The 57,671-nt window shown below is 51.4% G+C and carries 47 protein-coding genes, 3 tRNA genes, 5 rRNA genes, 1 other RNA gene and 1 other annotated feature (2 of these 57 cut by a window edge); of the genes, 33 read left to right on the top strand and 23 right to left on the bottom strand.

What is annotated here, in order from left to right:
• From ACZ5FK_RS09890 to rpsF, 5 genes are all read right to left on the bottom strand, one after another.
• A protein-coding gene (locus ACZ5FK_RS09890; RefSeq protein ID WP_464804738.1) for a DHH family phosphoesterase crosses the window boundary here: on the bottom strand, positions 1-589 show its start. It extends 1,388 nt beyond the left edge of the window; 589 of the gene's 1,977 nt are visible here — the first part of the coding sequence; its start codon is at positions 587-589; its stop codon lies off the left edge, out of view.
• 13 nt (positions 590-602) lie between these two features.
• Positions 603-1,541 carry a YybS family protein gene (locus ACZ5FK_RS09885; protein WP_464804737.1) on the bottom strand — a complete coding sequence of 313 codons (939 nt, stop codon included), beginning with the start codon at positions 1,539-1,541 and terminating at the stop codon, positions 603-605.
• 204 nt (positions 1,542-1,745) lie between these two features.
• Positions 1,746-1,982: a 30S ribosomal protein S18 gene (gene rpsR / locus ACZ5FK_RS09880; protein ID WP_464804736.1), complete on the bottom strand. Its 237-nt coding sequence runs from the start codon at positions 1,980-1,982 to the stop codon at positions 1,746-1,748.
• 36 nt (positions 1,983-2,018) lie between these two features.
• Positions 2,019-2,537: a single-stranded DNA-binding protein gene (gene ssb, locus ACZ5FK_RS09875; RefSeq protein WP_464804735.1), complete on the bottom strand. Its 519-nt coding sequence runs from the start codon at positions 2,535-2,537 to the stop codon at positions 2,019-2,021.
• Between the two features lie 63 nt (positions 2,538-2,600).
• Positions 2,601-2,888, bottom strand: a complete 288-nt coding sequence (rpsF, locus tag ACZ5FK_RS09870; RefSeq protein WP_464804734.1) for a 30S ribosomal protein S6 — start codon at positions 2,886-2,888, stop codon at positions 2,601-2,603.
• Between the two features lie 193 nt (positions 2,889-3,081).
• Here rpsF and ACZ5FK_RS09865 point away from each other — a divergent pair, with 193 nt between their 5' ends.
• Positions 3,082-3,669 carry a DUF3267 domain-containing protein gene (locus tag ACZ5FK_RS09865; protein ID WP_464804733.1) on the top strand — a complete coding sequence of 196 codons (588 nt, stop codon included), beginning with the start codon at positions 3,082-3,084 and terminating at the stop codon, positions 3,667-3,669.
• A gap of 47 nt (positions 3,670-3,716) precedes the next feature.
• Here ACZ5FK_RS09865 and ychF read toward each other — a convergent pair whose 3' ends face one another.
• From ychF to ACZ5FK_RS09850, 3 genes are all read right to left on the bottom strand, one after another.
• Entirely contained in the window at positions 3,717-4,817 is a 1,101-nt protein-coding gene (gene ychF / locus ACZ5FK_RS09860; RefSeq protein ID WP_464804732.1) for a redox-regulated ATPase YchF, read from the bottom strand.
• A gap of 101 nt (positions 4,818-4,918) precedes the next feature.
• Positions 4,919-5,116 (bottom strand): DUF951 domain-containing protein, encoded by a 198-nt coding sequence (locus tag ACZ5FK_RS09855; RefSeq protein WP_464804731.1) that lies wholly within the window; start codon positions 5,114-5,116, stop codon positions 4,919-4,921.
• Positions 5,117-5,146: 30 nt separating this feature from the next.
• Entirely contained in the window at positions 5,147-6,016 is an 870-nt protein-coding gene (locus ACZ5FK_RS09850; RefSeq protein ID WP_464804730.1) for a mechanosensitive ion channel family protein, read from the bottom strand.
• 133 nt (positions 6,017-6,149) lie between these two features.
• Between ACZ5FK_RS09850 and yyaC the strand changes: the two genes are divergently transcribed.
• On the top strand, positions 6,150-6,707 hold the full coding sequence (gene yyaC / locus ACZ5FK_RS09845) for a spore protease YyaC (protein WP_464804729.1): 558 nt from the start codon (positions 6,150-6,152) through the stop codon (positions 6,705-6,707).
• Here the strand turns inward: yyaC and ACZ5FK_RS09840 are convergent.
• From ACZ5FK_RS09840 to mnmE, 7 genes are all read right to left on the bottom strand, one after another.
• On the bottom strand, positions 6,699-7,406 hold the full coding sequence (locus ACZ5FK_RS09840; protein WP_464804728.1) for a DUF554 domain-containing protein: 708 nt from the start codon (positions 7,404-7,406) through the stop codon (positions 6,699-6,701). The two genes, yyaC and ACZ5FK_RS09840, sit on opposite strands and share 9 nt — an antisense overlap.
• 96 nt (positions 7,407-7,502) lie before the next feature.
• The gene (locus tag ACZ5FK_RS09835) at positions 7,503-8,342 is read right to left on the bottom strand and encodes a ParB/RepB/Spo0J family partition protein (protein WP_464804727.1); all 840 of its coding nucleotides are present in this window, start codon (positions 8,340-8,342) and stop codon (positions 7,503-7,505) included.
• On the bottom strand, positions 8,335-9,096 hold the full coding sequence (locus ACZ5FK_RS09830; protein ID WP_464804726.1) for a ParA family protein: 762 nt from the start codon (positions 9,094-9,096) through the stop codon (positions 8,335-8,337). The genes ACZ5FK_RS09835 and ACZ5FK_RS09830 overlap by 8 nt, the downstream gene beginning before the upstream one ends.
• 209 nt (positions 9,097-9,305) lie before the next feature.
• Positions 9,306-10,172, bottom strand: a complete 867-nt coding sequence (gene noc, locus ACZ5FK_RS09825) for a nucleoid occlusion protein (RefSeq protein WP_464804725.1) — start codon at positions 10,170-10,172, stop codon at positions 9,306-9,308.
• Between the two features lie 154 nt (positions 10,173-10,326).
• The gene (rsmG, locus tag ACZ5FK_RS09820) at positions 10,327-11,043 is read right to left on the bottom strand and encodes a 16S rRNA (guanine(527)-N(7))-methyltransferase RsmG (protein ID WP_464804724.1); all 717 of its coding nucleotides are present in this window, start codon (positions 11,041-11,043) and stop codon (positions 10,327-10,329) included.
• Between the two features lie 79 nt (positions 11,044-11,122).
• Positions 11,123-13,012, bottom strand: coding sequence for a tRNA uridine-5-carboxymethylaminomethyl(34) synthesis enzyme MnmG (gene mnmG / locus ACZ5FK_RS09815; RefSeq protein WP_464804723.1), 1,890 nt, complete (start codon positions 13,010-13,012; stop codon positions 11,123-11,125).
• A gap of 40 nt (positions 13,013-13,052) precedes the next feature.
• Complete coding sequence (gene mnmE / locus ACZ5FK_RS09810; RefSeq protein ID WP_464804722.1) at positions 13,053-14,438, bottom strand: tRNA uridine-5-carboxymethylaminomethyl(34) synthesis GTPase MnmE; 1,386 nt, start codon at positions 14,436-14,438, stop codon at positions 13,053-13,055.
• Between the two features lie 274 nt (positions 14,439-14,712).
• Between mnmE and ACZ5FK_RS09805 the strand changes: the two genes are divergently transcribed.
• Positions 14,713-15,456, top strand: coding sequence for a sulfite exporter TauE/SafE family protein (locus ACZ5FK_RS09805; protein WP_464804721.1), 744 nt, complete (start codon positions 14,713-14,715; stop codon positions 15,454-15,456).
• 60 nt (positions 15,457-15,516) lie between these two features.
• Here the strand turns inward: ACZ5FK_RS09805 and jag are convergent, their stop codons facing one another.
• The 4 genes from jag to rpmH form a co-directional block, all read right to left on the bottom strand.
• On the bottom strand, positions 15,517-16,344 hold the full coding sequence (gene jag, locus ACZ5FK_RS09800) for an RNA-binding cell elongation regulator Jag/EloR (RefSeq protein ID WP_464804720.1): 828 nt from the start codon (positions 16,342-16,344) through the stop codon (positions 15,517-15,519).
• On the bottom strand, positions 16,341-17,111 hold the full coding sequence (gene yidC, locus ACZ5FK_RS09795; RefSeq protein ID WP_464804719.1) for a membrane protein insertase YidC: 771 nt from the start codon (positions 17,109-17,111) through the stop codon (positions 16,341-16,343). The genes jag and yidC overlap by 4 nt, the downstream gene beginning before the upstream one ends.
• Positions 17,112-17,176: 65 nt before the next feature.
• Positions 17,177-17,521: a ribonuclease P protein component gene (gene rnpA, locus ACZ5FK_RS09790; protein WP_464804718.1), complete on the bottom strand. Its 345-nt coding sequence runs from the start codon at positions 17,519-17,521 to the stop codon at positions 17,177-17,179.
• Positions 17,522-17,693: 172 nt separating this feature from the next.
• Complete coding sequence (rpmH, locus tag ACZ5FK_RS09785; protein ID WP_251639995.1) at positions 17,694-17,828, bottom strand: 50S ribosomal protein L34; 135 nt, start codon at positions 17,826-17,828, stop codon at positions 17,694-17,696.
• 510 nt (positions 17,829-18,338) lie between these two features.
• Between rpmH and dnaA the strand changes: the two genes are divergently transcribed.
• From dnaA to ACZ5FK_RS09715, 14 genes are all read left to right on the top strand, one after another.
• Positions 18,339-19,688, top strand: coding sequence for a chromosomal replication initiator protein DnaA (dnaA, locus tag ACZ5FK_RS09780; protein WP_464804717.1), 1,350 nt, complete (start codon positions 18,339-18,341; stop codon positions 19,686-19,688).
• Between the two features lie 165 nt (positions 19,689-19,853).
• On the top strand, positions 19,854-20,990 hold the full coding sequence (gene dnaN, locus ACZ5FK_RS09775; protein ID WP_464804716.1) for a DNA polymerase III subunit beta: 1,137 nt from the start codon (positions 19,854-19,856) through the stop codon (positions 20,988-20,990).
• A gap of 99 nt (positions 20,991-21,089) precedes the next feature.
• Complete coding sequence (yaaA, locus tag ACZ5FK_RS09770; RefSeq protein ID WP_464804715.1) at positions 21,090-21,329, top strand: S4 domain-containing protein YaaA; 240 nt, start codon at positions 21,090-21,092, stop codon at positions 21,327-21,329.
• Positions 21,319-22,437 (top strand): DNA replication/repair protein RecF, encoded by a 1,119-nt coding sequence (recF, locus tag ACZ5FK_RS09765; protein WP_464804714.1) that lies wholly within the window; start codon positions 21,319-21,321, stop codon positions 22,435-22,437. Before yaaA ends, recF begins: the two co-directional genes overlap by 11 nt.
• Positions 22,438-22,517: 80 nt before the next feature.
• Positions 22,518-24,440 carry a DNA topoisomerase (ATP-hydrolyzing) subunit B gene (gene gyrB / locus ACZ5FK_RS09760; protein ID WP_464804713.1) on the top strand — a complete coding sequence of 641 codons (1,923 nt, stop codon included), beginning with the start codon at positions 22,518-22,520 and terminating at the stop codon, positions 24,438-24,440.
• A 57-nt stretch (positions 24,441-24,497) separates the two neighbouring features.
• Entirely contained in the window at positions 24,498-27,008 is a 2,511-nt protein-coding gene (gene gyrA / locus ACZ5FK_RS09755) for a DNA gyrase subunit A (protein ID WP_464804712.1), read from the top strand.
• A gap of 123 nt (positions 27,009-27,131) precedes the next feature.
• On the top strand, positions 27,132-28,229 hold the full coding sequence (locus ACZ5FK_RS09750; RefSeq protein WP_464804711.1) for an HD-GYP domain-containing protein: 1,098 nt from the start codon (positions 27,132-27,134) through the stop codon (positions 28,227-28,229).
• A 533-nt stretch (positions 28,230-28,762) separates the two neighbouring features.
• Positions 28,763-30,314: ribosomal RNA gene (locus tag ACZ5FK_RS09745) — 16S ribosomal RNA — on the top strand.
• Positions 30,315-30,406: 92 nt separating this feature from the next.
• A tRNA-Ile gene (locus tag ACZ5FK_RS09740) sits at positions 30,407-30,483 on the top strand.
• 12 nt (positions 30,484-30,495) lie between these two features.
• Positions 30,496-30,571: transfer RNA gene (locus ACZ5FK_RS09735), tRNA-Ala, on the top strand.
• A gap of 278 nt (positions 30,572-30,849) precedes the next feature.
• Positions 30,850-33,784 (top strand): 23S ribosomal RNA (locus tag ACZ5FK_RS09730).
• A 73-nt stretch (positions 33,785-33,857) separates the two neighbouring features.
• Positions 33,858-33,973 (top strand): 5S ribosomal RNA (gene rrf / locus ACZ5FK_RS09725).
• The 16S, 23S and 5S rRNA genes sit together here with 2 tRNA genes alongside, the layout of an rRNA operon.
• A gap of 417 nt (positions 33,974-34,390) precedes the next feature.
• Entirely contained in the window at positions 34,391-35,854 is a 1,464-nt protein-coding gene (gene guaB, locus ACZ5FK_RS09720) for an IMP dehydrogenase (protein ID WP_464804710.1), read from the top strand.
• Between the two features lie 171 nt (positions 35,855-36,025).
• Positions 36,026-37,369, top strand: coding sequence for a serine hydrolase (locus ACZ5FK_RS09715; RefSeq protein WP_464804709.1), 1,344 nt, complete (start codon positions 36,026-36,028; stop codon positions 37,367-37,369).
• A gap of 17 nt (positions 37,370-37,386) precedes the next feature.
• Here ACZ5FK_RS09715 and pdxR read toward each other — a convergent pair whose 3' ends face one another.
• Positions 37,387-38,802, bottom strand: coding sequence for a MocR-like pyridoxine biosynthesis transcription factor PdxR (gene pdxR, locus ACZ5FK_RS09710; RefSeq protein WP_464804708.1), 1,416 nt, complete (start codon positions 38,800-38,802; stop codon positions 37,387-37,389).
• A gap of 103 nt (positions 38,803-38,905) precedes the next feature.
• On the opposite strand from pdxR, the gene pdxS reads away from it, so the two are divergent.
• The 3 genes from pdxS to serS all read left to right on the top strand — a co-directional run bounded on the left by pdxS (position 38,906) and on the right by serS (position 42,363).
• Entirely contained in the window at positions 38,906-39,751 is an 846-nt protein-coding gene (pdxS, locus tag ACZ5FK_RS09705; protein ID WP_464804707.1) for a pyridoxal 5'-phosphate synthase lyase subunit PdxS, read from the top strand.
• Between the two features lie 424 nt (positions 39,752-40,175).
• Positions 40,176-40,754, top strand: coding sequence for an NUDIX hydrolase (locus tag ACZ5FK_RS09700; RefSeq protein WP_464807413.1), 579 nt, complete (start codon positions 40,176-40,178; stop codon positions 40,752-40,754).
• A 53-nt stretch (positions 40,755-40,807) separates the two neighbouring features.
• Positions 40,808-41,018, top strand: a binding site (T-box leader).
• A 70-nt stretch (positions 41,019-41,088) separates the two neighbouring features.
• The gene (gene serS, locus ACZ5FK_RS09695; protein WP_464804706.1) at positions 41,089-42,363 is read left to right on the top strand and encodes a serine--tRNA ligase; all 1,275 of its coding nucleotides are present in this window, start codon (positions 41,089-41,091) and stop codon (positions 42,361-42,363) included.
• Between the two features lie 20 nt (positions 42,364-42,383).
• Here the strand turns inward: serS and tadA are convergent, their stop codons facing one another.
• Positions 42,384-42,884, bottom strand: a complete 501-nt coding sequence (gene tadA, locus ACZ5FK_RS09690) for a tRNA adenosine(34) deaminase TadA (protein ID WP_464804705.1) — start codon at positions 42,882-42,884, stop codon at positions 42,384-42,386.
• A 121-nt stretch (positions 42,885-43,005) separates the two neighbouring features.
• On the opposite strand from tadA, the gene ACZ5FK_RS09685 reads away from it, so the two are divergent.
• The gene (locus tag ACZ5FK_RS09685) at positions 43,006-43,641 is read left to right on the top strand and encodes a deoxynucleoside kinase (protein ID WP_464804704.1); all 636 of its coding nucleotides are present in this window, start codon (positions 43,006-43,008) and stop codon (positions 43,639-43,641) included.
• On the top strand, positions 43,638-44,306 hold the full coding sequence (locus ACZ5FK_RS09680) for a deoxynucleoside kinase (protein ID WP_464804703.1): 669 nt from the start codon (positions 43,638-43,640) through the stop codon (positions 44,304-44,306). Before ACZ5FK_RS09685 ends, ACZ5FK_RS09680 begins: the two co-directional genes overlap by 4 nt.
• 39 nt (positions 44,307-44,345) lie before the next feature.
• Here the strand turns inward: ACZ5FK_RS09680 and ACZ5FK_RS09675 are convergent, their stop codons facing one another.
• Entirely contained in the window at positions 44,346-45,713 is a 1,368-nt protein-coding gene (locus ACZ5FK_RS09675) for an aspartate kinase (protein WP_464804702.1), read from the bottom strand.
• Positions 45,714-45,866: 153 nt separating this feature from the next.
• On the opposite strand from ACZ5FK_RS09675, the gene ACZ5FK_RS09670 reads away from it, so the two are divergent.
• The 3 genes from ACZ5FK_RS09670 to thrB are packed head-to-tail and all read left to right on the top strand — an operon-like array spanning position 45,867 to position 49,140.
• Positions 45,867-47,165 (top strand): homoserine dehydrogenase, encoded by a 1,299-nt coding sequence (locus ACZ5FK_RS09670; protein ID WP_464804701.1) that lies wholly within the window; start codon positions 45,867-45,869, stop codon positions 47,163-47,165.
• Positions 47,162-48,220 carry a threonine synthase gene (gene thrC / locus ACZ5FK_RS09665; RefSeq protein ID WP_464804700.1) on the top strand — a complete coding sequence of 353 codons (1,059 nt, stop codon included), beginning with the start codon at positions 47,162-47,164 and terminating at the stop codon, positions 48,218-48,220. Before ACZ5FK_RS09670 ends, thrC begins: the two co-directional genes overlap by 4 nt.
• The gene (thrB, locus tag ACZ5FK_RS09660; protein WP_464804699.1) at positions 48,220-49,140 is read left to right on the top strand and encodes a homoserine kinase; all 921 of its coding nucleotides are present in this window, start codon (positions 48,220-48,222) and stop codon (positions 49,138-49,140) included. The genes thrC and thrB overlap by 1 nt, the downstream gene beginning before the upstream one ends.
• 91 nt (positions 49,141-49,231) lie before the next feature.
• Here thrB and ACZ5FK_RS09655 read toward each other — a convergent pair.
• Positions 49,232-49,324 (bottom strand) — tRNA-Ser (locus tag ACZ5FK_RS09655).
• Positions 49,325-49,507: 183 nt separating this feature from the next.
• Here ACZ5FK_RS09655 and ffs point away from each other — a divergent pair.
• From ffs to ACZ5FK_RS09615, 8 genes are all read left to right on the top strand, one after another.
• Positions 49,508-49,774, top strand: an RNA gene (gene ffs, locus ACZ5FK_RS09650) — signal recognition particle sRNA large type.
• Between the two features lie 144 nt (positions 49,775-49,918).
• A complete protein-coding gene (dnaX, locus tag ACZ5FK_RS09645) occupies positions 49,919-51,655 on the top strand; it encodes a DNA polymerase III subunit gamma/tau (RefSeq protein WP_464804698.1) in 1,737 nt (578 codons plus the stop codon).
• Positions 51,656-51,676: 21 nt separating this feature from the next.
• Complete coding sequence (locus ACZ5FK_RS09640) at positions 51,677-51,997, top strand: YbaB/EbfC family nucleoid-associated protein (RefSeq protein ID WP_464804697.1); 321 nt, start codon at positions 51,677-51,679, stop codon at positions 51,995-51,997.
• An 11-nt stretch (positions 51,998-52,008) separates the two neighbouring features.
• The gene (gene recR / locus ACZ5FK_RS09635) at positions 52,009-52,605 is read left to right on the top strand and encodes a recombination mediator RecR (RefSeq protein ID WP_464804696.1); all 597 of its coding nucleotides are present in this window, start codon (positions 52,009-52,011) and stop codon (positions 52,603-52,605) included.
• 12 nt (positions 52,606-52,617) lie between these two features.
• The gene (locus ACZ5FK_RS09630; protein ID WP_464804695.1) at positions 52,618-52,830 is read left to right on the top strand and encodes a YaaL family protein; all 213 of its coding nucleotides are present in this window, start codon (positions 52,618-52,620) and stop codon (positions 52,828-52,830) included.
• A gap of 24 nt (positions 52,831-52,854) precedes the next feature.
• Positions 52,855-53,148 carry a pro-sigmaK processing inhibitor BofA family protein gene (locus ACZ5FK_RS09625; RefSeq protein WP_464804694.1) on the top strand — a complete coding sequence of 98 codons (294 nt, stop codon included), beginning with the start codon at positions 52,855-52,857 and terminating at the stop codon, positions 53,146-53,148.
• Positions 53,149-53,863: 715 nt separating this feature from the next.
• Positions 53,864-55,415 (top strand): 16S ribosomal RNA (locus tag ACZ5FK_RS09620).
• 301 nt (positions 55,416-55,716) lie between these two features.
• Positions 55,717-57,671, top strand: a 23S ribosomal RNA gene (locus tag ACZ5FK_RS09615) (it continues 980 nt past the right edge of the window).

Below are 57,671 nucleotides of genomic sequence, written 5' to 3'. Positions count from 1 at the left end.
TCTGGTCATCCATCGTCTGGGCCAGTTCATCGTAATTGTCGACTAGCAGGATGCCAAGCACCGTACGATCCTCGTAATACAGCGTCTCCATTTCAATCTGTCCTGTCACATCAAACAGATAAAGGAGCTTTTCCTCCGCTTTGAAGACGACGTCATAAGAAGCATCATCGAGATGGATGATTCCGTTTTCCGCCGTTTCATTCGTAATGATTGGATGGAACTCATCTGACAGATCAATGACATGTTCGCCAACCAATGCATCTTGCTTGAATATCTTCATGGCATACGGGTTTGCCCACTCGATCGTCTGCTTATCATTAAGCAAGATGATGCCGATCGGCAATTCGAGCAGTGCTTCCTCTCCGACCTTCTTCATCCTGTAGGACAGCGACTCGATATGCTTCTCGGTCTCGAGATACGTCTGATCTTCCAACTTCCAAGCCGCAGCGAGCGCCACGAGCGTCAAGGCCGTAAACATGAGGCCGATCCAGAAATTGTAGAGGAACAGGAAGACAGCTGCCGTCACCCCAAGAAGAGAGAGGGCAGCGAGCGGATAGCGGATTGCCCGTTTCCTGAAAAAAGAATTCATTGTCTCATCCCCCTTATCTCGTCTTGTCTTTGTCAATCCACGTCCGAACTTGCGTCGCACTATCAAAGATGCCAAGCAAGACGGTCATCGGAAATAGGAAGAAACCGACGAGGGTGACAAGTGCCGTCACGATTTTTGGCGACTGTACCTTGTGCATGAAATAAAGGATCAGAGCAATCCCCTGCAAAAAGAACAGGAACCTCAGCACAATTGTCGCGTTGATATATAGTACGTACATTCCTGAACTTTCGTCAATGTTCCCTAAAAGTGAATAGAGAAGAAAGATGCCATAGACGAATACGATAATGACCGGCAGCTTCATGTCGCGAAGCGGACCGAATTTCGGCACGTCGTTCCCAAGCTTCCGAAGAACAGGGAAATTCAGCACGACGAGCAGATAGGCGAATACGAATGATCCGCCGATGAAAAACATCGGAATCGCCGCCCGGTATAATGCAAATGCCGATAAGATCAATTCCTTGTAGTTCGCAGCCAGGGATTCACTCGCAGGCGCCGCATCAAGCAGGGCTCGCTGCATCTCATCGAATTGCAAAAGCAGCTGATCGACGAAATTGATCTGGAAGAAGTAGACCGCTGCCAGGTAAACGAGCATCCCAAGTACAATGAGAAAAATGCCCGTCCCCATAAAGACGTATAGTTTGGTCTTCCCCCGGACAATCATTTCCCCCATCAATAGCCCGACAGCTGCAAACAGCAGCGCATATGGCACAAGGTATATCCCTCCGACGAGCAATGACAGCAGCACGCCTGCCACCGCCACTAGGATGGATGCCCCAAGGTCGTAGCGGAGTGTGTACAGGATGATTGGAATCGGCAAAAAGAAGAAGGTCACGAGCCCGATCAGCGGAATGTACGCCGTTACAGCAAGAAGCGCGGCGAAGATCGCAATCATCACAGCTCCATATGTCAGTTTCCTTGCATTGTCTTGCATCTCTAACTCCTCCGGTTCCGTCCCTTCCGGATTGGCTCCGGTGAAATCGGTTCTAACGAACTTATAGCTATACCGATTGTATCATGAGTACAGCCGATTCTCCAAAGGCCGGCAAGCTTGCAGTCATTTAAAAGATGGCAAAAGACCGCCTTTTGCACCCGGTTCCCCGGTTCCATAAGGCGGTCCATTGTTAGTTGAGCTATATTATCTTTCTTCCGCTACGAATGGAAGAAGTGCCATGATACGTGAACGCTTGATAGCAGTCGTAAGTTTACGCTGGTACTTCGCGCTTGTACCTGTCACACGACGAGGCAAGATCTTTCCGCGTTCAGAGATGAACTTTTTCAAAAGATCTGTGTCTTTATAGTCGATATGTGTGATGTTGTTTGAAGTGAAATAGCAGACTTTCCGGCGTCTGCGGCCTCCACGGCGTGGTGCCATATCGCTTTCCCTCCTTTTCATTGCGCACTGTTATGATCAGAACGGCAGGTCGTCGTCCGATACTTCGATCGGGCCGCCGCCTGGCGAGAACGGATCGTCGTCAGTGCGTGTATAGTTGTTTTGGTTGTATGACTGGTACTGCTGTTGTTGGTTCGGCTGCTGATTCTGATAATAAGGCTGATCGTTCTGTGGTGCGCCATACCCAGCTCCGGACCTCTCCGTATTCGCGCTCGCATTTCGCGGTTCAAGGAACTGCACGCTGTCCGCCACGACTTCCGTCATGAAGACACGCTTGCCGTCTTGTCCATCGAAACTGCTTGTCTGAATCCGGCCATCCACTCCGGCAAGACTTCCCTTACGCAGGAAGTTCGCGATGTTCTCGGCCTGTTTCCGCCAAGCAACGCAGTTGATGAAGTCGGCTTCCCGCTCCCCCTGCTGGTTCGTGAACTGCCGATTCACAGCTAGTGTGAAACGGACGACCGCTATACCGCTTTGTGTATACTTGAGCTCAGGATCTTTTGTCAGCCGGCCAACTAAAACGACACGGTTAATCATCAGAATGCAACCTCCCTCATTAGTCAAGCCTCTTTTGCAAGAGCGCTACATTGTAAGTTTGGATCAGTTGTCAAGACGAACAGCCATATGACGGATAATGTCTTCATTGATGTTCGCAAGACGGTTGAATTCGTTGATCGCTTCGGTACCTGCGTTCGCTGTTACGAGCTGGTAGTACCCTTCGCGGTGGTCTTCGATTTCATAAGCAAGACGGCGCTTGCCCCATTCTTTCGACTCGATGATTTCTGCTCCGTTTGAAGTGAGGATTCCGTCGAAACGCTCGATTAGAGCTTTTTTCGCGTCATCTTCCACTGTTGGACGGATGATGTACATGATTTCATACTTTCTCATCGTTCTGTCACCTCCTTATGGACTTTGGCCCCTTGGCTTTGCAAAGGGCAAGGAGTAAGTAACTTTTGATTACTCACATCATCATATTCTATCATGGCTTGTTCTTTTTTTCAACTGTAAACATAGACATTCCATAATAGCCTGCGATCAGGCGTCCCTTTTCTCCTATCTGCTATACTCGGATGAAGAGGTGATGAGATTGAACACGGAGCGGATGCCGGATCATGTGATTGAACTGGATATGAAAAAGGTCGGGAAGTCGGGGCTTGTCTGGTCCGTCGTCAGCCTAGTGCTGCTGATTGCGGTCCAGTTCACTCTGCGTCTGCTGCTGGATCGAACTGGCGCAATCCATCTATCCATATGGGGGGTTGTCCTGTTCATCGCTGGCTACGCGGTGCTGATCGTCCTGCATGAGTTCTTCCATCTGTTCGGGTTCTGGCTGTTCGGGAAGGTGCCGTGGCGGCGGATGGTGGTCGGGGTGAATCTGAAGATGGGAATCGCCTATGCAACGACAGACCAGCCGATGACGAACCGGGCAATCCGCAAGGCGCTGTTGCTTCCTTTTTGGATGACAGGCATTGTCCCTGCCCTTTGCGGTTTGTATTATGACAGCCATCTGCTGCTGTTGCTGGCAGCATTCTTAATCGGCGGAGCAGCCGGCGATTTTGCGATGTATAAAGACCTGAAAAAGTTGCCGAATGACTGGCTTGTCAAAGATGATCCGCAAAGTCCTACACTCTACTTATATAAACCGGAACGCCTGCCGGCAGGCGACGAGTAAAAAAGCGCAAAGGGAGTGTGATGTTCACTCCCCTTGCGCTTCCTTTTTTATACGTTAAACCGGAACAGCATGACATCGCCGTCCTGGACGATGTATTCCTTGCCTTCCAGGCGCACTTTTCCTGCTTCTTTCGCAGCTGCCATGGAGCCTGCCGCGACGAGGTCGTCGTACGATACGGTCTCTGCACGGATGAAGCCGCGCTCGAAATCTGTATGGATGACGCCCGCACATTGCGGCGCTTTCATCCCTTTCCGGAATGTCCACGCGCGCACTTCCTGGACGCCTGCCGTGAAGTATGTAGCGAGACCCAGCAAGTGATACGCTGCTTTGATCAGCTGGTCAAGACCGGATTCTTTGATGCCCAGCTCTTCAAGGAACATGGCTTTCTCTTCGTCATCGAGTTCCGCCATCTCTTCCTCGATTTTCGCGCAAACGACGATGACTTCCGCATTGTCCTCTTTCGCAAAATCGCGGACCGCTTTGACATACTCATTGTTATCCGCATCGGCGATTTCGTCTTCAGAGACATTTGCTACGTACAGCATCGGTTTGATTGTCAGTAAATGCATGCCTTTGATGACCTGGTATTCTTCCGGCGTGAGTTCAACCGACCGTGCCGGCTTTTCATTCTCGAACGCCTCTTTCAGCTTCAAAAGGATCGGTTCTTCCGCCATCGCTTCCTTGTCTTTCTGCTTCGCCATCTTTGACACACGGACAAGACGCTTGTCCACGCTTTCCATGTCAGCGAGGATCAATTCCAGGTTGATGATGCCAATATCATCGATCGGATCCACTTTTCCTGATACGTGCGTAATGTTCTCATCTGCAAAACAACGGACGACCTGGCAGATTGCATCCACTTCGCGAATATGGGAAAGGAATTTGTTCCCAAGTCCTTCCCCTTTGCTTGCGCCTTCAACGATTCCCGCAATATCCGTGAATTCAAAAGCGGTCGGCACCGTCTTCTTTGGCGTCACCATCTCCGTCAGCTTTTGCAAGCGCTCATCCGGCACTTCTACGATACCGACATTCGGGTCGATCGTACAGAACGGGTAGTTTGCAGCTTCCGCACCCGCCTTTGTTATTGCGTTGAACAGCGTCGATTTCCCGACGTTTGGCAAACCGACGATTCCAGCTGTCAATGCCATACTTTCCACAACCTTTCTTCTATCTACACGATGATTCATCGTATTATTCATAGCCAACTCTTCCATTATAGGAACTGGAGCTGGTTCTGTCTATTTTCTCTTCAATTTTCTGCCTTCGTTATCACTTTCTTCATCTTCTTGGCAAATTCATTGCGCGGCAGCATGACGCTATGTCCGCAGCCTTCACATTTGATCCGGATGTCCGCTCCCATCCGGATGATTTTCCAGGCATTTGTGCCGCATGGGTGCTGTTTCTTCATCTCTACGACATCATTCAATCCATATTGTTTCTCCTGCATCCCTGCTCAATCCTTTCGATTCTGGTTCTCTCATCCATTCAGCGACTTGGTGATGAGTTCCGGATACTGGATGTCAATGCCTTTGTCGCTTACACATTTTTTAATGCCGACACTCATTTTCCGGGCGACGTCAAATTGCATCATCGGCTTGGTTTCCGCTATGATTCGCTCGACGATCGCCTCATCCGTGAAGCTCTGCGGACCAACGAGCTTTGGCATGGCTACCATGCTGTCATCCTCTTTCTCCATGTCTGCAAGGCATTCCCGGATGTACGTTTCGACCTTGTCCACCCCTGCCTCGAACGGAATGGTCACGTCAATGATCGCAAGGGAGTTCTTCACGGAATAGTTCACAACCTGGCTGATGGAACCATTCGGCAATATATTCAACTCTCCCGTGAATGCTTTAATCTTTGTCGTGCGCAAGCCGATCTCGTCGACAACGCCTTCTGCACTCCCGATTTTCACATAATCTCCGACAGAGAATTGATCCTCGAAGATGATGAAGAATCCTGTGATGACATCCTTCACGAGGTTCTGCGCGCCAAAACCGACGGCCAGCCCAAGAACACCGGCACCCGCCAGCACTCCTTTCAGGTCAATGAAAAATTCAGAAAGGATGGCGATGATCGCAGAGAAATACACGACATATGCAAGTGCATTCTCCAGCAGTTTTAAGAGCGTCTCCTCCCGCCTGCTGTCTTTGCGCAGCCGTTTGAACTTGATCTTAAATAGCCTGCGGATCATCACCTTTCCGACACGTACAGCGATGACAGCCAGCAGTATGATGAATAGTACCTTTAAGACATGTCCCCCTATTGAAATCCATAGATCCTCATCCATAAAGTAATCTTGCAGCTTACTTGCCGCTTTTGCTTGCTCCTCAAACTCTTCTTTCAATCGTAGTGGCCCCCTTCCTTTGTATAAAACGCAAGACTTCCGCGTATACTGCCTACAATATCATTTCATGAGAAATTTGAAGAGTATACTGATTTTCCGGTGCCTTAAGTACCGATAGGGAGGAAGTTTACCAATGACAACAGCGTTATCTTCTGCTTTTGATTACCGAATCCATTACAAAGAAACGGGCATCGTCTGGAAGTTGAGCACCTTTTTTCTGAATCATATTCCTTTCGATGAGAAATCCCTCGTCTTTTATTGTATTGGAACGGACCGCTCAACTGGTGATGCGCTCGGGCCATTGACAGGTTCACACTTAAGTGAGTCGCTGCTATTCCCTTTTCCTGTCGTTGGCACACTCGAAAACCCTCTGCACGCATTAAATCTTGAGAAAAATATCGAAAAGACGTTTGCCGATATGCAAGATCCATATATCGTCGCGATTGACGCTTGCTTAGGCAAAAGCGATGCGATTGGCCATCTCCTGTTCCAGGAAGGTCCCTTGCATCCGGGCAAAGCAGTTGGCAAGGATCTTCCACCTGTCGGCAATGTGTCCATTAAAGGGGTCGTCAATGTTGCCGGCTTCATGGAGCAGGCAGTCCTGCAAAGCACACGGCTCCATCTTTCATTTGAAATGAGCCGAGTGATTGCCCGTGCGCTCCAGCTTGCCTATGGCAGACACTCAATGTAAGAAATACATGATGGTCACGATAATACCGACAATCGCTATTCCCGGTATGAAATTGGCGACTCTCATTTTCGTCACACCGATGAGATTCAGGCCAATTCCGACAATCATGAGACCTCCTGTCGCTGTCATTTCAGCGATGAACGAATCCATCACTGCATCTGGTACGAAAAGGCTGATTTGCGTCGCTAGCAGAGCGATCAGTCCTTGGTAAAGAAAGACGGGAACGGCAGAAACCGCTACCCCGATTCCAAGTGTTGAGCTGAGGATTACAGCAGTGAATCCATCGATGATCCCCTTCATGATCAATACGTCATGATCGTTCCGCAGGCCGCTGTCAATCGCGCCAATGATCGCCATGGATCCGACGACAAAAATGAGAGTGGCCGTCACAAAGCCTTGAGATATGCTTTGCCCTTCCTTTTTGGAGGGCATTTTTTTCTCCAGCCACTTTCCAAGCTGATTGATTTTCCCATCGAGGTCCATCCATTCACCAATGACCGCCCCAAGTACAATACTTGCGATGACAATGAGGATTTGCTTGCTTTCAAAAGACATCTGGATGCCAATTGCGATGACGGCTAGGCCGATGCCATACATGACTGTCTCTTTCATTCGTTCTGGGATGTTGTTTAAAAATCTACCGATGAAGGCGCCAAGAAGTATAAGCAGCGCATCGACAATCGTGCCAAATAAAATCATAAATACCCTTCTTCCATCTGCATGGGGGACAAAGATGACTTTGTCCCTTTCTAAAAAGAATACCTATTTTGCAGTATGCGCAAAATAGGTATGGACTTAATCATTCAGTAATTCAAGTATTCTCTCCAAATCCTCTTCTGTGAAAAACTCGATCTCAATTTTACCTTTGTTTTTCGTTTTCTTAATAGAGACATTCGTGCCGAAATACTCGCGCAAGTTAGTTTCCTGTTCTTTTAAGAAGATGTCATCTTTCTTTTCCTTCTTTGTTTCACGTGGAACATCTTCATTTAACTTTTGTACTAATTTTTCGAGTTGCCGGACATTCAACCCTTCTTTCATTGTCCGTTCGGCAACTGGTGTGATCTGTTCTTTTTTCCGAAGACCGAGAAGTGTCCGGCCATGCCCCATGGAAAGCTTCCCTTCCGTGATTAATGACCTGATCTTGTCAGGCAGAGTCAGGAGGCGAATATGATTCGCGATATGAGGCCTGCTCTTTCCAAGCCTGAACGCAAGCTGTTCCTGGGTCAGATGGAGATTGTCCATAAGTTTCTGGTATGCTTCCGCTTCCTCGATTGGCGTCAAATCTTCTCGCTGCAAGTTCTCCAGGATGGCCATTTCCATGGATTCCTGGTCGCTCAGATTACGGACAACCGCCGGAATTTCCAAGAGACCTGCAAGCTGAGCTGCCCGGAAACGTCTTTCTCCGACAACGATTTCAAAAGTGGAACCCACTTTCCGCACGATGATCGGCTGCAGTACACCATGTTCCTTAATGGAGTCGCTCAATTCCTGTATTGCACTCTCGTCAAACAATTTCCTTGGCTGAAATGGGTTGACCTTAATGCTTTTCAAGCGGATATGTTCAATCTTTTCCGCACCAGCCAGCGATTCATCCGGGAATAAGGCATTTAACCCTTTACCAAGTCCTTTAGCCATTATGCACCACTTCCTTTGCAAGCTCTAAATACACTTCCGCCCCTCGTGACCGGGAATCGTAGATGATAATCGGTTCTCCATGGCTCGGCGCTTCACTAAGCCTGACATTCCGCGGAATGATTGTGCCGTACACTTTATCCTGGAAGTACTTCTTCACTTCTTCAATGACTTGAATGCCTAAATTTGTCCTTGCATCAAACATCGTCAATAGCACACCATCGATCGCCAAGTTCTCATTCAGATGCTTTTGCACAAGACGGATGGTGCTTAGTAATTGGCTAAGCCCTTCCAATGCGTAATACTCACACTGAACCGGAATGATGATCGAATCGGCAGCTGTCAGCGCATTGATCGTCAAGAGTCCAAGCGATGGCGGACAATCAATGATAATGTAGTCATACCAATCCTTCGCCTCTTGTATCGAATGCTTCATCCGCACTTCCCTTGAAATGGTCGAGACCAATTCAATTTCTGCACCAGCCAGCGAAATCGTTGCCGGGATGACATCGAGGTTCTCCACTTTTGTATGATGTATGACGTCTTTGATGTTCACATCATCAATCAACATATCATAAATGCATTGATGGACATCCCCTTTATTGACCCCTACCCCACTCGTCGCATTGCCCTGCGGATCAGTATCAATCAAAAGAACTTTTTTGCCGATGTGAGCAAGGCAGGCACTTAAGTTTACGGAAGTGGTAGTCTTGCCGACGCCTCCCTTTTGATTGGCGATCGCTATTATTTTCCCCACGCTTGCACCTGCTTTCCTACTTTCTCCTGTTGCTGTATTGAGAACATAAAAATGACAGCATCATGCATGTCAAATACCATAAATTCATAGGTAACTATCCATCCTGTTTCTTATCTAGTGTATCAAAAAATAGGTTCCAAAGGGTAACAGTTCGCGCAAAAAAACTCCTGCTTCATCCGAGCAAGAGCCTTTCGCAGTGTGAAGGACGCCTATTTACTTTTCGGAATCTTGACGGTGATCGTATAAAAGTCTTCTGAATCCTCTTCTTCTGTCTTTACATTGATACCGCTTTTTGAAACAAGGGACAGAGATTGCCTGATTGTATTGACGGCGATCCGGACGTCTTTACTGATTGCTTTGCGTCTCGGTGCCGGTTTCTTCTTTTCCTTTGTCTCCTCTTGCGGGTTTATTATTTGCTGGATCCGTTCCTCTAGCTGCTTCACGTTTAATTGCTGGTCGAGAACCTCCTGGAACACTTGCATTTGCAGTTCCTTGTCTTTTAAAGGAATGAGTGCCCGTGCATGACGCTCAGACAGTTCCTTCGAAAGGATTTTCTGCTTGATCTCATCCGGCAATTTAAGCAGGCGCAGTTTATTGGCAATGGTCGACTGGCCTTTCCCTAACCGCTGAGCCAATGCTTCCTGTGTTAAGGAATGAAGTTCCAATAACTTATCATAGGCATACGCTTCCTCGATTGCTGTCAGCTCTTCACGCTGCAAGTTTTCAATCAAAGCAATTGATGCTGTCTCTTTATCATCTAAGTTTCTGACGATAGCCGGTACTTCAATCCACCCCAGCTTTTTCATCGCACGGAAACGCCGCTCACCCGCTATAATTTCATAGCCGCCTTCTGCCGCTTTCCGAATGACGATCGGCTGGATTACCCCATGTGTATGGATTGTCCTAGCCAGTTCTTCGATTTTTTCTTCAGAAAAAATAGTCCGCGGCTGATACTTGTTCGGGCGGATCTCATCTATTTTCACTTGTTCCACTTTCTCTTGTGGAATGTCTTCGCTCTCTTGGAGAATCTGCTCTTTCTCTGTACCCCCAAAGAAACGAGAGAACGTGTTTTTCATCCTGGCACCACCTTTTTACGCAAGCTCAGTGAAATGAATCGTTCCTCTATTATAGTTCGACACTATTATTATATATCCTCTTTACTGGTTATGAAAGAGTAGATTCGTCCGGTTGTCAATGTGTTCCACTTTCTGATGTTCCACGTGAAACAATTTACTGAATAGGTGTTTTATTAGGAACCCCTGGTTTTCGAGGATATTTCTTTGGTGTCTTTTTGACCTTGTTAAAGACAAAGATGTTTCTTTCGCTTTCTTCAATCGGTAACATAAAATCGAACTGATCGACTAACTTCGCCCCCAGCACATCGACCGCCTTTTTTGCATCCTTCATTTCTTCCTCTGCTGCTGCCCCTTTCATCGCAAGAAAAAGACCGCCTTCTTTGACGAGCGGAATGCACAGCTCGGAAAGGACCGACAATCTGGCAACAGCACGCGCGGTTACGATGTCGAATGTTTCACGGTATGCAGGGGCTTGTCCGAATTCCTCTGCCCTTGCGTGTATGAACCGGACATCCGTCAGTTTCAGAGCTGAAGCGAGCTCATGAAGAAAGGTAATTCTCTTTTGTAAGGAATCAACAATTGTGACAGATAACTCCGGGAAACAGATTTTTAGCGGGATGCTTGGGAAACCTGCCCCTGCCCCCACATCACAAAGAGTATGCTTTCCAGTCAAGTTGACGTGGAATGCTGCCGTAATAGAGTCATAGAAATGTTTCAAGTAGACGGATGGTGCATCGGTGATCGCCGTCAAGTTCATTTTCTCATTCCATTCAACGAGCAGTGTAAAGTATGTCTCGAACTGTTCCATCTGCTCCTGGCTCAGTTCGATTCCCTGTTCTTTAAGTGCTTCAAAAAATTGTTCCTGGTTCACAATGATCCTCCTCAGGTTGTCTGTTTTTCTATATTGTAAAAAAACTGGTGCGGTGTTGAATCCGCACCAGTTTTAGTAATTAGCCTGATATCTTTGCGATTTTACCTTGTTCGATATAGACAAGCAGGATGGAGATGTCGGCGGGGTTGACCCCGGAGATCCGGGATGCTTGCGCAATGGAAAGCGGCCGGACTTCAGTCAAGTTGGTCATCGCTTCTTTGGCAAGACCAGATATCGCGAAGTAATCGATATGGTCCGGAATCCGTTTATTCTCCATTTTCTTCATACGTTCCACTTGCTGCATCGACTTTTGGATATACCCTTCGTATTTGATGAAGATCTCCGCCTGTTCGGCGACATCTTCCGGAAGATCTATCGTTGCCGGCACGATTTGGGCAATGTCGCTGTACTTCATTTCAGGACGCTTCAGCAGATCAGCCGCTTTCATCGGCTCTTTCAATTCTGAGCCTCCTGCCGCGCGGATTACTTCCTGAACTTCTTCTGAAGGTTTGATGGTCACGCTTCTGAGTCGCTCGATTTCCTCGTCAATCAGTTGCTTTTTGACAAGGAACTTCTCATGGCGTTCCTCACTGATCATGCCCAGCTGATAACCGATCTCCGTCAGGCGCAGGTCGGCATTGTCATGGCGAAGCAAGAGACGGTATTCCGCGCGCGATGTGAGGAGACGATATGGTTCACTCGTTCCTTTTGTTACAAGATCATCGATCAGGACACCGATATACGCGTCTGAACGGCTCAAGACAACTTCCTCTTTGCCAAGCGCACGGCGCGCTGCGTTGATGCCTGCCATGATGCCTTGTGCTGCCGCCTCTTCATAGCCTGATGTGCCGTTGATCTGGCCTGCTGTGTAAAGGTTTTTGATTTTCTTTGTTTCAAGTGTCGGCCAAAGCTGCGTCGGTACGATTGCATCATATTCGATGGCGTAGCCCGCGCGCAGCATTTCCGCTTTCTCAAGGCCCGGCACACTCTCGATCAATTTCCGCTGTACGTGTTCCGGCAGGCTCGTTGAAAGTCCTTGGACATAATATTCCTTTGTGTTTCTTCCTTCCGGCTCGAGGAAGATCTGGTGACGTGATTTATCCGCAAAGCGCACGATTTTGTCTTCGATGGATGGGCAATAGCGCGGCCCTTTCCCTTGGATCATCCCTGAATACATCGGGGACAGATGCAAATTCTCGTTGATGATTTCATGCGTCACAGGCGTTGTATACGTGAGCCAGCACGGGAGCTGATCCAGGATGAAGTCGGTTGTTTCATAACTGAAAGCCCTTGGCTCCTCATCACCCGGCTGGATTTCCGTCTTGCTGTAGTCGATTGTCTTGCCGTTCACGCGAGGCGGGGTTCCTGTTTTGAATCGGACCGTCTCGAGCCCTAGTTCCCTGAGGTTATCCGCAAGGCCGATGGAAGGCATCTGATTATTCGGGCCGCTTGAGTATTTCAAGTCGCCGATGATGACCTCTCCGCGAAGGAATGTGCCTGTCGTCACGATGACTGTCTTCGCACGGTATACGGCGCCGACTTGCGTGATGACGCCTTTCACTTCATCGTCTTCTACAAGGAGTTTTTCGACAACCCCTTGATGGAGCGACAGGTTGTCCTGCTCTTCCAGTGTATTCTTCATCTCTTGCTGATAGAGCACTTTATCGGCTTGCGCGCGAAGTGCCCGGACAGCGGGCCCTTTTCCGGTATTCAGCATGCGCATCTGGATATGCGTCTTATCAATCACTTTCGCCATAGCGCCGCCGAGTGCGTCAATTTCCCGGACGACAATCCCTTTTGCGGGACCGCCGAGCGACGGATTGCACGGCATGAAAGCGATCATATCTAAATTCATCGTCAGTACTAATGTCGATGCTCCCATCTTCGCAGAGGCCATCGCGGCTTCAACTCCCGCATGCCCTGCTCCGATGACTATAGTATCGAACGTGCCTGCATCATAAGTCGGCATGTTCGTTCATCCTTCCTATTAGTTAGATTTCACTTGTATGTTATTTTCCTAAGCAGAATTGCGAGAAGAGCTGGTTAATCAGACTGTCCTGCACCGTGTCACCAACGATTTCGCCGAGGATCTCCCACGTCCGGGTGATATCGATCTGAATCATATCGACAGGCACACGGGCTTCCGCCGCCGAAATTGCGTCTTTCACCGTGGCATGCGCCTTCTCAAGCAAGGCGATATGCCTCGCGTTTGATACGTATGTCAGGTCTCCTGCTTCAAGCGAGCCTTCAAAGAAGAGCGTTGAAATGGCCTCTTCCAGCTCATCCACCCCTTTTTCCTGGAGCAGTGAGGTCTCAACCATCTTGGCTTTTGGCGCAAGCTGCCTGATGCGCTCCCGGTCAAGCAGCGCAGGCAGATCCGTCTTGTTCATGACGATGATGCGGTCCATGCCGTCTGTCGCTTCGAAAAGCCGTTCATCTTCCTCGGTGAGCGGTTCCGAACTATTCAGCACAAGTAGAATGAGATCCGCTTCCTTGAGTACTTGGCGTGAGCGTTCCACACCGATCCGTTCGACGATGTCCTCGGTCTCCCGGATCCCAGCCGTATCAACAAGCCGCAGCGGCACTCCCCGCACGTTGACATACTCCTCGATGATATCACGCGTTGTGCCGGCGATGTCAGTGACAATCGCTTTGTTTTCCTGCACAAGACTGTTGAGCAGCGATGATTTCCCGACATTCGGGCGGCCGATGATAACCGTCGATAAGCCTTCCCTCAAAATTTTTCCTTGCGAAGAGGTGCGCAGCAACATTTCAATCTCATCCGCTACCCAGGAACATCTTTCGAGCATAAGCGGAATCGTCATCTCTTCCACGTCGTCATACTCGGGATAGTCAATATTCACTTCGACCTGGGCCAGTGTCTCGATCAATGCCTGCCGCAAATCGCCGATCAATCTGGAAAGCTTCCCTTCCATCTGGCCAAGCGCGACATTCATCGCACGGTCCGTTTTTGCGCGGATCAGATCCATGACGGCTTCTGCCTGGGACAGGTCGATCCGGCCGTTCAGGAAGGCTCTTTTTGAGAACTCTCCGGGTTCAGCCAGGCGCGCCCCTTCCCTCAGGATGAGTCCCAGCACGCGTTTGACCGCTACGAGCCCGCCGTGGCAGTTCACTTCCACGACATCTTCCCGCGTGAATGTCTTAGGCGCCCTCATGATGGAGACCATTACTTCCTCGATGATCTCCTCCGTTTTCGGGTCGATCAGATGGCCGTAATGGATTGTATGTGATGGTTCGTCCTTCAGCTGTTTACCTGAAGGCGACCTGAAAATTCGATTTGCCACTTCGATAGCGTCGTCCCCACTGAGCCGGACGATGGCGATTGCCCCTTCACCCATCGGTGTGGAAATCGCAGCAATTGTATCTGTAAGCATTTCTTCATCCCTCCGACTTCGTTATACACATGTGGATAACCGTTTGGACATGACTATCTAACGTAATATATTATCATAAAACGATCGTTTCTCCTAGTATACACAATGAAAAGTTGTGGATATTGTTTGCCTGCCCATCCAACCCGCAAGCACATCGGAATGAGGAACACATTCCTGGTGGTATACTGATTTTGCAATCATCTTTTTCTGCATGAGCTGCTTGCTTTTCAAGCATCCATTCTTGTATGTTTATACAATCCAAGGGGTTGGTTTCATGACGGTCATTCTAATGATGTTGCTTCTCGGAGCAATTTTAGGTTTTATCGGGGCAGGCGGAGCGGGGTTCATCATCGCGATCCTGACGCTTCTCTTTAAAGTGCCTATCCATGTGGCGGTCGCCACTTCTCTGACAGCGATGGCTTTCACCACACTTTCCGGCGCTCTCAGCCATTACCGTGAAGGGAATATTGCCGTCCGGTCTGGCCTGCTAGTCGGCGGGTTCGGGGCGATCGGCGCCTTTATCGGCTCACAGCTCGCCGTGTTCATCCCCGAGCAGGAACTTCATTATTTTACAGGCGGCATGCTCCTGTTCTCAGCCGCACTCCTCGTGTTCCGTCTTTTTTTCCTGAAGCAGGAGAAAGAGGCGCCGGCCTTACAAAGCCGCAATGCCTATATTGCGAAAACCGCTTTGCTCGGTATTGTCACCGGACTGCTGTCAGGCGCTTTTGGCATCGGATCCACACCATTCATCCAGCTGGGGCTGCTCGTATTCCTCGGACTGAACCTGCGCCAATCGGTCGGTACGACGATGCTGGTGATCGTGCCGATTGCAATTGGGGGCGGCATCGGATATATGACGGGCGGGCTTCTCGACGGCAAGCTGCTGCTTCAAGTCCTCATCGGTACGATGATCGGCGCCTATATCGGCGCCAAATTCACGAGCATCGTTCCGAAACCTGTTCTCAAAACAGCCATGATTGCGGTTCCCATCATCAGCGGACTGCTGCTCATGTTCTGACAGCTGAATAAGAAGCAAAAAGCCTGCAGGAGCGCCTGCAGGCTTTTGTTATCTCTACTATTACCGTACCGGTTCGATGACCAGGTAGCGGTTCGGGTCCGTGCCTTCCGAATAGGTTTCGATATCGAACCGGTTCGACAGCGCGTTATGGATCACTTTACGTTCATGTGACGGCATGGGTTCGAGCTGGACTTTGCGGCCTGTCCGGATAGCCTGATCCGCCATCCGGTCAGCAAGCTGCTCGAGTGACTGCTCGCGGCGTTTGCGGTAGTCACCGACATCAAGCCGGATCACCTTGAAGTTATTTGCATATTTATTCAGCACGAGCTGGCATAGCTGCTGCAATGCGTTCAAAGTCTGGCCTCTCTTGCCGATCAAGAATGCCGCCTTGCTGCTTTCAAGCTGGAGCGAAATGTACTTGCCGTCAGTTTCGTACTGGACATCCAGATCATCGATGCCCATGCCGGCCGCGATATCCATCAAATAACGGATAGTCTCTTTGATGGCCGCCTCATCCGATACTCCCTTGCTGTCCAGCTCTTCCACCGTTTCTTCCGCTTGGACCCTGGCAACAGGTTCTGCTTGTTTCGCGGGCACTTCTGCTTCCTTGAGAACAGATGCTGCCGGCTGCACGATCTCTTCTGCAGGTCGTGCTTCTTCCTTCAGCTCTTCTTCTACAAGTGTGTCTGCAGCTTTTTCTACTGCCGGTTCCGCCGGCTTTTTGACAGTGACCAGAACTTCCGCGTCTTTCGCGCCGAACCCAAGGAATCCTTTCTTCCCCGGATCGATGATTTCCACTTCTACCTCATCCCGGCGTACGCCGAGTTCCCGCAAAGCCGCATCTACTGCGAGTTCCGCAGTCGCTCCCTTGCGCGTCAGCTTTTTCATTTCCGTTTCCCTCCCACTTTTACAGGTGCCACTTCTTTTTTCTTGAATGGTTTGTAAATGAAGATGTTCTGGATAATTGAAATGACGTTACCGATCACCCAATAAAGAGCGAGGGCTGCCGGCAAAACAGAACCGATAAACATGATCATGAAAGGCATGATGTACATCATCACTTTCATCTGCGGGTTGTCCATCGCAGGTCCCGTCCGGAGTACAACAAACTGCATGAGTCCCGCCAGAATCGCTAAAGGAATGCTTGGCGTACCGAGTTCGAACCAAAGGAATTTCCCGAGCACGATTTCAGGTGTCGCATTCATTCTGCTGATGGCATGATATAACCCGATGATGATCGGCATCTGGATGATGACCGGCATGCATCCTGCTGCCGGGTTGATCTTCTCTTCGGACATGACCCGCTGCATCTCTTCCCGGTATTTCTGCTGCGTGACCGCATCTTTCGATTTGTACTTCTCTTTCAGGCCGGCCAGTTTCGGCTGGACCTCCTGCATCCGCTTCGAGCTTTGCGCCTGTTTGATCATCAGCGGCAGCAAGATCAGACGGATAATGATCGTCACGGCGATGATGCCGAGCCCGTAAGAGCCAAGCAGCTCCTGGAACGTCTCGATCAGCGACACGATCGGCCAGACGATATACCGGTTCCAGAACCCTTCACTCGTCGAGTAGATCGGCTGCTTGAACTCCGAACATCCCGCCATGAATACTGACAAAGCCGTCAGCATAAGTAATAAAGCGGCTTTCTTTTTCAAATCGACTCCCCCAAATCTATTCTTCTCTATAGTGGTTTCAGTTTATCATGAACCGGATTGCCGTTCTACTTCTTACTAAGTACTTTGGCGATCCGGAGAACATGCTGAAGGCTTTTCTTCGTTTCATGAAAATCAAGTGCGGCCGCCTGGTGTCTGGCGATGATGATATAGTCCATGTCCTGTTTCAGCTCGTCTTGAATCTCTAAAAATGCCTGCCGGATATATCGTTTGATTTGATTGCGCTTGACAGCGTTACCGATTTTTTTCCCGACCGACAGGCCGATCCGGAACTCGCTTTGTCCCTCTTTCTTCATTACATAGACGACAAATTGCCGGTTCGCAAACGATTTGCCGCGCTTAAACACCTTCTGGAATTCTTCATTCTTTTTAATGCGTTGATATTTGTTCAATTGGTTCACCTGCTTTTCAAATGGTCCGTCTCCCCCACTTATCATGCTCCTTGCAGGGGGCCGACCATTCAGTTTTCGATTAAAACCTTCATCCATATCAGCTTGCTGCCTTAACTGCATTTAGATAGCCCCGTTTTTAACGTGAAAAAAAAGACCACTGCATGCAGTGGTCTTAAGCTGAAAGTACTTTTCTTCCTTTGCGGCGACGTGCAGCAAGAACTCTACGTCCGTTCTTCGAGCTCATCCGCGCACGGAAACCGTGGACTTTACTACGTTTACGTTTATTTGGTTGGTACGTTCTTTTCATTATAAAGACACCTCCTGCATTATCCCTCACTCTACGTGACAGTCTTGAACAGTATAAAGGGCTTGACAGATAAAGTCAACCACTTTTCGGAGATCCGCCAGAACGATACATCCATCCCCTCGATCTTCATCCGCTAGAGTACTCCGATTGTTATCCACATACCCGCCCCATCACCTTCAGGACAAGTTGTGCAAAACAAAAATCGTGATTTTTTTTATTCACAGCACTTATCGACAAATTTTTCACATATAAAAGGCTGTGGATAAAAGAGGAATCCACAGCTGCCCGGACTGTTCATAACTTATGTAAAGCCTTGTCATATGGTTGATTACTTGATACAATGAAAAAGATTTTGTTGTTAACAGTATAAATTCACAATCCGGTTATCCACAATTGTTAATATGTTGTGGATAATTTTTTCAACACTTTTGGATTTTTGTTATCCACAAGTGTGAAATCCGTGTATAATACATAGTTCCGAGTCAATTTCTACGAAAAGGAGGCGCAAGATTGGACCAGCTAGAGAATTTATGGAATGAAGTTTTGTCGAAAATAGAAGGAAAGATTTCGAGGCCAAGTTACGAAACATGGCTCAAATCTACAAAACTCATGTCCTACGGGGAAGAGAATGTGACGATCGCCGTTCCGAATTCATTTGCGAAAGATTGGCTGGAGACGCACTATGTCCACTTGATCACAGGAATTCTGTCTGAGTTGACCGGAGAAGACCGGATCATCCAGTTTGTCGTTCCTAAAGAGATGGAAGAAGCTGATTTCCAAGTGCCCAAATCGGTCGTGAAACAGCAGGAGAAAGTGCAGACACCTTCAGCATCCGTCATGCTGAATCCTAAATATACATTTGATACATTCGTTATCGGATCGGGCAACCGGTTCGCCCATGCCGCCTCTCTTGCCGTCGCTGAGGCACCGGCAAAATCATATAATCCGCTGTTCATCTACGGGGGCGTCGGTCTAGGGAAGACGCACCTTATGCATGCAATCGGCCATTATATTCTAGAACAAAATCCGGAAGCAAAGGTCGTCTACCTGTCGTCGGAGAAATTTACGAATGAATTCATCAACTCGATCATGAACAACAAAGCCGGTGATTTCCGGAATCAATACCGCAATGTAGACGTGCTTTTGATTGATGATATTCAGTTCATCGCAGGAAAAGAACAGACGCAGGAGGAGTTTTTCCATACCTTCAATACGCTGCACGAAGAATCCAAGCAGATCATCATCTCTAGCGACCGTCCGCCAAAGGAGATCCCGACGCTTGAGGACCGTCTGCGATCGAGGTTTGAATGGGGCCTGATCACTGATATCGCTCCGCCCGATCTTGAAACAAGGATCGCCATTTTGCAGAAGAAAGCGAAAGCGGATGGACTGGTCGATATTTCGAATGAAGTGATGCTGTACATAGCGAACCAGATCGATACGAACATCCGTGAGCTCGAAGGAGCATTGATCCGCGTGGTCGCCTACTCATCGCTCGTCAATATGGACATTACAACAGATCTTGCTGCGGAAGCGTTGAAAGATATCATTCCGAATTCACGGCCCCGCACGGTCACCATCCTCGATATCCAGAAGACGGTGGGAGATCATTACAACATCAAATTAGAGGACTTTTCTGCGAAGAAACGGACGAGGGCGATTGCCTTTCCGCGACAGATTGCGATGTATCTGGCACGTGAACTCACGGACTCCTCTCTGCCGAAAATCGGAAGCGAATTTGGCGGCCGAGATCATTCGACTGTCATCCATGCCCATGAGAAAATCACGAAACAGCTGAAGGACGACGATGCGCTGCAACAAGATATCCAGGAATTGCGCAGCTTGCTCGGCCGTGGATAAGTGTGGATAATTTTTTTTGTTCTTCGCAGCTTTGCGCACACATTATGCACATGTGAATATCTTTTTCTTCGGGACTTCAGCCCGGTTATTCACATATTCACAGCCCCTATTACTATTATTACTGTTTTAAGTACTTACTAATTCTTATATAAGCGAGGGATCGAGATGAAATTCGAGATTATGAGGGATCGGCTGCTCGACGGTCTGAGCGATGTCATGAAAGCGATCAGCCAGAAAGTCACCAATCCGATCCTGACTGGGATCAAAATCGATGTGGACGAAAAAGGATTGAAGATGACCGGCAGTGATTCCGATATAACCATCACCACATTCATTCCGGTGGAAGAGGATGGAGAGCAGATCATCCGGATCGCTGACACCGGCTCGATTATCCTGCAGGCGAAGTTTTTCAGTGAGATTGTCCGTAAACTGCCGACGAACGATGTGACGATTGAGGTGGAAGACGGACACCAGACGAAGATCCATTCCGGCAAATCGGAATTCCATCTCATCGGTTCTAATCCGGACGAATATCCGCTTCTTCCAACCGTGAAAGACAACCAGCGTTTCTCGCTGCCTGCCGATCTGCTGAAATCGATCATCCGGGAAACTGTATTCGCTGTTTCCCAGCAGGAGACGAGGCCTATCTTGACGGGAGTCCACTGGATTGCGGAAGAAGACCGTCTCGTCTGTGTAGCAACTGACAGCCACCGTCTTGCAAGAAGGATCATCCAGCCTGAACAGATGCCCGGCAGCGGGTTCAGTGTTGTCATTCCAGGAAAGAGCTTGCAAGAACTCAATAAAATCTTGCCTGATCAGTCAGAAGCGGTGGAAATCGTCATCGCTGAGCAGCAAGTTTTATTCAAGATGAAAGACGTCCTGTTCTATTCACGCCTGCTGGAAGGAAACTATCCGGACACTTCCCGCCTCATCCCGTCGGAACAGAAAACGACGGTCACTGTGAACGGCAAGTCGCTGCTGCAGGCGATTGACCGCGCATCTTTGCTCGCCCGTGAAGAGCGGAACAACATTGTCCGTTTTTCAGCTGATGAAGGGAAACTGCTTGAGATCTCCTCGAACTCGCCGGAGATCGGAAAAGTCGAGGAGACGGTGGAAGCCGTTGACGTAAAGGGAGAAGACCTGAAAATCTCATTCAGCGCGAAGTACATGATGGACGCCCTGAAAGCGATCGACGGCCAGGATATCCTGATCCACTTCACCGGCGCCATGCGTCCATTCGTCCTGAAATCATCCGATAGTGACGATATTCTTCAGCTCATCTTGCCAGTACGCACATTTTGATCAAGTAAAAGGGTAGTCGGTAGCGACTATCCTTTTCTTATTGCGCAAAGTTAGGTAAAATGGGAAGACAGACTACTATGCGAAGGATTGAATAAATGAATGGATCTCCTGGAAATCGAGACGGAATTCGTTACACTTGGCCAATTATTGAAAATGACGAATGCTATCAGTTCAGGCGGGATGGCAAAATGGTTTTTGGCAGAAAATGCTGTTTTTGTGAATGGAGAGGAAGAACGGCGGAGAGGGCGGAAACTGCATGATGGCGATCTGGTGAATATTCCCGGAATCGGCCGTTTCAAAATAGCTTGTTCGCAAGATGGAAAGCCAGATGTACATTGAGCATCTCAAGCTGACCAATTACCGAAACTATTCCTCTCTGGATCTTTCCTTCTCGCCGAAAATCAATGTGTTCATCGGCGAGAACGCACAAGGCAAAACGAATGTCATGGAGGCGATCTACGTCCTGTCGATGGCAAAATCCCACAGGACATCAAACGATCGTGAATTGATACGCTGGGAGCAGGATTATGGTAAAATAGAAGGGGACATCATCCGGAAGTACGGTCGTCTTCCGCTTGAATTGACGATTTCGAAAAAAGGCAAGAAAGCGAGAGTCAACCACTTGGAACAGAATCGCTTGAGCCACTATATCGGACAGCTCAATGTCGTCATGTTCGCCCCGGAAGACCTGAACCTCGTAAAAGGGAGCCCTCAGATTAGAAGGCGATTCCTCGACATGGAGATCGGTCAGATATCTCCTGTCTATCTTCATGACTTGCTGACGTTCCAAAAGATTTTAAAACAACGAAACGCCATATTGAAGGATCACCGCGGAAAGCTCGATATTCAGGATGCGATGTTCGATATCTATACGGAACAGTATGTGAAGGCTGCTGTCTCCATCATCCAAAAGCGGTATTACTTCATGGACCTGCTTCAGAAATGGGCGGAACCGATCCACTTTGGGATCTCACGGGGCCTTGAACAATTAAAAGTTTCATATGGAACATTAAAAGAACTCGATTCTGGGCAGACTGCAGAAGAAATGGAAAATATACTCAGCCGGAAACTCCATGAAGCGAAACGGCGGGAGCTGGAACGCGGCATCACACTTGTCGGCCCGCACCGCGATGATCTTCATTTCTTCGTCAACGGCTATGATATACAGACATATGGTTCGCAGGGACAGCAGCGGACAACAGCACTCTCCCTGAAACTAGCGGAAATAGAACTTGTCAAACAGGAGGTCGGGGAAACACCGGTACTCCTGCTAGATGACGTCCTCTCAGAATTGGACGATTACCGCCAATCCCATCTTCTCGGCACGATGCAAGGTAATGTGCAGACATTCGTAACGACGACGAACATTGCCGGGATCGACCATGAGACGCTGCAGCATGCCGACCTGTTTGAAGTATCGGCGGGACATGTGCAGAAAAAGGATTGATCGACAGGCACGCCCATCGAGGCAGTTCAACCGTCAGTCAAATGACGGATGTTCGGAAAGGAAAGGTGAACATATTGGCAATGGAAGAGAAAGACATGCAGACAGCGTATGATGCGAATCAGATCCAGGTGCTTGAAGGCCTTGAAGCGGTCCGCAAGCGTCCCGGCATGTACATCGGGACGACAAGTGCACGCGGCCTCCACCACCTGGTATGGGAAATCGTCGACAACAGTATCGACGAAGCGCTCGCAGGCTACTGCGATCACATAGAAGTGACAATTGAGAAAGACAACTGGATCCGCGTGGATGACAACGGACGGGGCATCCCGGTCGGCATCCAAGAATCGACAGGCAGACCTGCTGTTGAAGTCATCATGACCGTCCTGCACGCCGGAGGTAAATTCGGCGGAGGAGGCTACAAGGTGTCAGGCGGTCTCCACGGCGTTGGTGCGTCAGTCGTCAACGCTTTATCGGAACGGACGGAGGTCTATGTCCGCCGAGACGGCAAAGTGTATTTCCTCGCATTCGAACGGGGAGTGCCGATCGGTGACCTGCAGGTGATCGGGGAGACGGATGAGACAGGAACACGCACACGCTTCAAGGCGGATCCGGAAATTTTCAAAGAGACGACAGTCTATGACTACGATACGCTCGCGCACCGTCTCCGTGAGCTCGCGTATCTGAACCGCGGCCTCCGCATCACGATCACAGACGAACGCGAAGACGAGAAGCGCATCGACACGTTCCACTATGAAGGCGGCATCAAGTCATACGTGGAACATATCAACGAAGGCAAAGAACCGATCCATGAGGAGCCGATTTTTATCGAAGCCGAGAGAGACGGCATCTCGATTGAAATCGCCATGCAATATAACAGCGGCTATGCGGAAAATATCCTTTCCTTCGCAAACAACATCAATACGTATGAAGGCGGGACGCATGAATCAGGCTTCAAGACGGCCCTCACAAGGGTCATCAACGATTATGCACGCAAGAACGGCATGCTGAAAGATTCTGATCCGAACCTGTCCGGCGACGATGTCCGGGAAGGGTTGACGGCGATCATTTCCGTCAAGCACCCGGATCCGCAGTTCGAAGGGCAGACAAAGACGAAACTCGGGAACTCGGAAGTGAGCACGATTACGAATGCACTGTTTTCCGAGCACTTCCAGCGTTTCATGCTGGAGAACCCGCCGACAGCGCGCACTATTGTCGATAAAAGCCTGATGGCGGCCCGCGCGCGTGTCGCTGCAAAGAACGCACGTGAACTGACCCGCAGGAAATCAGCGCTTGAAGTGTCAAGCCTACCTGGGAAACTCTCGGACTGCTCTTCGAGAGACCCGCAGATCAGTGAATTATATATCGTTGAGGGAGACTCGGCTGGCGGATCCGCGAAAAGCGGACGCGATCGTCACTTCCAGGCGATCCTGCCGCTGCGCGGTAAGATTCTCAACGTAGAGAAGGCGCGGCTTGACCGGATTCTCAGCAATGCGGAGATCCGCATGATGATCACGGCTCTCGGTACAGGCATCGGGAAAGATTTTGACCTGTCGAAGGCCCGGTACCACAAAATTGTCATCATGACGGATGCCGACGTTGACGGCGCCCATATCCGGACGCTTCTGCTCACATTCTTCTTCCGCTTCATGCGGCCATTGATCGAGGCAGGCTATGTGTATATCGCACAGCCGCCGCTCTACCGCGTCAAGCAAGGGAAGCATGAGGAATACTGCTTCGATGAAGAGGAGTTGCAGGAAATCCTCGGGCGGCTGCCTGAAATTCCAAAGCCGGTCATCACCCGTTACAAAGGGTTAGGCGAGATGGATGCGACGCAGCTCTGGGAGACGACGATGGATCCCGAACACCGCACATTGCTTCAAGTCCACCTGGAAGACGCAGCAGATGCTGACCAGACATTTGAACAGCTGATGGGCGATGATGTAGAGCCGAGACGAAAGTTCATCGAAGAAAATGCGATCTATGTAAAGAATTTGGATACTTGATTTGTACGGATGCTTGCCTTTCATTGACAGCATCTGAGCTGAAAGGAGCTTGACAGAATGGCTGACATGCCGAACCGTGGTGTCCAAGGAATCAATATCAGTACGGAGATGCGGACGTCGTTTCTCGACTATGCGATGAGCGTCATCGTATCCCGTGCATTGCCGGATGTGCGCGACGGTCTCAAGCCGGTGCACCGGCGAATCTTATATGCAATGCAGGATCTTGGAAATACAGCAGATAAACCACATAAGAAATCAGCGCGGATTGTCGGCGACGTCATCGGTAAGTACCATCCGCATGGCGACAGCGCCGTCTATGACACAATGGTGCGTATGGCGCAGGACTTCAACTACCGCTATATGCTTGTCGACGGACACGGAAACTTCGGGTCGGTCGACGGCGACGCAGCGGCAGCGATGCGTTATACGGAATCTCGGATGTCCCGCATCGCGATGGAACTGCTGCGTGATATCAACAAAGACACGATTGACTACCAGCCGAACTATGACGGCCAGGAAAAAGAGCCGATCGTGCTGCCGAGCCGCTTCCCGAATCTCCTTGTAAATGGGACGTCCGGGATTGCAGTCGGCATGGCGACAAATATCCCGCCGCATCATCTTGGGGAGACGATCGACGCTGTGCTGGCAGTCGCGGATAATAGCGCAATTACGACCGAGGAATTGATGGAGATCATTCCGGGGCCGGATTTCCCGACAGGCGGGATCATCCTTGGCCGCAGCGGCATCAGAAGGGCCTATGAAACAGGCAGAGGGTCCCTTGTCATCCGCGGCAAGGTGGAGATCGAGCAGCAGGCGAACGGCAAAGAGACGATCATCGTCACTGAATTGCCGTACCAGGTGAACAAGGCGCGTCTTGTCGAGAAAATCGCGGAGCTCGTACGTGATAAGCGGATCGAAGGCATTACGCATCTCGCGGATGAATCGGACCGTACCGGCATGCGCATCGTCATCGAAGTGCGCAAGGATGCGAATGCCAACGTCCTGCTGAATAATTTATATAAGCATACGGCGCTGCAGTCGAGCTTTGGCATCAATATGCTGGCGCTCGTCGATGGACAGCCGAAGATCCTTGCCCTGAAAGAGATCTTGCATTATTACCTTGAGCACCAGAAAGACGTCATCCGCAGACGGACCCAGTATGATCTGAAGAAGGCGGAAGACCGTGCTCATATCCTGGAAGGCCTCCGGATTGCGCTCGATCATATCGACGAGATCATCGCACTGATCCGCGCGTCGAAGACGACTGAGGAAGCGAAAAACGGTTTGATGGAACGTTTCGACCTGTCTGAACGGCAATCTCAGGCGATATTGGATATGCGCCTCCAGCGTCTTACAGGACTCGAGCGGGACAAGATCGAATCTGAATATCAGGAGCTTCTCCAGCTGATCGCGGAACTGCGTGCGATTCTTGCGGATGAACAGAAGCTATTGGATATCATCAAGGAAGAGCTGCTGGAAGTGAAGCAGCGTTTCGCCGATGACCGCCGAACCGAAATCACGATGGGCGGCCTCGATATGCTGGAAGACGAGGATCTTATCCCTGTCGAGAATTCCGTCCTGACCCTTACGCATAACGGCTATATCAAGCGCCTCCCTGCAAGCACGTACCGCAGCCAGAAACGCGGCGGCCGCGGCATCCAGGGCATGGGCACTAACGACGATGACTTCGTCGAGCACTTACTGTACACATCCACCCATGACACGATCCTGTTCTTCACGAGCCGCGGTCGCGTGTACCGGAAGAAAGGGTATGAAATTCCAGAATACAGCAGGACGGCGAAAGGATTGCCGATCATCAATCTCCTGGACTTCGACAAGAACGAGAAGGTCACGGCGATGATTGCAATCGATAAGTTCGAGGATGACAAATATCTATTCTTTGCAACATGCCAAGGCATCGTGAAGAGGACTGTCGTATCGGATTTCGCGAACATCCGATCAAATGGCCTGATCGCCTTGACCCTCCGCGGAGATGATGAGCTGATCAGTGTACGGATGACAAGCGGAGACCAGTCCATCGCGATTGGGACGCGCGGGGGCATGCTGATTAAGTTCCATGAGCAGGATATCCGTCCAATGGGCCGTGTCGCAAGCGGTGTGCGGGGAATCCGTCTCCGGGAAGGCGACATCGCAGTCGGCATGGATACGGTCAAGGAAGGCGATGAAATCCTTGTCGTCACCGAAAAAGGCTTCGGAAAACGGACGCCTGAATCTGAATACCGCTATCAGTCACGCGGCGGCTATGGCCTAAAGACGCTGAACGTCACGGATCGCAATGGACAGCTTGTCGCGATGAAAACTGTTAATGGGACCGAGGATCTCATGCTGATCACGATCCATGGCATCCTGATCCGGATGGACATTGAGGACATCTCTTCAATCGGACGAAGCACGCAAGGGGTCCGTCTGATCCGCCTCGGCGAAGATGAACTGGTCGCCACAGTAGCGAAAGTCGAAAAGGAAGAGCTGGAGGAAGCGCTGGAAGATGAGGCAGAGCTTCCGCTTGAAGAACCTCTGATGGACACGGAGCCCGAAGAGGACCTATAAGTAGATAAAAACGAGTTGCCGACCAATTTTTTTAAGGTCGGCAACTTTTTTCGTATGGTTTTTACAAAATAATGAAGTATACTAGTCTATAAGAACAGCAGAGATCAGGAGGGGCTGACGCAAATGGAGCTGTATCGAAATACGAGTGAATTGCGACCTGGCATTTTACTGAAAGAAGACGTATATTCCAAGACGAAATATCCCATTATCCGAAAAGAGACAGAACTGTCGCCCGAACATATATATGCGCTCCGGGCGTTCGGCGTCACCCGTGTGAAAGTGGAGGAGCGGGTAACACCGAATAAGATGGAGCTTGATGAAATGGAAGCAGGCGCACCAGCTGCCGACTACCTTAAAGAGCTTCCGGTGAGCCGGGAGGATTTAAGGAAGAAGTATACCGAAGCCGTGAGAAACTATAAAAAAGAATTTAACGGATGGCGTGCGGGTGCAAAGGTGGACATCGCCAAAGTGCGGACGGCAATCTTACCAGTCATCGAATCGTTCATGGACCAGAAAGGGATGCTTGCCTATCTGAATGAACTGTCCGATCCTAAAGAATATATTTACCACCATTCCATCGCAGTCGGTATTCTGTCCGCAGCCATCAGCAAGCAGATCGGCTTGGCAGGCGGCGATGCACTGCAGCTTGGTCTTGCAGGCGTACTGGCGGATTGCGGAATGGCCAAGATCGACTCCAAAATTATCGAGAAGTCCGCCTATCTGACCCGGGAAGAATACAACGAGGTAAAAAAGCATACGCTTCTCGGCTTCCAAATGCTCCAGAGCACGCCATTGCTACGCAAAGAGATGAAGCTTGCCATCGCCCAGCATCATGAACGCTTAGACGGCAGCGGCTACCCGCAGGGCCACAAATCCGAAAGCATCTCCCTCTACTCGCAGATCCTGGCGGTAGCGGATGTGTTCCATGCGATGAGCTCCGAGCGGATCTACCGGGCCAAGCAGTCGCCGTTCAAGGTGCTCGAAATGATCAAGGAAGAGGAATTCGGCAAATTTAACCTGACTGTAGTGCAAGGACTCGAAACGCTGATCTGCGACTTCACCATCGGAACAAGAGTGAAGCTATCGGACGGGGAAATCGGCGAAGTCATGTTCCTTCACCGGGACGCCTCGCTGCGCCCGCTCATCCGCAGACGTTCTGACGGCGCCACAGTAGATCTTGCCGCAAACCGAAGCATCGCTATCGAAAAAGTACTAGATTAAACAAACAGCCAGCCGTCCACTATACTTATTGAGGACGGCTTTCATATTGAATACAGGAGATGTCCAGCACATCCACCTGAAATCCAATTAGAAAAAAACATTGCATTCCTGAGTCTAGGCTGGTATAGTAAATAACGTTGCATTTCACATAAGGAACAACGAACTTCACATTCTTGAAAAAGAAAAAGAAAAAAGTTGTTGACGCGAGATGAACAGAGTGGTAAGATATAAGAGTTGCTGATGAAACAAACGGCAATGACATGAACCTTGAAAACTGAACAGCAAAACGTCAACATAAAGTTCCGAAGCCGACCCCGTCGGCGGACGAACAACAATGGACATCATAAAGATGCCAGCAAAGAAATCGAGCTACTCGAATTTCTTCAACCTTTCTTCTATAAGAGAGGCATCTGGCGTACGAGACGTGGTGGAGTGCTAGGAAGCGAAGGAGCAAGGGAGGGAACGTACACCAGTACGTGACCGACCGCGCGACTGAAGCTGACAACGCAATCCGCCGCGTATCGCGCGCCAGATTTATGGAGAGTTTGATCCTGGCTCAGGACGAACGCTGGCGGCGTGCCTAATACATGCAAGTCGAGCGAATGACAGGGAGCTTGCTCCCTTGATTTAGCGGCGGACGGGTGAGTAACACGTGGGCAACCTGCCCTGCAGATGGGGATAACTCCGGGAAACCGGGGCTAATACCGAATAATCAGTTCCTCCGCATGGAGGAACTCTGAAAGACGGTTTCGGCTGTCACTGCAGGATGGGCCCGCGGCGCATTAGCTAGTTGGTGGGGTAACGGCCTACCAAGGCGACGATGCGTAGCCGACCTGAGAGGGTGATCGGCCACACTGGGACTGAGACACGGCCCAGACTCCTACGGGAGGCAGCAGTAGGGAATCTTCCACAATGGACGAAAGTCTGATGGAGCAACGCCGCGTGAACGAAGAAGGCTCTCGGGTCGTAAAGTTCTGTTGCGAGGGAAGAACACGTACGGGAGTCACTGCCCGTACCTTGACGGTACCTCGTCAGAAAGCCACGGCTAACTACGTGCCAGCAGCCGCGGTAATACGTAGGTGGCAAGCGTTGTCCGGAATTATTGGGCGTAAAGCGCGCGCAGGCGGTCCTTTAAGTCTGATGTGAAATCTCGCGGCTCAACCGCGAACGGTCATTGGAAACTGGGGGACTTGAGTGCAGAAGAGGAAAGCGGAATTCCACGTGTAGCGGTGAAATGCGTAGAGATGTGGAGGAACACCAGTGGCGAAGGCGGCTTTCTGGTCTGTAACTGACGCTGAGGCGCGAAAGCGTGGGGAGCAAACAGGATTAGATACCCTGGTAGTCCACGCCGTAAACGATGAGTGCTAAGTGTTAGGGGGTTTCCGCCCCTTAGTGCTGCAGCTAACGCATTAAGCACTCCGCCTGGGGAGTACGGCCGCAAGGCTGAAACTCAAAGGAATTGACGGGGACCCGCACAAGCGGTGGAGCATGTGGTTTAATTCGAAGCAACGCGAAGAACCTTACCAGGTCTTGACATCCCGCTGACCGGCATGGAGACATGCCTTTCCCTTCGGGGACAGCGGTGACAGGTGGTGCATGGTTGTCGTCAGCTCGTGTCGTGAGATGTTGGGTTAAGTCCCGCAACGAGCGCAACCCTTGATCTTAGTTGCCAGCATTCAGTTGGGCACTCTAAGGTGACTGCCGGTGACAAACCGGAGGAAGGTGGGGATGACGTCAAATCATCATGCCCCTTATGACCTGGGCTACACACGTGCTACAATGGACGGTACAAAGGGCTGCGAACCCGCGAGGGGGAGCCAATCCCATAAAACCGTTCCCAGTTCGGATTGCAGGCTGCAACTCGCCTGCATGAAGCCGGAATCGCTAGTAATCGTGGATCAGCATGCCACGGTGAATACGTTCCCGGGTCTTGTACACACCGCCCGTCACACCACGAGAGTTTGTAACACCCGAAGTCGGTGGGGTAACCCTTACGGGAGCCAGCCGCCGAAGGTGGGACAGATGATTGGGGTGAAGTCGTAACAAGGTAGCCGTATCGGAAGGTGCGGCTGGATCACCTCCTTTCTAAGGATAATTACGGAATATGGATCTTCGATCCATACGTTGACGTTTTGCGTTCAGTTTTGAGGGATCATGTTAAAATGATACTTCAAAAGGGGCCTATAGCTCAGCTGGTTAGAGCGCACGCCTGATAAGCGTGAGGTCGGTGGTTCGAGTCCACTTAGGCCCACCATATATACCCTTTGGGGCCTTAGCTCAGATGGGAGAGCGCCTGCCTTGCACGCAGGAGGTCAGCGGTTCGATCCCGCTAGGCTCCACCAAATCTTGTTCATTGAAAACTGGATAGAACGACATTGATAAAGAAAAGCTGAAGCAGCCGTTTAGGCGCGACAGGCACAAGACGAATCTGCGGAACGGCGATTTTGCCGTGTAGCTGAGTTGGCTTGTGACCCGAGCGACTGGCAGCTGAAGCTAGACAAGTAATCAACCGAGTCGATCACGTAGTGATTGAACATGCAATACTTTGTAACGATGATTGATCTGCTGATCGCTCAGCACCAATCATCAACCAGTGGCTTCCTTACCGGAAAGCCGAAAAGGTTAAGTTAGAAAGGGCGCACGGCGGATGCCTTGGCACTAGGAGCCGATGAAGGACGGAACTAACACCGATATGCTTCGGGGAGCTGTAAGTAAGCTTTGAGCCGAAGATTTCCGAATGGGGGAACCCACTGCCCGTAATGGGGCAGTACGCTGCACGTGAATACATAGCGTGAGCGAGGCACACCCGGAGAACTGAAACATCTAAGTACCCGGAGGAAGAGAAAGAAACATCGATTCCCTTAGTAGCGGCGAGCGAAACGGGAAGAGCCCAAACCAGGAAGCTTGCTTCCTGGGGTTGTAGGACACTCTATACGGAGTTACAAAGGGCTGGGTTAGGCGAAGCGACCTGGAAAGGTCCGCCAGAGCGGGTAAAAGCCCCGTAGCCGAAAGTCCAGCCCCTCCAGAGTGGATCCTGAGTACGGCGGAACACGTGAAATTCCGTCGGAATCCGGGAGGACCATCTCCCAAGGCTAAATACTCCCTAGTGACCGATAGTGAACCAGTACCGTGAGGGAAAGGTGAAAAGCACCCCGGAAGGGGAGTGAAAGAGAACCTGAAACCGTGTGCCTACAAGTTGTCAGAGCCCGTTAATGGGTGATGGCGTGCCTTTTGTAGAATGAACCGGCGAGTTACGATTCCATGCGAGGTTAAGCCGAGAAGGCGGAGCCGCAGCGAAAGCGAGTCTGAATAGGGCGCATGAGTATGGGGTCGTAGACCCGAAACCAGGTGATCTACCCATGTCCAGGGTGAAGGTAAGGTAACACTTACTGGAGGCCCGAACCCACGTACGTTGAAAAGTGCGGGGATGAGGTGTGGGTAGCGGTGAAATTCCAATCGAACCTGGAGATAGCTGGTTCTCTCCGAAATAGCTTTAGGGCTAGCCTCAAACGTAAGAGTCCCGGAGGTAGAGCACTGTTTGGACGAGGGGCCCATCCCGGGTTACCGAATTCAGACAAACTCCGAATGCCGGATGACTTCTGTTTGGGAGTCAGACTGCGGGTGATAAGATCCGTGGTCGAGAGGGAAACAGCCCAGACCGCCAGTTAAGGTCCCCAAGTATCCGTTGAGTGGAAAAGGATGTGGCGCTGCCCAGACAACCAGGATGTTGGCTTAGAAGCAGCCACCATTTAAAGAGTGCGTAATAGCTCACTGGTCGAGTGGCGCTGCGCCGAAAATGTACCGGGGCTAAACGGATCACCGAAACTGCGGATTGACACCATTGGTGTCAGTGGTAGGAGAGCGTTCCAAGGGCGTCGAAGCCAGACCGGAAGGACTGGTGGAGCGCTTGGAAGTGAGAATGCCGGTATGAGTAGCGAAAGAAGGGTGAGAATCCCTTCCACCGAATGCCTAAGGTTTCCTGAGGAAGGCTCGTCCGCTCAGGGTTAGTCGGGACCTAAGTCGAGGCCGATAGGCGTAGACGATGGACAACAGGTTGATATTCCTGTACCACCTCCCCGCCGTTATCAGCAATGGGGGGACGCAGTAGGATAGGGTGAGCGCGCTGTTGGTCATGCGCGTCCAAGCAGTGAGGCGTGGAATGAGGCAAATCCCATTCCAGATGCGCTGGGCTGTGATGGCAAGGGGAATTGTCCCCGGAGTCCCTGATTTCACACTGCCAAGAAAAGCCTCTAGCGAGGCGGGAGGTGCCCGTACCGCAAACCGACACAGGTAGGCGAGGAGAGAATCCTAAGGTGATCGAGAGAACTCTCGTTAAGGAACTCGGCAAAATGACCCCGTAACTTCGGGAGAAGGGGTGCTCTGGTAGGGTGAATAGCCCGAGAGAGCCGCAGTGAATAGGCCCAGGCGACTGTTTAGCAAAAACACAGGTCTCTGCAAAACCGTAAGGTGACGTATAGGGGCTGACGCCTGCCCGGTGCTGGAAGGTTAAGAGGAGGGGTCAGCGCAAGCGAAGCTCCGAATTGAAGCCCCAGTAAACGGCGGCCGTAACTATAACGGTCCTAAGGTAGCGAAATTCCTTGTCGGGTAAGTTCCGACCCGCACGAAAGGCGTAACGATCTGGGCACTGTCTCAACGAGAGACTCGGTGAAATTATAATATGCGTGAAGATGCGCATTACCCGCGACAGGACGGAAAGACCCCGTGGAGCTTTACTGCAGCCTGATATTGAATTCCGGTGCAGCCTGTACAGGATAGGTAGGAGCCTAAGATGCCGGAGCGCCAGCTTCGGTGGAGGCACCCGTGGGATACTACCCTGGCTGTATTGGACTTCTAACCCTTGCCCGTGATCCGGGCAGGAGACAGTGTCAGGCGGGCAGTTTGACTGGGGCGGTCGCCTCCTAAAGAGTAACGGAGGCGCCCAAAGGTTCCCTCAGAATGGTTGGACATCATTCGCAGAGTGCAAAGGCATAAGGGAGCTTGACTGCGAGACCTACAAGTCGAGCAGGGTCGAAAGACGGGCTTAGTGATCCGGTGGTTCCGCATGGAAGGGCCATCGCTCAACGGATAAAAGCTACCCCGGGGATAACAGGCTTATCTCCCCCAAGAGTCCACATCGACGGGGAGGTTTGGCACCTCGATGTCGGCTCATCGCATCCTGGGGCTGTAGTCGGTCCCAAGGGTTGGGCTGTTCGCCCATTAAAGCGGTACGCGAGCTGGGTTCAGAACGTCGTGAGACAGTTCGGTCCCTATCCGTCGCGGGCGCAGGAAATTTGAGAGGAGCTGTCCTTAGTACGAGAGGACCGGGATGGACACACCGCTGGTGTACCAGTTGTTCTGCCAAGGGCATCGCTGGGTAGCTATGTGTGGACGGGATAAATGCTGAAAGCATCTAAGCATGAAGCCCCCCTCGAGATGAGATTTCCCTTTACTTCTGTAAGTAAGATCTCTCAAAGATGATGAGGTGGATAGGTCCGGGGTGGAAGCGTGGCGACACGTGCAGCTGACGGATACTAATCGATCGAGGACTTGACCTTAATTACAACAGTAGTTGATTACGCTTTCCAATGTCACTTCTATCCGGTTTTGAATGAGCAATTCATTCACCTGTCTGGTAATGACGGCGAAGAGGTCACACCCGTTCCCATCCCGAACACGGAAGTTAAGCTCTTCAGCGCCGATGGTAGTAGGGGGCTTCCCCCTGTGAGAGTAGGACGTTGCCAGGCAAACATGCCATCCCCCGAGTGGGGATGGTTTTTTTGTGTTTTACAGGTTATAATTAATTAGAATCACCATCCTATGACTGTCTCGTTATCCAAGTATCTCGGCAAATATGAATAGCACGGACGGGAAAAGGCATATACAGGTCTTTGAGGAGGAAACGTTGTTCCAGTAAACGGCTGGGGGTACATGGGTGTGTGCATTAAACCAAATCAACTGGCCCAGGCGCCCTCGAAACTGGCACTGCCTACAACCAATTGACACTTCACCCGCCACATTAGCCCGCCATCCTTCCTCTTAAAGTGGTTCATCGAATTATAGGAATACTTTTACTTATATATACAGTCTTGACAGTACTTCACGGACACTGATACCCTTTTAATAATATTCACAGACCAATACCATTTAGGAGGCGTGCCGAAATGTGGGAAACGAAATTTACGCGTGAAGGACTGACGTTTGACGATGTGCTGCTGATTCCAGGAGCATCTGAAGTATTGCCGAAAGATGTGTCTCTATCGGTGCAATTGACGGAAAAGATTACGCTCAACATCCCGATCATCAGTGCGGGAATGGATACGGTCACTGAAGCGAAGATGGCGATCGCCATGTCTCGCCAAGGAGGCCTTGGAATCATTCATAAGAACATGAGCATCGAAGAGCAGGCGGAGCAGGTAGTCACAGTGAAACGGTCGGAAAATGGAGTAATCACGAATCCGTTCTTCCTCACGCCGGAGCATCAAGTGTATGACGCCGAGCATTTGATGGGCAAGTACCGCATTTCAGGTGTTCCGATTGTCAATTCGATGGATGACCGGAAGCTGGTCGGTATTCTGACGAACCGGGATCTGCGGTTCATCCAGGATTATTCGATGATCATCAAGGACGTCATGACGAAAGAAGATCTAGTGACAGCGCCTGTCGGCACGACACTCGAAGACGCGGAGAAGATTTTGCAGAAATACAAGATCGAGAAATTGCCGATTGTTGACGAGGACGGCACGTTGACAGGGTTGATCACCATTAAAGACATCGAGAAAGTGATCGAATTCCCGAACGCAGCGAAAGACCAGCATGGCCGCCTTCTTGTTGGCGCGGCGGTCGGTGTTACGTCAGATACGATGACGCGAGTGCAGAAGCTCGTCGAGGCGGAAGTGGATGTCATTGTTCTTGATACGGCGCATGGCCATTCGAAAGGCGTTCTCGATATGGTGCGGCAGATTCGTGAAGCCTATCCGGATCTTGATATCATTGCCGGCAATGTGGCGACGGCTGAAGGGACGGCGGCTCTTTACGAAGCGGGTGCTGATGTGGTAAAGGTAGGCATCGGTCCTGGTTCGATTTGTACAACCCGTGTTGTGGCGGGCGTCGGTGTTCCTCAAATTACGGCTGTGTATGATTGTGCATCAGAAGCGAGAAAGCATGGAAAGACGATCATCGCGGATGGCGGCATCAAGTATTCCGGCGATATCGTGAAAGCCCTTGCGTCCGGCGGGCATGTGGTCATGCTGGGCAGTCTGCTTGCAGGGACGACGGAAAGCCCGGGCGAGACGGAGATCTTCCAAGGCCGCCGATTCAAAGTGTATCGAGGCATGGGATCGGTCGCTTCCATGGAGAAGGGTTCAAAAGACCGCTATTTCCAAGACGAAGCGAAAAAGCTTGTACCTGAAGGAATAGAAGGCCGCCTTCCATACAAAGGGCCGCTCACGGATACGATCCATCAGCTGGTGGGAGGCATCCGTGCGGGCATGGGCTACTGCGGAACTAAGGATCTGCAGGCACTTCGCGAGGAAGCGCAGTTTGTCCGGATGACAGGTGCGGGGCTCCGTGAAAGCCATCCGCATGATGTGCAAATTACAAAAGAGGCACCGAACTATTCATTATAAAAATATATGCTCCTTGTATCCATGTAAGGAACTTTTGCACCTTTCCAGCGTCCCAATACAGGGCGGAAAGGTGCTTTTATTTGGCTGCCATTTCTCGCAAGTCGACCTCCATCTCATGGCCGGGTTGTGTTAAAATATATTATAGGAAATAGTAATGACGGAGGTAACAGTGTGAAAAAGGAAATGAGAAAATGGGTGGCAGTGCTGCTCATGCCGTTGCTTGTGCTTATGTCGATTGGATCGACAACGGCGAAAGCTGATTCGACACTTGGCATTCATGTCGACAGCGCGATTTTGATTGATGCGGAAACGGGTAAAATATTATACGAAGAAAATGCGGATACTCCGCTAGGCATTGCAAGTATGTCGAAGATGATGACAGAATATCTTCTGTTCGAGGCGATTCAGGAAGGGAAGATCAGCTGGGACCAGGAATATCGGGTCAACGACTATACATACGCGATTTCCCAGGACCGCCGTCTGAGCAATGTGCCGCTCCGAAAAGACGGTACATATACGATCCGGGAATTGTATGAGGCGCTTGCCATCTATTCTGCGAACGCGGCAACGATCGCCATTGCGGAGACCATCGCAGGGACCGAGAAGGAATTTCTGAAGATGATGGATGCAAAGGCCAAAGAGCTTGGCCTGACAGACTATAAATTTGTAAACTCGACAGGGCTGAACAATTCAGACCTGCAGGGCATGCAGCCGGAAGGGACAGGGCCGAATGATGAGAACGTCATGCCGGCGAAGTCGGTGGCACTCCTTGCCTACCGCCTGATCCATGATTATCCGGAAGTGCTGGAGACAACGAAAATCAGCAAAAAGACATTCCGGGAAGGGACGTCGGATAAAATCGATATGGCCAATTGGAACTTCATGCTTCCTGGCCTCCTATATGAATATGAAGGCGTAGATGGCTTGAAGACGGGAACGACGGACTTCGCGGGCCATTGCTTCACTGGTACAGCGACAAGGGATGATAAGCGGCTTATCGCTGTCGTCATGAAAGCGGTCGATGCCAAAGGGGTCGGGTCATATAAAGCCCGCTTTGATGCGACACGCGCGCTGTTCGAATACGGATTCAACCAGTTTTCCGCCCAGGAGATTGTACCTGCCGGTTACAAGTTTGATACACAAAAGACTGTCGATGTGAATAAAGGCAAGGACAAGACGGTCGCCGTTGAAGTGAAAGAACCGATCCGCATGATGGTGAAGACGAATGAAAAGGATCAGTACATGCCAAAGCTCGTACTGGACGACAAGGCATTCAAAGGCGGCAAGCTGGAGGCACCTGTCAAGAAGGGCACGGTTGTCGGTCATGTGGAAGTCGTGAAGAATGAAGGGACCGACTACGGATATGTCGATGCAAAAAATGCAGGTGTCGACGTAGTGACAGCAGCCCCTGTCGAGAAGGCAGGCTGGTTCTCCCTCATGCTAAGCGCAATCGGCAATTTCTTCGTCACCATCTGGGAAGGTGCGACTGGATTTGTGAAAGGGTTGTTCGATTAATTGAAAAAGACGATGGATCAGAAAGATGATCCATCGTCTTTTTCTATGCTCCATGCCCTCATCAGCCGTCCCACCGCCTCCTGGATATCCTCTTCCCGCATGCCGCCGAAGCCGAGCAGAAAGGAAGGGACCGGTTCTTTGGAAATCTTCCGGTACTCGTTAAGACCGTATATCCGGATTCCAGCCGCCTTTGCGATCTGGACAAGTTCATTCTCATCCCGCCCCGGCTGCAGCCTGATGTTGATATGCATGCCGGCTTCATCTCCCGAATAGGAGACGGAGCCCGCATACTCGGCCAGTGCGGCCGTTAGTACGCCCAACTTCCGCTTGTACAGCTTCCGCATCCGGTTCAAGTGGCGGGAGAAATGGCCGTCCTCCATGAAACGCGCAAGAATATGCTGGTCAAAACGCGGCACAGTGGACGAGTAGTGGATGAAGGCATCGGTATAGGTCCCGAGCAGGACGGGCGGCAAAACCATGTAGGCGATCCGCATGGACGGCATGAGCGATTTCGAGAACGTGCTCAAGTAGATGACACTCCCCGACTTGTCCATCCCTTGCAAGGAAGGGATCGGCCGTCCCGCATACCTGAATTCACTGTCATAGTCGTCTTCGATGATGAAATGGCCTTCCGTTGCCGCTGCCCAGTTCAATAGGGCCGTCCGGCGTGATGCTGACAGCACGGTGCCGGTCGGGAATTGGTGGGATGGGGTGACATAGGCGATGGTTGCGCCCGATTGCTGAAGTGCCGCTACATCCATCCCTTCCTCATCGACCGGAATGGGAATCGCTTCCCGGCTGTTATGGTAAAAGACGTGGTGCGTGAGCGGATAGCCGGGGTCCTCGATTGCATACGCCGCCTCTTTCCCCAGGATCCGGATGAGCAGCGGCATCAGCTGTTCAGTTCCTGACCCGACGATGATCTGCTCGGGAACGCACTCCACCCCTCTTGAATGGTAGAGGTAGCGGGCGATCTCCCGCCGCAGTTCATAATCTCCGTGCGGATGGCCGAGAGACAGCAGATGCTTCGACGACTCATCGAGCAGCTCCTTCGCGTATTTCCGCCATTGATTGAACGGGAATGAATCAGGATCGATCTTGCCTGGCGAGAAATCGAACCGGTATGCGGCCTCCCGCATTTCCGCCTCAGGTTCAAGGGACGCCGGCTCTACATAGGACAGCTCCTCCACCGCCTGGACGAAGTATCCTTTTCGCGGTTTTGTTGTAATATAGCCCTCTGCAACTAGCTGCGCATACGCAAGTTCCACTGTCGTCTGGCTGACACCCAGAAACTCCTCTAGTTTCCGCTTGGACGGAAGCTTTGTGCCGACTTTCAGCTTCCCTCCGGTAATATCCTCCCGTATTTGCCCGTAAATCTGCTCATACAGCGGCACTTGGCTTGTCTTATCCAGTTGCACCAAAAGCATTTCCATCTCTCTTCACCTCGTCTGACCCCTTCAAGAATTCATATACTGGTCATTTCATTATGGTCAATAACTAGTATACTAGAAAAAAAGCGAATAGGGGGAAATGAAGATGGATTTCAAGTATGGCGGCGTCATCATGGACGTCATTAATGCAGAGCAGGCAAAAGTGGCGGAGGCGGCAGGTGCAGTGGCAGTCATGGCACTTGAACGTGTACCTTCTGATATTAGGGCGGCAGGCGGAGTGGCGCGGATGGCAGATCCCCGTATTGTGGAAGAGGTGCAGAAAGCCGTTTCGATCCCTGTTATGGCGAAAGTGCGGATTGGACATATTTCTGAAGCTCGTGTTCTTGAAGCGATGGGGGTCGACTATATCGATGAAAGTGAAGTGCTGACTCCTGCCGATGAGGAATTCCATCTATTGAAAAGCGATTATAAAGTGCCTTTTGTCTGCGGTGCTCGTGATCTTGGCGAAGCGGCGCGTCGTCTTGGTGAAGGTGCGAGGATGCTCCGGACGAAGGGAGAGCCGGGGACAGGCAATATCGTGGAAGCAGTCCGTCACCTGCGCAAAGTGAATGCGCAAGTGAATCAGATCATCCACATGAATCCGGATGAATTGATGGTAGCGGCAAGAGACTTGGCAGCGCCGTACGAGATTTTGCTTGCGATCCGTGAGGCGGGTCGTCTTCCGGTGACGAACTATGCGGCAGGCGGCGTTGCGACACCTGCTGACGCGGCACTCATGATGGAACTCGGTGCGGACGGCGTCTTCGTCGGTTCGGGCATCTTCAAATCAGATAATCCAGAACGATTCGCACGGGCGATTGTCCTCGCGACGGAGGATTTCCAGAACTACGATCTGATCGGTGACCTGTCGAAAGATATCGGCACGCCGATGAAAGGGATTGAAATCGGGAAGCTTGCGGAAAGTGAATTGATGGCAGTGCGCGGCGTCTGAACGGCATTCGATAAACCAGGGCGGAGATCTACCGTCTTGGTTTTTTGAACTCTTCCTGTTTTGCTGACCGTATAAAAGACAGAGGGAAGGAGGAGTACCTCATCCTGGCGTCACGTTCATCACGTTTGTCCCTGTCGGTATGGCCACGTTTATTTTTTGGTGCAATACGCCAAAAAGAAGGCAATTTCCATGCCGACTCAAGCGATCATCGCATTCATCCCTTGGGTTTCCTCTTGGGCTCGTGACATTCCTGGCGCCGCGTGAGATGATGATGTCCGGAAACCGACGAGGAGCCGATGTTTTCAGAGGACGCCATCTCTTACTAAAATAGGCGGTGCTGTGGGTGCTATACTAGTGACATGGATCCTGATTGCAAGCATCATTCAGGCAATACGATAGATAAGGGGATGTCTTTTTGGTGGAAATGCTGAAGGTGTTTGATGAAGAGTACCGGTATGTATGCAATGAAACACGGGACAATATCCATAAGGAAGGCCTCTGGCATGAAACGTTCCATTGCTGGCTCGTGGATCAGGAGCATGTGTATGTCCAGAAACGCAGTGTTGTCAAAAAAGACTTTCCAAGTATGTTCGACATTACAGCAGCGGGACATCTCATGGCGGATGAAGAAATGATGGACGGCATCCGGGAAGTGGAAGAGGAACTTGGCATACAGGTCGACCTGCCAAAAATCAGTTCAAAAGGATTCATTCGCGATTCCATCCATCTTCCATATTTTACAGACAATGAATTTGCGAATGTCTTTCTGTATCAATCCGCATGGCAGCCGGACGACTTTACACTGCAGGCGGAAGAGGTGGAGAGCATCCACGCCATACGAACCGAAGAACTGATCGCTTTATTCAGGGGAGAAGCCACAGATATTTCTTGCAGGGATGTGAAGATGGGCCGGATCACTGCGGTGAAGCTGTCTGACTTTGTTCCACATGAAACAGGTTACTTTGCGTTCATAGCAGACATATTGGAAGAGGGAACCGGATGACCCTTGCCAAAAGGATTCGCTTGTAGTACAGTAAGTGTACATTTAGTCCATATCGAAAGACGATGATGGGAAGCAGTAGCAAACCAGTCTTTTCAAGAGAGCCGGCGGGTGGTGCGAGCCGGTAAAGACAGTTGCGAATCCGTCCCTGAGGAGCACGGCTGAACGCCAGTAAGCTGTGCCGGTCACGGAACCGTTATTTCCGAGAGTGGATCGGCATGTTGCCGGTCAATTTGGGTGGCAACGCGGGTAGTTCTCGTCCCTTTTATAGGGGATGGAGGGCTTTTTTTATTGCCTGAAACCCATCATCGTCAACGAAAAAAGAGGAGGAACCATAATGCTGGATATTAAATTGCTCCGCGCGAATTTCGATGAAGTGAAGGAGAAGCTTTCGAAGCGCGGCGAGGATCTCAATGATCTCGACTTGTTCGTCGGCCTGGATGAAAAACGCCGGGAGCTGATTGCGAAAGTGGAAGTGCTGAAGGCGGAGCGGAATGAAGTTTCGCAAAAAGTTGCGGAGATGAAACGCAACAAGGAGAACGCGGATGATGTGATAGCCCGCATGCGCGAGGTTGGCGACGAGATCAAGAAGCTGGATGAGGAGCTTCATCAGGTGGAAGAGGATTTGAACTATGTGCTGATGCGCATACCGAACATTCCGCATGAGAGCGTGCCCGTCGGAGAAAGCGAAGACGACAACGTGGAAGTCCGTACATGGGGCGAGATTCCTGAATTCGGATTCGAAGCAAAGCCGCACTGGGAAATCGGAACGGATCTTGGCCTGCTTGACTTTGAAAGAGCGGCAAAAGTGACGGGCAGCCGCTTTGTCTTCTATAAAGGGCTCGGGGCACGCCTTGAACGGGCATTGATCAGCTTCATGCTGGACCTTCATGCGGACGAGCATGGCTACCAGGAGATGCTGCCGCCGTATCTGGTCAACCGTACCAGCCTGACAGGAACAGGTCAGCTTCCGAAGTTCGAAGAGGACGCATTCCTCATCGAGAAGGAAGATTACTTCCTGATCCCGACATCTGAAGTGCCGGTGACAAATTATTACCGCGACGAAATCCTCGACGGAGCGGACCTGCCGATCGCCTATACGGCGTACAGCACGAATTTCCGCTCCGAGGCAGGATCTGCAGGACGCGATACACGCGGCCTCATCCGCCAGCACCAGTTCAATAAAGTGGAGCTTGTGCGTTTCGTGAAGCCGGAGGAATCGTATGAGGAGCTTGAGAAATTGACGGGGCATGCGGAGAAAGTACTCCAGCTGCTTGGCTTGCCGTACCGCGTGTTGAAGATGTGCACAGCGGATCTCGGTTTCACGGCTGCGAAGAAATACGACATTGAAGTATGGATTCCGACGCAGGGGATGTACCGCGAGATATCGTCTTGCTCGAATTTCGAAGACTTCCAGGCGCGCCGGGCATCGATCCGTTTCCGCCGCGAGCAGGGAGCGAAGCCTGAATTCGTCCATACATTGAATGGCAGCGGACTTGCGGTCGGCCGGACGGTTGCTGCGCTTCTCGAGAATTATCAGCAAGAGGACGGTTCTGTCATCGTACCGGAAGTGCTTCGCCCGTACATGGGCGGCGTCGACGTCATCAAGTGATGCAAAAAGCCATGCGGAGGTCAATCGGCCTCCCGCATGGCTTTTTTCTGCGCTTTCTTTTTCTCCCGGAGCCCCCGGAAGAACGCTGTGAGCATCTCCCCGCATTCATTGCCGAGAACACCTTCCGTGACGAGACATTCGTGGTTGAACCGGCTGTCGTTCAGCAGCTGGTATAGCGTATGGACGCAGCCCCCTTTCGGATCGCGTGCCCCGTAGACAACCCTCGGGATCCTCGACTGCAGAATGGCACCGGCGCACATCGGGCATGGCTCAAGCGTGACATAGAGAACCGTGTCTTCAAGCCGCCAATAGCCGACTTCCCGGCAGGCGTCCTGGATGGCGGATAACTCCGCATGGGTGACGGCATTTTGCGATGTCTCCCTGAGGTTATGGGCGCTCGCAATCACCTCGCCGTTTTTCACGATGACGCAGCCGATCGGCACTTCGCCGAGTGCTTCCGCTTTCCGTGCTTCCTCGATTGCAAGCAGCATATATTGTTCATCCATAAAAGATTGGTCCATAGTGATCGCTCCTTCTTTCCAGTGTATCATTCCTTTCAAATTGCTGTCAGCGTCTATGTTTCATTATGCTCGTGTGGTAAAATGGAGAGCAGCAAACGAAAAGTGAAGGAGAACTTTGCCCATGTCAGTTCCATTCATCACGGTGGAAGGGCCGATCGGGATCGGCAAGACGACGTTATCTAATGCAATCGCGGATACATACCACTTCCATCAGCTCAGCGAGATTGTCAGCGAAAATCCGTTTTTGGATAAATTTTATGAGAATATCGAGGAATGGAGTTTCCAGACGGAAATGTTCTTCCTCTGCAACCGATATAAACAGCTAAGCGACATCCAGACCCATTTCCTCGACAAGCAGCTGCCTGTTGTTGCGGATTACCATATCTTCAAGAATCTCATCTTTGCGCGGCGTACACTGCCGGCGAAGGAATATGCGAAATATGAAGAGATCTATTCGATCCTGACGCGGGACATGCCAATGCCGAATGTCATCATCTATCTCAATGCATCACTTGAGACATTGATGAAACGGATTGCACTGCGCGGCCGGGAATTCGAGAAGCATATCGAGCCTGCATATCTGGCGCGCCTGTCAGCGGATTACGAAATATTCATCACTGATTTCGAAGAGGCTCATCCGGAAATTCCGGTGCTGCGATTCAACGGGGATGAAATGGATTTCGTCAGCAATGAGGCAGACCTCAAGGCCATATTGAAACAAGTCGATGAGACGATACAAAAAGGAGCAGTACGATGAATTTACAAGAACGATACGGGATTCCGAAGAACGCGGTCATCACGATCGCCGGTACGGTAGGCGTCGGCAAATCGACGATGACACATGCACTTGCAAATGCTCTCGGTTTCCGGACATCCCTCGAGAACGTCGATGATAACCCTTATTTGGATAAATTCTATGATGATTTCTCGAAATGGAGCTTCCATCTTCAAATTTATTTCCTGGCAGAGCGCTTCAAAGAACAGAAACGCATCTTTGAATATGGCGGCGGCTTCATCCAGGACCGCTCGATCTATGAAGACACGGGTATCTTTGCAAAGATGCACAAGGACGAGGGGACGATGGATCCGGTCGACTTCGAGACGTATACGAAACTGTTCGAAGCGATGGTCATGACGCCGTATTTCCCGCATCCAGACCTGCTCATCTATCTTGACGGCCCGTTCGATACCATCCTCTCCCGCATTCAAGAACGCGGAAGGGATATGGAGCAGCAGACACCAGTCACTTACTGGGAAGAGCTCTACCACCGCTACCAGCAATGGATCGGATCATTCAATTCATGCCCGGTGCTGCGGATTGACATTACAGACTACGATTTAGTGAACCGGCCCGAAGAAGTCGAGTCGATCGTGGAGCGGATCGGTCATATGCTGAACTTGTCGGCACTCCTTAAGAAATAAAACGAAAAACGCGGATGGCACAAGCCAATCCGCGTTTTTTCATATATGGACTTCCGATTTCACGAAAAATTCCTTGTACAGCTCCTTCAGAATCTTATCCTCGTCGTTTTTCTTCACGCCGAACACGAGACTGACCTCGGACGATCCTTGGTTGATCATCTCGATATTGGTGCCTGTCCGCGCAATCGCCATGGCGGCGCGAGCGGCAAGCCCAGTCGTGTACTGCATGCCCTCTCCCACGAGGACGACCATCGAGTAGTCGTGTTCCACTATTACAGCGTCTGGCTCCAGGTCGCGATGGATCCGTGCGACGATGCGTTCCTCTTTCTCTTTCGATAAATAACAGCTCCGGATGATGATGGACAGGTTATCGATGCCGGACGGCGTATGTTCATATGAGATGTCTTCTTCTTCAAAGATCTGGAGCAGCTTGCGGCCGAATCCGATCTCCAGGTTCATCAGGTATTTATCAACGTAGATTGTCGTGAATCCGCTGTCCGCCGCAATGCCGATCACTTGCTGTTCGTCATAGGAGCGCTCTTTGACGACGGATGTGCCGGGTGCTTGCGGATTATTCGTGTTTTTAATGGCGACCGGGATCGACTTTCGGAATGCCGGAATGAGTGCCTCGTCGTGGAAGACGGAGAATCCGGCATATGCCAGTTCCCGCATTTCCCGGTACGTCATCGTTTCGATCGGCACTGGATTTTCAATAACCGTCGGATTGGCTGCAAAAACGGAGTCCACGTCCGTGAAGTTTTCATACAGCTCCGCTTCCACCGCAGACGCCACGATGGATCCTGTAATATCAGAGCCGCCGCGGTTGAAGGTGCGGAGTGTCCCGTCTTTTGTAAAGCCGAAGAATCCTGGGAATACGATGAGTGACTCCTCATCGCGCAGGCTGGAGAGAAGTTCATCCGTTTCCGGCAGCGCCCGCACTTGGCGTGGGCGGTCAGTGACCAGAAGCCCTGCATCTTTCGGGTTCACGTATTTCGCATCGTAGCCGAGCAGGCGGAAATAGGCGGCGATCATCTTCGCATTATTATCCTCGCCTGCAGCTTTCATCTGATCCATGAACACCGCAGCGTCACTCCGGTCAGCAAGCAGCCGCGTCCGGATATCCTCGTCTATCATTTCCATAACAGAAAGGGGCAGGCCGAGTTCACCTGCAATATCCCGGAACCGGTCGACGACCCGCAGCAGCTTGAATTCCGTCTCTGCCCCTTCAAGCGCCGCTTCTCCGAGCTGGATGAGCAGGTCGGTCACTTTCGTATCATTTGCATCACGCTTCCCGGGCGCAGAGACGACGACAATCCGCCGGCTTGCATCCGAAGCGACAATATCTACCACTTTACGAATCTGTTCGGCTGATGCAACAGATGTGCCGCCGAATTTACATACTTTCATAGTCATCAAATCCTTCATTTAAAAAATGGGCAATTGCATGATATATTGAACTTTAACATAAACGGGGTTGTTATTGAAGTTATATTTCTCTATAATGTCCCTATGGAAAATACGTTTGTGTTTTTATAGTGCACACGAATAGGGGTTTTGATGATGAAGAGTGAGATCAACATAGGACTGCTCGGTTTTGGCGTTGTCGGAAGCGGGGTCGCGAAAATTCTTCATGCGCATCGCGACAATTTAAGCCATAAGCTGGGCGTTCCGGTCAAAATAAAAAAAGTCCTTGTAAAAGATGCAAATAAAAAGAGGGACACTGACCTGGATCATGACGTCTTCACGACGGAGCTGGCTGAGGTCATCGATGATCCTGCAATCGATCTGATTGTCGAAGTGATGGGCGGGACGACAGAGGCGAAAGATGCAATCGAATGCTCGCTGCGGGCAGGCAAAGGAGTCGTCACCGCAAATAAGGATGTCATCGCGCAATACGGCTTTGAGTTGCTGCGACTTGCGGATGAGCATAAATGCGATCTGTTCTACGAAGCGAGTGTCGGAGGCGGCATCCCGCTCATCCGGACGCTGGAAGAAGGACTTGCGTCAGACCGGATCCATAAAATTGCGGGCATCGTGAACGGAACGACGAATTTCATCCTCACCAAAATGAAACTTGAACAGAAGACATATGAAGAAGCCCTCCGGGAGGCGATGGAGCTCGGTTTCGCGGAAGCCGACCCGTCAGCGGATGTGGACGGAATCGACGCGGCGCGCAAAATGGTCATCCTTGCGTCGCTTGCCTTCTCGACGGAAGTTCGGCTAGACGACGTGCTAGTCCGCGGCCTGTCCGCCATCCAAAAGGGTGACGTGGAACTAGCAGACCAGTTCGGCTATACGATTAAACTCGCCGGAACCGCGAAGAAGGACGGCGACCTGTTTGAAGTGGCGGTCGAACCCGTTTTCATCCCGAATGAACATCCGCTCGCTTCCGTCAATAACGAGTTCAACGCCGTATACGTGCATGGCGATGCGGTTGGCGAGACGATGTTCTATGGGCCGGGGGCAGGTTCCCTCCCGACGGCGACATCCGTGACAGGCGATATCATCGCCGCCTGCCGGAACTTGCTGCTCGGGGTGAACGGCAAACGGCAGCATGCGCCGCAGTTTGAAAGCATACGGAAGCAGGACAGCGAGATTTTCGGACGCTATTTCCACCGGCTGGCTGTTAAAGACGAAGTTGGCGTGCTGACGAAACTGTCCGCCGTCTACAGCAGCCACGGGGCAAGCCTCGCAACCGTCGTCCAGCGTGCCGCGAAAGGGACGGAAGGCGTCAATCTGATCATGATGACACATGAAATCTCCCGCAGGCAGCATCTCGATATCATGGAAGAACTGAAAAATACACCCGAAGTGCTGGAGGTCTTGAGCTACTATCGGGTCGAGGGGGAAGAACGATGAGACGATGGAATGGATTGATCGAGGAATATAAAGAATGGCTGCCCGTTACGGACAAGACGCCAGATCTTACACTGCAGGAAGGGAATACGCCGCTGATCCACCTGGCAAACCTTTCGAAGGAATGGGGAGTGGATCTGTATGTCAAGACGGAAGGGACGAATCCGACAGGCTCCTTCAAGGACCGCGGCATGGTGATGGCGGTCGCCAAGGCAAAAGAAGAAGGGAAGACGGCGCTCATCTGTGCATCCACCGGCAATACTTCCGCATCCGCTGCCGCTTACGGCGCAAGGGCGGGCATGCGGACAATCGTCGTCATCCCGGAAGGCCGGATCGCTCTCGGGAAGCTTGCCCAGGCGAAGATGTACGGAGCTGAAATCCTTGCGATCGAAGGGAATTTCGACGAAGCGCTGCGCATGGTCCGGAAAGCCGGCGAGGGTAAGATCGCCCTCGTCAACTCGGTGAATCCGCATCGACTGGAAGGCCAGAAGACAATTGCGTTTGAGACGATCGAGCAACTCGGCAAGGTACCGGACATCTTCGCGCTGCCGGTCGGAAATGCGGGGAATATTTCGGCCGCCTGGAAAGGGTTCAAGGAGTATGACGAAAAGAAAGGATCCGGCGTGCCGAAACTGTTGGGCGTACAGGCGGACGGGGCGGCGCCGATCGTCTATGGCCGTGTATTCAAAGAACCGGAAACCGTTGCAACCGCTATCCGAATCGGCAATCCGGCGAGCTGGCATCTCGCAACTGCGGCACTGCAGGAAAGCGGCGGGGCCATCCTGTCCGCTACAGATCAGGAAATACTGGAAGCATACCAGCTGCTCGCGAGGACGGACGGCATTTTTGCAGAACCTGCCTCCTGCGCGACGATCGCTGGTATTAAAAAACGGCTGGATGCTGGGGAGATCGAGAAGGGATCGACTATCGTCGGTGTGCTGACCGGTAATGGACTGAAGGATCCGGAAACGGCCATCCGCGTGAATGAGGGGCAGCCGTTCATGACAATGGAAGAGTTCGAATCGTTCCTCGGCAGTCTGAAAGAAGGAGCGAAGTGATGACGGCGCCCTTGTTCACGGCTTTAGTGCCAGCGACGACGGCGAATCTCGGGCCTGGCTACGACAGCATCGGGATGGCGCTTGCACTTTATATGACAGTGGAGGTGCGCGAGGCGGATGAGTGGAGCGTCGTGTACAGGGAGGAGGAATACAGCGGCCTCCCGGCGGACCGATCCAACCTCATCGTGCAGACGATTCTCGCAGTCGCAGGACAATTCGGCAGGGAAGCGAGCCCGCTGTCCCTCACCGTTTCTTCCCCCATTCCGCTCGGCAAAGGACTCGGCAGCAGTGCGACCGCCATCGCGGCAGGAATAGAGATCGCAGACCGCTGCTACGGTCTGAACCTCTCCGACATGGAGAAAGTGAGGATCGGCAGCACACTAGAAGGGCATGCCGACAATGTGGCGGCGGCACTGCTCGGAGGCGTGACAGTCGCCTATTCCGCATCTTCCGGAGAGCTGGAGCTGATCCGCCTCCCGGCTCCCCGGATCGGCGTCGTCCTGCTCATCCCGCCGAACGCATTGAAGACAGAGGAATCGCGGGGACTGCTTCCAGCTGAAGTGCCCCATAAGGTTGCAGCAGAATCCAGCGGGGCGGGGAACCTCCTAGTCGCTGCGATAGGGGCAGGCAATTGGGAAATCGCCGGCCGGATGATGGAGAAAGACCAATTCCACGTGCCTTACCGAAAACAATTGCTTCCCGAGTTCGATGCAATCCGGAACTTCTGCCGGGAGCATGGCGCGTTCGGCGTGACGATCAGCGGGGCGGGGCCATCCCTTTTTATCGCTGTAAGGGAAGGGGACCAGACCCGGATGGCAAAGCGGCTAGAACAAGAATTCCCGTTTTACCGCAGCATTGCGGCAACACCTTCCGAAGCCGGATGCGAAAGTAAAAAAGATGCCCGCTCCAGCCATGGCTGAGGGGCATCTATCTGACGGAAGGCATAAAAAAAATCCATTACATAGAATGTAACAGACTTTATCTCCAACCTATGCGCTTTTTTAAAATAAATGGCGGAGGAAGAGGGATTCGAACCCCCGCGGGCTTTAACACCCCTGTCGGTTTTCAAGACCGATCCCTTCAGCCGGACTTGGGTATTCCTCCGTTTCAGACAGGGAACATCATATCATGGATTACAATCGGCGTCAACATATTTAATTTTAGCAGCAGAGATATGCAGGGCAGGACGGAAAAAAGCTAGTTCAGGGTGTTTCCGGAAAAGCCTCGCCAGGATCAATTCAGTTTTCCATTTGATTTATATCTATAAAAAAGGTATACTAATACATGCCGTGCTAGGTGGGGAGGTAGCGGTGCCCTGTAACTTGCAACCCGCTCTAGCAAGACTGAATCCCTTGCCGAGGCTGTCCGTATTGTAAGGTCTGCCTCTTGCACGTAGCGTTGACGCCCTGGTCCTGCGCAATGGGGACCCATGAACCATGTCAGGTCCGGAAGGAAGCAGCATTAAGTGGAATTTTCCATGTGCCGCGGGGTCGCCTAGGCTGAGCTGTCGACAGGAGTAACGCTTATGTGCGGCAGTCAGAGCAAGGTGCACGGCAATAACTTTGTATGTTACAACCCGTCCGCATTCAGCGGGCGGGTTTTTTGTGTGTCTGTCTTCGGGCGATTGCACCTGAAGACAGGACCGGTTTATGTTATAATTGAAGTAGTATCCATTACGTTCGGAAAGGAGTGAAACCGTTGGCGTATCAGGCGTTTTACCGTGTTTACAGGCCGCAATCCTTCGCGGAGATGTCCGGCCAGCACCATGTGAAGCAGACGCTTCAAAATGCATTGCTTCATCAGAAGACGACGCACGCATACTTGTTTTCCGGGCCTCGGGGGACAGGTAAGACGAGTGCAGCGAAAGTGTTTGCGAAAGCGCTCAACTGCGAAAGGGGACCTGCGAAGGAACCATGCAATGAATGTGCCACATGCCGCAGCATAACGGAAGGCTCGAACACGGATGTCATCGAGTTTGACGCAGCATCCAATTCACGCGTCGAGGAAATGCGCGACATCATTGAAAAAGTCCGCTTTGCTCCGGCGAATGCCCGCTTCAAAGTGTATATTATCGATGAAGTGCATATGCTCTCGAATTCCGCCTTCAACGCCCTCCTGAAAACGCTTGAAGAACCGCCTCCTCATGCGGTGTTCATTCTCGCAACGACGGAACCGCATAAACTGCCGCTCACCATCATCTCAAGATGCCAGCGTTTCGACTTTAAACCGATTACATCCGCAGAGATCGTCTCGCGCATGAAAGACGTGCTTGCAGATACGGGAATCGAGGCAGAGGAGTCTGCGCTTAAAGTGATTGCCCAGGCAGCTTCCGGCGGGATGCGGGATGCGCTCAGCATGCTGGACCAGGCCGCATCCTTCAGCGGAGAGCAGATCACGGCGGATGGGGCGCTTCTCGTCACGGGAGCTGTCGGAGAGAATGTCTTCTATGAATTAGCGGAATCACTCCTTTCCAAGGAAGCAGGGGCGGCATTGTCGCTGCTCGACCAGCTGATTGCGGAGGGGAAGGATGTTTCAAGGCTGGCGGAGGATCTGATCACCTTCTTCCGGGATCTGCTGCTGCTTCGCTCAGCGCCAGGGCTCGGCGAACTGCTGGAACTGATTCCTGCGGAAGAGCGTTTCATCTCGCTCGCAAATGCATTCGAGATGGAGACCCTCTATTCCTATATCGATATCCTGTCGAAAACACAGCAGGAGATGCGCTTTTCCAACCATGCGAAAGTGTATGTGGAAGCCGCACTGCTTCGGATGATCCATCTGGAAGCGCCGCAGCAGGCAGCCAGTGCCCCGGGGCAAACAGACCCGGCGCTCGGGAACAAAGTGGCGGAGCTTATGCGGACGGTAGCGGACCTTCAGCAGAAACTGGCGTCCGGCGTCCCTCTTGCAGATGCGGGTGGCGGAGCACCTGCGCCAAAACGGAACCCATCCAAGACAGTACAGTCTATTAAGGTGCCAACCGGGAAAATCCATGATATCCTTTCCAAGGCCACACGGGAAGATATCACAACAATACGCGAAGAGTGGGCCCGCATGATGCAAGCCCTCCAAAAATCGCATGCCGCTTTGCTCGAGGAGACAGAACCCGTAGCGGCATCCGGGGACGCGTTTGTGTTAAAATTCAAATATGAGATTCATTGCCGGATGGCGTCAGAGAATGACTCCCTCCGATCTGGCCTTTCTGATGCCCTTTTATCTAGAACCGGGAAGACATATGATGTCATCTATATCCCGGAAGAGGCATGGCTGAAGGTGCGTGAGGACTTCATCAGGGCGAACGGGCGGAAACAGCAGTCCGATTCATCAGGTGAAGAGACCCCTTCCTTCATGAAAGAAGTGGAACAGCAGCTGGAGGATCCGATTGTAGCGGAGGCAGAGAAACGGTTCGGCAAAGAGTTCATAACTATTCATGATGATTAATTATAAGAGGAGGAACTTGATATGCGCGGCATGGGAAATATGCAAGGCATGATGAAACAGATGCAGAAGATGCAGAAGAAGATGGCGGAAGCACAGGAGGAGCTTGGCGACAAGCGTATGGAAGGAACAGCTGGAGGCGGCATGGTGAAGGTCATCGTCTCGGGGCATAAAGAAGTGCTTGAAGTGGAAATCGATCCATCCGTTGTTGATCCGGAAGATGTGGAAATGCTGCAGGACTTGATCGTGATTGCTACAAATGAAGCGATGGCGAAAGCGGAAGAACTAACGAACTCCACGATGGGGCAATTCACGAAAGGATTGAACCTTCCTGGCATGTTCTAGGAGGAAGATACATGCATTATCCAGAACCGATATCGAAACTGATTGATAGTTTTATGAAATTGCCAGGCATCGGCCCGAAAACCGCGGGCCGGCTGGCGTTTTTTGTATTAGGAATGAAAGAAGACACCGTCCTTGATTTTGCGAAAGCGTTGGTCGATGCGAAACGGAATCTGCGGTTCTGCTCCGTCTGCGGGCATATCACCGATATCGATCCGTGCCATATTTGCCAGGACCAGTCGCGGGACCGCTCGATGATCTGCGTCGTGCAAGACCCGAAAGATGTGATCGCCATGGAAAAGATGCGTGATTATAACGGCCTTTATCATGTTCTGCATGGCGCCATCTCACCTATGGACGGCATCGGCCCGGAAGATATCAATGTCCCTTCGCTGCTGAATCGGCTGCAGGATGAAGAGGTGCAAGAATTGATCCTCGCAACGAATCCTACAATAGAAGGGGAAGCGACGGCGATGTATATATCACGCCTCGTCAAACCATCCGGCATTACAACAACACGGATCGCCCATGGACTTCCTGTCGGTGGCGACCTGGAATATGCGGACGAAGTGACATTATCGAAAGCGCTGGAAGGAAGACGGCAACTGTAAGGGGAGAGCGAGATGTTCGGACGGAAACGGAAACTGAAAACCGAATTCGATGACAAGCTCCGCAATCTTATGCTGGACACGAAGCATGAGTGGGAGCAGGCAAAGGAAATCGAAAAATACTTGAATGATTATGATATAGAAGTGATTACACGGAGGAAGATAGCAGAAAGCAAGCACTTCTGCTTATTCCGGGAAGCGAAGGCCCGCCGTTTAGGGGTGGATTGATATCTGAGCACGGGGACGCATACAATGGACCATCCATCCGAAAGGAGCGTTTCCGTGAAAATCATCCCCATACTGGCAGTTGGCGCACTACTGCTCGTCCTGTTGATGCTCAATAAGAAACAAATCAAGCGCATATTTGAAAAAGCATCGATCTTTTGGGTGCGTCTTGCATTCGCGTTCCTTGGCCTGTTTCTATTAAACATCGCCGGCGGGTTTGTCGGGATCTATTTCCCTGTCAATATTGCAAGCGGGCTTCTGCTTGCGATTCTCGGCATCCCAGGACTCGCCGCCATCTGTGCGTTTGCCCTTTTTCTCTAAGAGGCAGAGAAAGCTGTTAGACGAATAGTATTCGGGCAAGACCTTCCCTCCTTGATCACAAGGCGGTGAAGGTCTTTTACTTGGACAGAGCCGGGAAAGGCAAAGAACACAAGCATCCGGACGACTTTTAAAAGTTATTTTCAAAAAGGTATTGCGCCTTGGTAGCTAAGGTGTTATTATAGATAACGTTCCGCTTGAGACATTCGAAACAAACAACTGAAAATAACCTTCGAAAAGAAAGTTGAAGAAAGTTGTTGACAACGAATGAACAGAGTGGTAAGATAATAAAGTTGCTGCTAAAACAAACGGCAACGACATGAACCTTGAAAACTGAACAGCAAAACGTCAACATAAAGTTCCGAAGCCGACCCCGTCGGCGGACGAACAACAACAATGGACATCATAAAGATGCCAGCAAAGAAATCGAGCTGCTCGAATTTCTTCAACCTTTCTTCTATAAGAGAGGCTCTGGCGATCGAGACGTAGTGCAGTGCTAGGAGACGATTGAGTGAAGAAGGGAGCGTGCTTTGGCACGTGACCGACTGAACGAATGAAGTCGACAACGCAATGCGCTGCGGATCGGTCCGCCAGACTGGTGTGCGAGACGTGGTGGAGTGCTAGGAAACGAAGGAGCAAGGGAGGGAACGTACACCAGTACGTGACCGACCACGCGACTGAAGCTGACAACGCAATCCGCCGCGTATCGCGCGCCAGATTCATGGAGAGTTTGATCCTGGCTCAGGACGAACGCTGGCGGCGTGCCTAATACATGCAAGTCGAGCGAATGACAGGGAGCTTGCTCCCTTGATTTAGCGGCGGACGGGTGAGTAACACGTGGGCAACCTGCCCTGCAGATGGGGATAACTCCGGGAAACCGGGGCTAATACCGAATAATCAGTTCCTCCGCATGGAGGAACTCTGAAAGACGGTTTCGGCTGTCACTGCAGGATGGGCCCGCGGCGCATTAGCTAGTTGGTGGGGTAACGGCCTACCAAGGCGACGATGCGTAGCCGACCTGAGAGGGTGATCGGCCACACTGGGACTGAGACACGGCCCAGACTCCTACGGGAGGCAGCAGTAGGGAATCTTCCACAATGGACGAAAGTCTGATGGAGCAACGCCGCGTGAACGAAGAAGGCTCTCGGGTCGTAAAGTTCTGTTGCGAGGGAAGAACACGTACGGGAGTCACTGCCCGTACCTTGACGGTACCTCGTCAGAAAGCCACGGCTAACTACGTGCCAGCAGCCGCGGTAATACGTAGGTGGCAAGCGTTGTCCGGAATTATTGGGCGTAAAGCGCGCGCAGGCGGTCCTTTAAGTCTGATGTGAAATCTCGCGGCTCAACCGCGAACGGTCATTGGAAACTGGGGGACTTGAGTGCAGAAGAGGAAAGCGGAATTCCACGTGTAGCGGTGAAATGCGTAGAGATGTGGAGGAACACCAGTGGCGAAGGCGGCTTTCTGGTCTGTAACTGACGCTGAGGCGCGAAAGCGTGGGGAGCAAACAGGATTAGATACCCTGGTAGTCCACGCCGTAAACGATGAGTGCTAAGTGTTAGGGGGTTTCCGCCCCTTAGTGCTGCAGCTAACGCATTAAGCACTCCGCCTGGGGAGTACGGCCGCAAGGCTGAAACTCAAAGGAATTGACGGGGACCCGCACAAGCGGTGGAGCATGTGGTTTAATTCGAAGCAACGCGAAGAACCTTACCAGGTCTTGACATCCCGCTGACCGGCATGGAGACATGCCTTTCCCTTCGGGGACAGCGGTGACAGGTGGTGCATGGTTGTCGTCAGCTCGTGTCGTGAGATGTTGGGTTAAGTCCCGCAACGAGCGCAACCCTTGATCTTAGTTGCCAGCATTCAGTTGGGCACTCTAAGGTGACTGCCGGTGACAAACCGGAGGAAGGTGGGGATGACGTCAAATCATCATGCCCCTTATGACCTGGGCTACACACGTGCTACAATGGACGGTACAAAGGGCTGCGAACCCGCGAGGGGGAGCCAATCCCATAAAACCGTTCCCAGTTCGGATTGCAGGCTGCAACTCGCCTGCATGAAGCCGGAATCGCTAGTAATCGTGGATCAGCATGCCACGGTGAATACGTTCCCGGGTCTTGTACACACCGCCCGTCACACCACGAGAGTTTGTAACACCCGAAGTCGGTGGGGTAACCCTTACGGGAGCCAGCCGCCGAAGGTGGGACAGATGATTGGGGTGAAGTCGTAACAAGGTAGCCGTATCGGAAGGTGCGGCTGGATCACCTCCTTTCTAAGGATAATTACGGAGTGCAGATCTTGGATCTGTAAGTTGACGTTTTGCGTTCAGTTTTGAAGGTTTATCGAAAAGCAGAAAACACCGGTTAGCTTTACCGCGAGCTGGCGTTTCGAGCCGGACAATATAATCTTCAATTTGTTCATTGAAAACTGGATAGAACGACATTGAAAGTAACAAGTAATCAACCGAGTCGATCACTTTTGTGATTGAACATGCAATGCTTTGTAACGAGCTGGCCGTATTTATTGCTAAATACACCACTCAAACCATGGCACCTCTAGCAGGATGCCGAAAAGGTTAAGTTAGAAAGGGCGCACGGCGGATGCCTTGGCACTAGGAGCCGATGAAGGACGGAACTAACACCGATATGCTTCGGGGAGCTGTAAGTAAGCTTTGAGCCGAAGATTTCCGAATGGGGGAACCCACTGCCCGTAATGGGGCAGTACGCTGCACGTGAATACATAGCGTGAGCGAGGCACACCCGGAGAACTGAAACATCTAAGTACCCGGAGGAAGAGAAAGAAACATCGATTCCCTTAGTAGCGGCGAGCGAAACGGGAAGAGCCCAAACCAGGAAGCTTGCTTCCTGGGGTTGTAGGACACTCTATACGGAGTTACAAAGGGCTGGGTTAGGCGAAGCGACCTGGAAAGGTCCGCCAGAGCGGGTAAAAGCCCCGTAGCCGAAAGTCCAGCCCCTCCAGAGTGGATCCTGAGTACGGCGGAACACGTGAAATTCCGTCGGAATCCGGGAGGACCATCTCCCAAGGCTAAATACTCCCTAGTGACCGATAGTGAACCAGTACCGTGAGGGAAAGGTGAAAAGCACCCCGGAAGGGGAGTGAAAGAGAACCTGAAACCGTGTGCCTACAAGTTGTCAGAGCCCGTTAATGGGTGATGGCGTGCCTTTTGTAGAATGAACCGGCGAGTTACGATTCCATGCGAGGTTAAGCCGAGAAGGCGGAGCCGCAGCGAAAGCGAGTCTGAATAGGGCGCATGAGTATGGGGTCGTAGACCCGAAACCAGGTGATCTACCCATGTCCAGGGTGAAGGTAAGGTAACACTTACTGGAGGCCCGAACCCACGTACGTTGAAAAGTGCGGGGATGAGGTGTGGGTAGCGGTGAAATTCCAATCGAACCTGGAGATAGCTGGTTCTCTCCGAAATAGCTTTAGGGCTAGCCTCAAACGTAAGAGTCCCGGAGGTAGAGCACTGTTTGGACGAGGGGCCCATCCCGGGTTACCGAATTCAGACAAACTCCGAATGCCGGATGACTTCTGTTTGGGAGTCAGACTGCGGGTGATAAGATCCGTGGTCGAGAGGGAAACAGCCCAGACCGCCAGTTAAGGTCCCCAAGTATCCGTTGAGTGGAAAAGGATGTGGCGCTGCCCAGACAACCAGGATGTTGGCTTAGAAGCAGCCACCATTTAAAGAGTGCGTAATAGCTCACTGGTCGAGTGGCGCTGCGCCGAAAATGTACCGGGGCTAAACGGATCACCGAAACTGCGGATTGACACCGATGGTGTCAGTGGTAGGAGAGCGTTCCAAGGGCGTCGAAGCCAGACCGGAAGGACTGGTGGAGCGCTTGGAAGTGAGAATGCCGGTATGAGTAGCGAAAGAAGGGTGAGAATCCCTTCCACCGAATGCCTAAGGTTTCCTGAGGAAGGCTCGTCCGCTCAGGGTTAGTCGGGACCTAAGTCGAGGCCGATAGGCGTAGACGATGGACAACAGGTTGATATTCCTGTACCACCTCCCCGCCGTTATCAGCAATGGGGGGACGCAGTAGGATAGGGTGAGCGCGCTGTTGGTCATGCGCGTCCAAGCAGTGAGGCGTGGAATGAGGCAAATCCCATTCCAGATGCGCTGGGCTGTGATGGCAAGGGGAATTGTCCCCGGAGTCCCTGATTTCACACTGCCAAGAAAAGCCTCTAGCGAGGCGGGAGGTGCCCGTACCGCAAACCGACACAGGTAGGCGAGGAGAGAATCCTAAGGTGATCGAGAGAACTCTCGTTAAGGAACTCGGCAAAATGACCCCGTAACTTCGGGAGAAGGGGTGCTCTGGTAGGGTGAATAGCCCGAGAGAGCCGCAGTGAATAGGCCCAGGCGACTGTTTAGCAAAAACACAGGTCTCTGCAAAACCGTAAGGTGACGTATAGGGGCTGACGCCTGCCCGGTGCTGGAAGGTTAAGAGGAGGGGTCAGCGCAAGCGAAGCTCCGAATTGAAGCCCCAGTAAACGGCGGCCGTAACTATAA

This window comes from Sporosarcina sp. GTC18466 (assembly GCF_055389225.1).
Note: the sequence above shows the minus strand (reverse complement) of the source record. Positions and strands in the feature narration are given on the sequence as shown.

What these genes read in the sequence shown, in the direction of transcription:
- ACZ5FK_RS09680 (WP_464804703.1), top strand. Translation starts at nt 43,638, where the DNA reads ATGAATTTACAAGAACGATACGGGATTCCGAAGAACGCGGTCATCACG.
- ACZ5FK_RS09835 (WP_464804727.1), bottom strand. Translation starts at nt 8,342, where the DNA reads ATGGCTAAAGGACTTGGTAAAGGGTTAAATGCCTTATTCCCGGATGAA.
- ACZ5FK_RS09750 (WP_464804711.1), top strand. Translation starts at nt 27,132, where the DNA reads ATGGAGCTGTATCGAAATACGAGTGAATTGCGACCTGGCATTTTACTG.
- thrC (WP_464804700.1), top strand. Translation starts at nt 47,162, where the DNA reads ATGAGACGATGGAATGGATTGATCGAGGAATATAAAGAATGGCTGCCC.
- ACZ5FK_RS09885 (WP_464804737.1), bottom strand. Translation starts at nt 1,541, where the DNA reads ATGCAAGACAATGCAAGGAAACTGACATATGGAGCTGTGATGATTGCG.
- ACZ5FK_RS09840 (WP_464804728.1), bottom strand. Translation starts at nt 7,406, where the DNA reads ATGATTTTATTTGGCACGATTGTCGATGCGCTGCTTATACTTCTTGGC.
- serS (WP_464804706.1), top strand. Translation starts at nt 41,089, where the DNA reads ATGCTGGATATTAAATTGCTCCGCGCGAATTTCGATGAAGTGAAGGAG.
- recR (WP_464804696.1), top strand. Translation starts at nt 52,009, where the DNA reads ATGCATTATCCAGAACCGATATCGAAACTGATTGATAGTTTTATGAAA.
- ACZ5FK_RS09670 (WP_464804701.1), top strand. Translation starts at nt 45,867, where the DNA reads ATGAAGAGTGAGATCAACATAGGACTGCTCGGTTTTGGCGTTGTCGGA.
- rpsR (WP_464804736.1), bottom strand. Translation starts at nt 1,982, where the DNA reads ATGGCACCACGCCGTGGAGGCCGCAGACGCCGGAAAGTCTGCTATTTC.
- ssb (WP_464804735.1), bottom strand. Translation starts at nt 2,537, where the DNA reads ATGATTAACCGTGTCGTTTTAGTTGGCCGGCTGACAAAAGATCCTGAG.
- dnaN (WP_464804716.1), top strand. Translation starts at nt 19,854, where the DNA reads ATGAAATTCGAGATTATGAGGGATCGGCTGCTCGACGGTCTGAGCGAT.
- ACZ5FK_RS09865 (WP_464804733.1), top strand. Translation starts at nt 3,082, where the DNA reads ATGAGATTGAACACGGAGCGGATGCCGGATCATGTGATTGAACTGGAT.
- thrB (WP_464804699.1), top strand. Translation starts at nt 48,220, where the DNA reads ATGACGGCGCCCTTGTTCACGGCTTTAGTGCCAGCGACGACGGCGAAT.
- jag (WP_464804720.1), bottom strand. Translation starts at nt 16,344, where the DNA reads ATGAAAAAGCTGACGCGCAAGGGAGCGACTGCGGAACTCGCAGTAGAT.
- ACZ5FK_RS09630 (WP_464804695.1), top strand. Translation starts at nt 52,618, where the DNA reads ATGTTCGGACGGAAACGGAAACTGAAAACCGAATTCGATGACAAGCTC.
- rpsF (WP_464804734.1), bottom strand. Translation starts at nt 2,888, where the DNA reads ATGAGAAAGTATGAAATCATGTACATCATCCGTCCAACAGTGGAAGAT.
- ACZ5FK_RS09685 (WP_464804704.1), top strand. Translation starts at nt 43,006, where the DNA reads ATGTCAGTTCCATTCATCACGGTGGAAGGGCCGATCGGGATCGGCAAG.
- mnmG (WP_464804723.1), bottom strand. Translation starts at nt 13,012, where the DNA reads ATGCCGACTTATGATGCAGGCACGTTCGATACTATAGTCATCGGAGCA.
- yyaC (WP_464804729.1), top strand. Translation starts at nt 6,150, where the DNA reads ATGACAACAGCGTTATCTTCTGCTTTTGATTACCGAATCCATTACAAA.
- yaaA (WP_464804715.1), top strand. Translation starts at nt 21,090, where the DNA reads ATGGATCTCCTGGAAATCGAGACGGAATTCGTTACACTTGGCCAATTA.
- ACZ5FK_RS09625 (WP_464804694.1), top strand. Translation starts at nt 52,855, where the DNA reads ATGGACCATCCATCCGAAAGGAGCGTTTCCGTGAAAATCATCCCCATA.
- rpmH (WP_251639995.1), bottom strand. Translation starts at nt 17,828, where the DNA reads ATGAAAAGAACGTACCAACCAAATAAACGTAAACGTAGTAAAGTCCAC.
- ACZ5FK_RS09640 (WP_464804697.1), top strand. Translation starts at nt 51,677, where the DNA reads ATGCGCGGCATGGGAAATATGCAAGGCATGATGAAACAGATGCAGAAG.
- ACZ5FK_RS09855 (WP_464804731.1), bottom strand. Translation starts at nt 5,116, where the DNA reads ATGCAGGAGAAACAATATGGATTGAATGATGTCGTAGAGATGAAGAAA.
- gyrB (WP_464804713.1), top strand. Translation starts at nt 22,518, where the DNA reads ATGGAAGAGAAAGACATGCAGACAGCGTATGATGCGAATCAGATCCAG.
- gyrA (WP_464804712.1), top strand. Translation starts at nt 24,498, where the DNA reads ATGGCTGACATGCCGAACCGTGGTGTCCAAGGAATCAATATCAGTACG.
- ychF (WP_464804732.1), bottom strand. Translation starts at nt 4,817, where the DNA reads ATGGCATTGACAGCTGGAATCGTCGGTTTGCCAAACGTCGGGAAATCG.
- noc (WP_464804725.1), bottom strand. Translation starts at nt 10,172, where the DNA reads ATGAAAAACACGTTCTCTCGTTTCTTTGGGGGTACAGAGAAAGAGCAG.
- pdxS (WP_464804707.1), top strand. Translation starts at nt 38,906, where the DNA reads ATGGATTTCAAGTATGGCGGCGTCATCATGGACGTCATTAATGCAGAG.
- ACZ5FK_RS09805 (WP_464804721.1), top strand. Translation starts at nt 14,713, where the DNA reads ATGACGGTCATTCTAATGATGTTGCTTCTCGGAGCAATTTTAGGTTTT.
- ACZ5FK_RS09675 (WP_464804702.1), bottom strand. Translation starts at nt 45,713, where the DNA reads ATGAAAGTATGTAAATTCGGCGGCACATCTGTTGCATCAGCCGAACAG.
- recF (WP_464804714.1), top strand. Translation starts at nt 21,319, where the DNA reads ATGTACATTGAGCATCTCAAGCTGACCAATTACCGAAACTATTCCTCT.
- guaB (WP_464804710.1), top strand. Translation starts at nt 34,391, where the DNA reads ATGTGGGAAACGAAATTTACGCGTGAAGGACTGACGTTTGACGATGTG.
- mnmE (WP_464804722.1), bottom strand. Translation starts at nt 14,438, where the DNA reads ATGCTTACAGATACAATTGCTGCGATTTCCACACCGATGGGTGAAGGG.
- ACZ5FK_RS09700 (WP_464807413.1), top strand. Translation starts at nt 40,176, where the DNA reads ATGCTGAAGGTGTTTGATGAAGAGTACCGGTATGTATGCAATGAAACA.
- tadA (WP_464804705.1), bottom strand. Translation starts at nt 42,884, where the DNA reads ATGGACCAATCTTTTATGGATGAACAATATATGCTGCTTGCAATCGAG.
- pdxR (WP_464804708.1), bottom strand. Translation starts at nt 38,802, where the DNA reads ATGGAAATGCTTTTGGTGCAACTGGATAAGACAAGCCAAGTGCCGCTG.